The sequence below is a fragment of the Streptosporangium jomthongense genome, from assembly GCF_042650425.1.
Classification (GTDB): domain Bacteria; phylum Actinomycetota; class Actinomycetes; order Streptosporangiales; family Streptosporangiaceae; genus Streptosporangium.
In genome coordinates this window covers 111,262-166,922 of sequence record NZ_JBHSBC010000023.1, presented here as the reverse complement: position 1 = coordinate 166,922, position 55,661 = coordinate 111,262, and the positions used below count along the sequence as shown (strand labels likewise).

52 protein-coding genes, 2 tRNA genes and 1 pseudogene (1 of these 55 running past the window's edge) are annotated in these 55,661 nt (G+C 70.7%); 22 read left to right on the top strand and 33 right to left on the bottom strand.

Annotated elements, in window-relative coordinates; genetic code table 11:
• Both ACFOYY_RS24260 and ACFOYY_RS24255 read right to left on the bottom strand, forming a co-directional pair.
• Positions 1-953 carry the 5' portion of a hypothetical protein gene (locus tag ACFOYY_RS24260; protein ID WP_386192302.1) on the bottom strand. The gene continues 166 nt to the left of window position 1, outside the view, so only the first 953 of its 1,119 coding nucleotides appear in the window; the start codon lies at positions 951-953; its stop codon lies off the left edge, out of view.
• Positions 950-1,441: a SigE family RNA polymerase sigma factor gene (locus ACFOYY_RS24255; RefSeq protein WP_352010749.1), complete on the bottom strand. Its 492-nt coding sequence runs from the start codon at positions 1,439-1,441 to the stop codon at positions 950-952. The genes ACFOYY_RS24260 and ACFOYY_RS24255 overlap by 4 nt, the downstream gene beginning before the upstream one ends.
• 149 nt (positions 1,442-1,590) lie before the next feature.
• Here ACFOYY_RS24255 and ACFOYY_RS24250 point away from each other — a divergent pair, with 149 nt between their 5' ends.
• From ACFOYY_RS24250 to ACFOYY_RS24230, 5 genes are all read left to right on the top strand, one after another.
• A complete protein-coding gene (locus ACFOYY_RS24250; protein ID WP_362912730.1) occupies positions 1,591-2,430 on the top strand; it encodes an undecaprenyl-diphosphate phosphatase in 840 nt (279 codons plus the stop codon).
• 85 nt (positions 2,431-2,515) lie between these two features.
• Entirely contained in the window at positions 2,516-5,014 is a 2,499-nt protein-coding gene (gene hrpB / locus ACFOYY_RS24245) for an ATP-dependent helicase HrpB (protein WP_386192298.1), read from the top strand.
• A 190-nt stretch (positions 5,015-5,204) separates the two neighbouring features.
• Positions 5,205-6,056 carry an SPFH domain-containing protein gene (locus tag ACFOYY_RS24240; RefSeq protein ID WP_386192296.1) on the top strand — a complete coding sequence of 284 codons (852 nt, stop codon included), beginning with the start codon at positions 5,205-5,207 and terminating at the stop codon, positions 6,054-6,056.
• The gene (locus tag ACFOYY_RS24235; RefSeq protein WP_352010753.1) at positions 6,049-6,246 is read left to right on the top strand and encodes a hypothetical protein; all 198 of its coding nucleotides are present in this window, start codon (positions 6,049-6,051) and stop codon (positions 6,244-6,246) included. The genes ACFOYY_RS24240 and ACFOYY_RS24235 overlap by 8 nt, the downstream gene beginning before the upstream one ends.
• Before the next feature lie 47 nt (positions 6,247-6,293).
• Positions 6,294-7,733, top strand: a complete 1,440-nt coding sequence (locus ACFOYY_RS24230; RefSeq protein WP_386192292.1) for an amidase — start codon at positions 6,294-6,296, stop codon at positions 7,731-7,733.
• A gap of 48 nt (positions 7,734-7,781) precedes the next feature.
• Here the strand turns inward: ACFOYY_RS24230 and ACFOYY_RS24225 are convergent, their stop codons facing one another.
• The 5 genes from ACFOYY_RS24225 to ACFOYY_RS24205 form a co-directional block, all read right to left on the bottom strand.
• Positions 7,782-8,654, bottom strand: coding sequence for an aldehyde dehydrogenase family protein (locus ACFOYY_RS24225; RefSeq protein WP_386192290.1), 873 nt, complete (start codon positions 8,652-8,654; stop codon positions 7,782-7,784).
• Entirely contained in the window at positions 8,647-8,844 is a 198-nt protein-coding gene (locus ACFOYY_RS24220) for a hypothetical protein (protein ID WP_352010756.1), read from the bottom strand. Before ACFOYY_RS24220 ends, ACFOYY_RS24225 begins: the two co-directional genes overlap by 8 nt.
• Positions 8,837-10,264 (bottom strand): aldehyde dehydrogenase family protein, encoded by a 1,428-nt coding sequence (locus tag ACFOYY_RS24215; RefSeq protein WP_386192287.1) that lies wholly within the window; start codon positions 10,262-10,264, stop codon positions 8,837-8,839. The genes ACFOYY_RS24220 and ACFOYY_RS24215 overlap by 8 nt, the downstream gene beginning before the upstream one ends.
• Before the next feature lie 3 nt (positions 10,265-10,267).
• Positions 10,268-11,206, bottom strand: a complete 939-nt coding sequence (gene deoC / locus ACFOYY_RS24210; protein WP_352010758.1) for a deoxyribose-phosphate aldolase — start codon at positions 11,204-11,206, stop codon at positions 10,268-10,270.
• A gap of 166 nt (positions 11,207-11,372) precedes the next feature.
• Positions 11,373-12,920: a M4 family metallopeptidase gene (locus ACFOYY_RS24205; protein ID WP_386192284.1), complete on the bottom strand. Its 1,548-nt coding sequence runs from the start codon at positions 12,918-12,920 to the stop codon at positions 11,373-11,375.
• A gap of 222 nt (positions 12,921-13,142) precedes the next feature.
• On the opposite strand from ACFOYY_RS24205, the gene ACFOYY_RS24200 reads away from it, so the two are divergent.
• The 4 genes from ACFOYY_RS24200 (at position 13,143) to ACFOYY_RS24185 (ending at position 18,342) form a co-directional block, all read left to right on the top strand.
• Complete coding sequence (locus ACFOYY_RS24200; RefSeq protein ID WP_386192281.1) at positions 13,143-14,285, top strand: FAD-dependent monooxygenase; 1,143 nt, start codon at positions 13,143-13,145, stop codon at positions 14,283-14,285.
• 186 nt (positions 14,286-14,471) lie between these two features.
• Entirely contained in the window at positions 14,472-14,645 is a 174-nt protein-coding gene (locus ACFOYY_RS24195) for a hypothetical protein (protein ID WP_352010761.1), read from the top strand.
• An 86-nt stretch (positions 14,646-14,731) separates the two neighbouring features.
• Positions 14,732-17,656: a helix-turn-helix transcriptional regulator gene (locus ACFOYY_RS24190; RefSeq protein ID WP_386192278.1), complete on the top strand. Its 2,925-nt coding sequence runs from the start codon at positions 14,732-14,734 to the stop codon at positions 17,654-17,656.
• Between the two features lie 47 nt (positions 17,657-17,703).
• On the top strand, positions 17,704-18,342 hold the full coding sequence (locus ACFOYY_RS24185; protein WP_352010763.1) for a helix-turn-helix domain-containing protein: 639 nt from the start codon (positions 17,704-17,706) through the stop codon (positions 18,340-18,342).
• Between the two features lie 7 nt (positions 18,343-18,349).
• Here the strand turns inward: ACFOYY_RS24185 and ACFOYY_RS24180 are convergent, their stop codons facing one another.
• Together ACFOYY_RS24180 and ACFOYY_RS24175 are read right to left on the bottom strand one after the other, a co-directional pair.
• A complete protein-coding gene (locus ACFOYY_RS24180; RefSeq protein ID WP_362912711.1) occupies positions 18,350-19,597 on the bottom strand; it encodes an MFS transporter in 1,248 nt (415 codons plus the stop codon).
• Positions 19,598-19,706: 109 nt separating this feature from the next.
• Positions 19,707-20,111, bottom strand: a complete 405-nt coding sequence (locus ACFOYY_RS24175; RefSeq protein ID WP_352010765.1) for a RidA family protein — start codon at positions 20,109-20,111, stop codon at positions 19,707-19,709.
• Positions 20,112-20,283: 172 nt separating this feature from the next.
• Between ACFOYY_RS24175 and ACFOYY_RS24170 the strand changes: the two genes are divergently transcribed.
• The gene (locus ACFOYY_RS24170; RefSeq protein ID WP_386192273.1) at positions 20,284-20,898 is read left to right on the top strand and encodes a hypothetical protein; all 615 of its coding nucleotides are present in this window, start codon (positions 20,284-20,286) and stop codon (positions 20,896-20,898) included.
• A gap of 170 nt (positions 20,899-21,068) precedes the next feature.
• On the top strand, positions 21,069-21,695 hold the full coding sequence (locus tag ACFOYY_RS24165) for a hypothetical protein (protein WP_352010767.1): 627 nt from the start codon (positions 21,069-21,071) through the stop codon (positions 21,693-21,695).
• Between the two features lie 132 nt (positions 21,696-21,827).
• Here ACFOYY_RS24165 and ACFOYY_RS24160 read toward each other — a convergent pair whose 3' ends face one another.
• The 7 genes from ACFOYY_RS24160 to ACFOYY_RS24130 form a co-directional block, all read right to left on the bottom strand.
• Complete coding sequence (locus ACFOYY_RS24160; RefSeq protein WP_386192270.1) at positions 21,828-22,268, bottom strand: MarR family winged helix-turn-helix transcriptional regulator; 441 nt, start codon at positions 22,266-22,268, stop codon at positions 21,828-21,830.
• A gap of 3 nt (positions 22,269-22,271) precedes the next feature.
• A complete protein-coding gene (locus tag ACFOYY_RS24155; RefSeq protein ID WP_386192267.1) occupies positions 22,272-22,691 on the bottom strand; it encodes an SRPBCC family protein in 420 nt (139 codons plus the stop codon).
• A gap of 498 nt (positions 22,692-23,189) precedes the next feature.
• Complete coding sequence (locus ACFOYY_RS24150; RefSeq protein ID WP_386192264.1) at positions 23,190-24,956, bottom strand: ABC transporter ATP-binding protein; 1,767 nt, start codon at positions 24,954-24,956, stop codon at positions 23,190-23,192.
• Between the two features lie 2 nt (positions 24,957-24,958).
• A complete protein-coding gene (locus ACFOYY_RS24145; RefSeq protein ID WP_386192261.1) occupies positions 24,959-25,846 on the bottom strand; it encodes an ABC transporter permease in 888 nt (295 codons plus the stop codon).
• Positions 25,843-27,000, bottom strand: coding sequence for an ABC transporter permease (locus ACFOYY_RS24140; RefSeq protein ID WP_386192258.1), 1,158 nt, complete (start codon positions 26,998-27,000; stop codon positions 25,843-25,845). The genes ACFOYY_RS24145 and ACFOYY_RS24140 overlap by 4 nt, the downstream gene beginning before the upstream one ends.
• Positions 27,000-28,916 (bottom strand): alpha/beta hydrolase family protein, encoded by a 1,917-nt coding sequence (locus ACFOYY_RS24135; protein ID WP_386192255.1) that lies wholly within the window; start codon positions 28,914-28,916, stop codon positions 27,000-27,002. Before ACFOYY_RS24135 ends, ACFOYY_RS24140 begins: the two co-directional genes overlap by 1 nt.
• The gene (locus ACFOYY_RS24130) at positions 28,913-30,532 is read right to left on the bottom strand and encodes an ABC transporter substrate-binding protein (RefSeq protein WP_386192253.1); all 1,620 of its coding nucleotides are present in this window, start codon (positions 30,530-30,532) and stop codon (positions 28,913-28,915) included. The genes ACFOYY_RS24135 and ACFOYY_RS24130 overlap by 4 nt, the downstream gene beginning before the upstream one ends.
• A 126-nt stretch (positions 30,533-30,658) precedes the next feature.
• Here ACFOYY_RS24130 and ACFOYY_RS24125 point away from each other — a divergent pair, with 126 nt between their 5' ends.
• Positions 30,659-30,925: a glutaredoxin family protein gene (locus ACFOYY_RS24125; protein WP_362780639.1), complete on the top strand. Its 267-nt coding sequence runs from the start codon at positions 30,659-30,661 to the stop codon at positions 30,923-30,925.
• 70 nt (positions 30,926-30,995) lie between these two features.
• Here ACFOYY_RS24125 and ACFOYY_RS24120 read toward each other — a convergent pair whose 3' ends face one another.
• The 8 genes from ACFOYY_RS24120 to ACFOYY_RS24085 all read right to left on the bottom strand — a co-directional run bounded on the left by ACFOYY_RS24120 (position 30,996) and on the right by ACFOYY_RS24085 (position 35,986).
• A complete protein-coding gene (locus ACFOYY_RS24120; protein WP_352010777.1) occupies positions 30,996-31,565 on the bottom strand; it encodes a TMEM165/GDT1 family protein in 570 nt (189 codons plus the stop codon).
• Positions 31,566-31,801: 236 nt separating this feature from the next.
• Complete coding sequence (locus ACFOYY_RS24115; protein ID WP_352010778.1) at positions 31,802-32,851, bottom strand: UDP-N-acetylmuramate dehydrogenase; 1,050 nt, start codon at positions 32,849-32,851, stop codon at positions 31,802-31,804.
• 52 nt (positions 32,852-32,903) lie between these two features.
• Positions 32,904-34,193 carry a hypothetical protein gene (locus tag ACFOYY_RS24110; RefSeq protein WP_352010779.1) on the bottom strand — a complete coding sequence of 430 codons (1,290 nt, stop codon included), beginning with the start codon at positions 34,191-34,193 and terminating at the stop codon, positions 32,904-32,906.
• A gap of 102 nt (positions 34,194-34,295) precedes the next feature.
• Positions 34,296-34,724 (bottom strand): MaoC family dehydratase, encoded by a 429-nt coding sequence (locus ACFOYY_RS24105; RefSeq protein WP_352010780.1) that lies wholly within the window; start codon positions 34,722-34,724, stop codon positions 34,296-34,298.
• Positions 34,724-35,170 carry a MaoC family dehydratase N-terminal domain-containing protein gene (locus ACFOYY_RS24100; RefSeq protein ID WP_352010781.1) on the bottom strand — a complete coding sequence of 149 codons (447 nt, stop codon included), beginning with the start codon at positions 35,168-35,170 and terminating at the stop codon, positions 34,724-34,726. The genes ACFOYY_RS24105 and ACFOYY_RS24100 overlap by 1 nt, the downstream gene beginning before the upstream one ends.
• A gap of 231 nt (positions 35,171-35,401) precedes the next feature.
• Complete coding sequence (rpmG, locus tag ACFOYY_RS24095) at positions 35,402-35,566, bottom strand: 50S ribosomal protein L33 (protein WP_036325591.1); 165 nt, start codon at positions 35,564-35,566, stop codon at positions 35,402-35,404.
• Between the two features lie 73 nt (positions 35,567-35,639).
• Positions 35,640-35,713: transfer RNA gene (locus tag ACFOYY_RS24090), tRNA-Met, on the bottom strand.
• 200 nt (positions 35,714-35,913) lie between these two features.
• Positions 35,914-35,986: transfer RNA gene (locus ACFOYY_RS24085), tRNA-Thr, on the bottom strand.
• Positions 35,987-36,189: 203 nt separating this feature from the next.
• On the opposite strand from ACFOYY_RS24085, the gene ACFOYY_RS24080 reads away from it, so the two are divergent.
• Positions 36,190-36,843, top strand: a complete 654-nt coding sequence (locus ACFOYY_RS24080) for a hemerythrin domain-containing protein (protein ID WP_386192246.1) — start codon at positions 36,190-36,192, stop codon at positions 36,841-36,843.
• A gap of 6 nt (positions 36,844-36,849) precedes the next feature.
• On the opposite strand, the gene ACFOYY_RS24075 is transcribed toward ACFOYY_RS24080, so the two are convergent.
• Positions 36,850-40,098 (bottom strand): BTAD domain-containing putative transcriptional regulator, encoded by a 3,249-nt coding sequence (locus ACFOYY_RS24075; RefSeq protein WP_362780648.1) that lies wholly within the window; start codon positions 40,096-40,098, stop codon positions 36,850-36,852.
• A 40-nt stretch (positions 40,099-40,138) separates the two neighbouring features.
• On the opposite strand from ACFOYY_RS24075, the gene ACFOYY_RS24070 reads away from it, so the two are divergent.
• Complete coding sequence (locus ACFOYY_RS24070; RefSeq protein WP_352010784.1) at positions 40,139-40,450, top strand: hypothetical protein; 312 nt, start codon at positions 40,139-40,141, stop codon at positions 40,448-40,450.
• Between the two features lie 7 nt (positions 40,451-40,457).
• Here ACFOYY_RS24070 and ACFOYY_RS24065 read toward each other — a convergent pair whose 3' ends face one another.
• A complete protein-coding gene (locus ACFOYY_RS24065) occupies positions 40,458-41,018 on the bottom strand; it encodes a YceI family protein (RefSeq protein WP_449343622.1) in 561 nt (186 codons plus the stop codon).
• A gap of 291 nt (positions 41,019-41,309) precedes the next feature.
• Positions 41,310-42,254: a ribose-phosphate diphosphokinase gene (locus ACFOYY_RS24060; protein WP_386192239.1), complete on the bottom strand. Its 945-nt coding sequence runs from the start codon at positions 42,252-42,254 to the stop codon at positions 41,310-41,312.
• Between the two features lie 250 nt (positions 42,255-42,504).
• On the opposite strand from ACFOYY_RS24060, the gene ACFOYY_RS24055 reads away from it, so the two are divergent.
• Together ACFOYY_RS24055 and ACFOYY_RS24050 are read left to right on the top strand one after the other, a co-directional pair.
• The gene (locus ACFOYY_RS24055) at positions 42,505-43,290 is read left to right on the top strand and encodes an alpha/beta fold hydrolase (protein WP_386192236.1); all 786 of its coding nucleotides are present in this window, start codon (positions 42,505-42,507) and stop codon (positions 43,288-43,290) included.
• Between the two features lie 78 nt (positions 43,291-43,368).
• Positions 43,369-43,734, top strand: a complete 366-nt coding sequence (locus ACFOYY_RS24050; protein ID WP_352010788.1) for a YybH family protein — start codon at positions 43,369-43,371, stop codon at positions 43,732-43,734.
• Positions 43,735-43,746: 12 nt separating this feature from the next.
• Here the strand turns inward: ACFOYY_RS24050 and ACFOYY_RS24045 are convergent, their stop codons facing one another.
• The 4 genes from ACFOYY_RS24045 to ACFOYY_RS24030 form a co-directional block, all read right to left on the bottom strand.
• Positions 43,747-44,406: a hypothetical protein gene (locus ACFOYY_RS24045; RefSeq protein ID WP_386192233.1), complete on the bottom strand. Its 660-nt coding sequence runs from the start codon at positions 44,404-44,406 to the stop codon at positions 43,747-43,749.
• A 133-nt stretch (positions 44,407-44,539) separates the two neighbouring features.
• On the bottom strand, positions 44,540-45,979 hold the full coding sequence (locus ACFOYY_RS24040) for an MFS transporter (RefSeq protein ID WP_362780660.1): 1,440 nt from the start codon (positions 45,977-45,979) through the stop codon (positions 44,540-44,542).
• A gap of 251 nt (positions 45,980-46,230) precedes the next feature.
• Positions 46,231-46,527: a heavy-metal-associated domain-containing protein gene (locus tag ACFOYY_RS24035; protein WP_352010791.1), complete on the bottom strand. Its 297-nt coding sequence runs from the start codon at positions 46,525-46,527 to the stop codon at positions 46,231-46,233.
• Positions 46,528-46,667: 140 nt separating this feature from the next.
• Positions 46,668-47,252: a hypothetical protein gene (locus ACFOYY_RS24030; RefSeq protein ID WP_386192228.1), complete on the bottom strand. Its 585-nt coding sequence runs from the start codon at positions 47,250-47,252 to the stop codon at positions 46,668-46,670.
• 146 nt (positions 47,253-47,398) lie between these two features.
• Here ACFOYY_RS24030 and ACFOYY_RS24025 point away from each other — a divergent pair, with 146 nt between their 5' ends.
• Positions 47,399-48,310, top strand: coding sequence for a hypothetical protein (locus ACFOYY_RS24025; protein ID WP_386192226.1), 912 nt, complete (start codon positions 47,399-47,401; stop codon positions 48,308-48,310).
• Between the two features lie 492 nt (positions 48,311-48,802).
• Positions 48,803-49,114 (top strand): hypothetical protein, encoded by a 312-nt coding sequence (locus ACFOYY_RS24020; RefSeq protein ID WP_386192223.1) that lies wholly within the window; start codon positions 48,803-48,805, stop codon positions 49,112-49,114.
• A gap of 46 nt (positions 49,115-49,160) precedes the next feature.
• Here the strand turns inward: ACFOYY_RS24020 and ACFOYY_RS24015 are convergent, their stop codons facing one another.
• Entirely contained in the window at positions 49,161-49,391 is a 231-nt protein-coding gene (locus tag ACFOYY_RS24015; RefSeq protein ID WP_386192220.1) for a hypothetical protein, read from the bottom strand.
• A gap of 620 nt (positions 49,392-50,011) precedes the next feature.
• Between ACFOYY_RS24015 and ACFOYY_RS24010 the strand changes: the two genes are divergently transcribed.
• Positions 50,012-53,053, top strand: a complete 3,042-nt coding sequence (locus tag ACFOYY_RS24010; RefSeq protein ID WP_386192217.1) for an amidase domain-containing protein — start codon at positions 50,012-50,014, stop codon at positions 53,051-53,053.
• 289 nt (positions 53,054-53,342) lie between these two features.
• Entirely contained in the window at positions 53,343-53,612 is a 270-nt protein-coding gene (locus ACFOYY_RS24005; protein WP_386192390.1) for a hypothetical protein, read from the top strand.
• Between the two features lie 47 nt (positions 53,613-53,659).
• Here ACFOYY_RS24005 and ACFOYY_RS24000 read toward each other — a convergent pair.
• Positions 53,660-53,821, bottom strand: a pseudogene (locus ACFOYY_RS24000) (hypothetical protein); the annotation flags it as partial.
• Between the two features lie 115 nt (positions 53,822-53,936).
• Between ACFOYY_RS24000 and ACFOYY_RS23995 the strand changes: the two are divergent.
• Positions 53,937-54,632, top strand: coding sequence for a hypothetical protein (locus ACFOYY_RS23995; RefSeq protein ID WP_386192214.1), 696 nt, complete (start codon positions 53,937-53,939; stop codon positions 54,630-54,632).
• Between the two features lie 136 nt (positions 54,633-54,768).
• Positions 54,769-55,530: a class I SAM-dependent methyltransferase gene (locus ACFOYY_RS23990; RefSeq protein ID WP_386192211.1), complete on the top strand. Its 762-nt coding sequence runs from the start codon at positions 54,769-54,771 to the stop codon at positions 55,528-55,530.
• The last annotated feature ends 131 nt before the right edge of the window (positions 55,531-55,661 follow it).

Below are 55,661 nucleotides of genomic sequence, written 5' to 3'. Positions count from 1 at the left end.
TTGCCGAAGAACTCCCACATGACGGGCTTGGCGCCGCAGGGTGCGGACCTGGCGAGGACCCCGGTCCTGTCGGCATTGTCCGCCCAGATGAGGGCGTGCAGATCCTCTCCCTCGCAGCGGACGTACACCCGGCCCTTGCCCCCCACCGTGCCCTGGAAGGCGTGCTTCTCGTTGATCTGGGTGAGGTGACCGCCCGCGACCTGGTGGCTGTTGGGCAGGCCCCCGAGGTTGAACTCGCCCTGGGTCGCGAGGCGGGCTCCGTTGTCCAGGCAGATGTCCGGCGAACAGGAGGCACTGGAGACCCCCTGGTCGTGGATCGCGATCTCCCACAGGGCGGGGCCACGAACGGCGTCCGCGAGCGCCCGGTCGTACCCCTTGGGAGACTGCTCCTCGGGAGACGGATCCTTGGGGGTGTCCTCGATCGTGGTGGGGACGGTGAACACCTCGACCGTGACGGAGACCCCGGCGGTGAGCCCGTCGAGGCTGCCGAACGCCGTCCACTCCTGTCCCCGCTCGTTCTCCCCGCAGGTGCCCACGTCCACCCGGTCGCCGTAGCGCACGAACACCCGGCTCGCGTGGGCGCAGTTGACGCGGTAGGAGGTCTTTTCGCTCTTCGGGACGAACGAGAGCCGCTCCGCCTTCCCCGTCTCCTCCGAGCGGACGCCCGCCAGCCGTACTCCCTCTTCGCCCACCTGTTTGATCGGTTCGCCCACCTGGGCCATGATGCTGCCGCCGCCCCGCGTGCCGCCGTCCCGTGTGCCGCCGGACAGCAGGGTCGGCGTCAGGACGAGCGCGGCGGCGGTCACGGCGGCGACCGTTCCCACCGCGGCCCACCTGCGCCGTCTGATCCTCCTGCCCTCGGTGAGGATGTCCTCAAGCCGGGCGCCGCCCCCGTGGCCGCCCGTGCTGCGTTCGGCGAGCAGTTCCCTCAGGTCGTGCTCGGTGTGGCTCATCGCTGTGCTCCCGTCATCGTCCGAACCCCCTGGTCGACCCGCAGCCGGGCGAGTGCCCTGCCGAGTTGGCTCTTGACCGCCCCGACCGAGCAGCCGAGCACGCCGGCGACCTGGGCCAGGGTCATCTCCTCGAAGTAGTGCAGGACGACCACGGCGCGCTGACGCCCCGACAGCGTGCCGATCGCCGTCCACAGCGCGTCCCGGTCGCCGATCTCCCGGGTGAAGTCCCGTCCGTCGTCCCGGTCGGGCATCACCTCCGTCGGGACCTCGCCCCGCCAGCGTCGCCGCCACCAGGAGGCATGGGTGTTGGCGATGATCCGGTACACGTACGGATCGGGGTCGCCGTCGATCCGGCGCCAGGCGAGCCATGCCCTGGCCAGCGCCGTCTGCACCAGGTCCTCGGCGATCGCCCAGTCTCTGGTGAGGAGGTACGCCGTTCTTCGCAACCGTTCATGACGTTGCGCGACGTACTCCGTGAACTCGGTCATCTTGTCCTCCAGAGTGACGTCCTCATGAAGGACTACCGGTTGGCCCACGGATTCGGATGACACCGACGTATCGGCCGAATGACCGGGTCACGTCAGGTGCCCGGCTCCGCTAGCCTCGCCTACGTCACGCACGTACTCCGGGACGGAAGGTGCCCAAGTTGATCGGCTGGTTCGAAGCGGTGGTCCTCGGCCTCGTTCAGGGGTTGACGGAGTTTCTGCCGATCTCCTCAAGCGCCCACATCAGAGTCGTCTCCGCGTTGTTCGGTTGGACCGATCCCGGCGCGGCGTTCACCGCCGTGATCCAGATCGGTACCGAGGCGGCGGTCGTCATCTACTTCCGCAAGGAGATCTGGGAGATCATCTCTACCTGGGTCAGGTCCCTGTGGACGCCTGACCTGCGCTCCCACCACGCCGCCAGGATGGGCTGGTACATCATCGTCGGCACGCTGCCGATCGTCGTGCTCGGCCTGCTGTTCAAGGACAGCATCGAGACCGTCTTCCGCGACCTGCGGCTGATCGCCACGACCCTGATCGTCTTCGCCGTGATCCTCTGGTTCGCCGACCGTACGGCCCGCAACAAGCTGACCCTGCAGCGCCACCTCAGCTTCCCGCACGCCCTGATCTACGGCTTCGCCCAGTCGCTGGCCCTCATCCCCGGCGTCTCCCGCTCCGGCGGCACGGTCAGCGCGGGTCTGCTGCTCGACTACCGCAGGGAGGAGGCCGCGAAGTACTCCTTCCTGCTGGCCATCCCGGCGGTGCTCGGCGCGGGCGTGCTGGAGCTGTTCAAGATCGGTGAGGCCGACAGCCCCGACTGGGGGCCGACGATCCTGGCCACCGTGATCTCGTTCGTCGTCGGCTACGCGGCGGTCGCGTGGTTCCTGAAGTACATCAGCACCCACAGGTTCACCGGCTTCGTGATCTACCGGATCATCCTGGGCCTGGTCATCATCGCCCTGGTGAGCACGGGCGTCCTCGACCCCATGTCCTGAGGCCCCCGTGAGAACCCCGGCAGAGCCCTTCGTGAGGTCCCCGGCGGAGCCTCACGAGAACCCCGTGAGATCCCGGTAGTTCCCCGTGCGCCCCGACTGGTCCGCCCTTCCCGTCCGGCATGCCCTGCCCGAGCTGTCCGCCGCCCTCGACGAGTACGGCACGGCCGTGCTGACCGCGCCGCCGGGGACAGGGAAGACCACGCTCGTCCCGCTCGCGCTGGCCGGGCTGGTCGGTGACCTGCCGGTCCGGCCGTTCGTCATGGCGGAGCCGCGCAGGGTGATCGTGGCGGAGCCGCGCAGGATGGCGGTGCGGGCCGCGGCGCGGCGGATGGCGTGGCTGCTCGGGTCCGAGGTCGGCGGGCCGGTCGGCTTCGCCGTACGGGGGGAGCGGCGGGCGGGGCCCGAGACGGTCGTCGAGGTCGTCACCACGGGTGTGCTGCTGCGGCGGCTCCAGCGTGACCCCGAACTCGGCGGTGTGGACGTGGTGCTGCTCGACGAGTGTCACGAACGCCACCTGGACGCCGACACCGCCCTGGCCTTCCTGCTGGATGTCAGGTCCGCGCTCAGGCCCGACCTGCGGATCGTGGCGGCCTCGGCGACGGCGGACGCGGCTCCGCTGGCGGCGCTGCTCGGCCAGGACGGGCCGCCCGCGCCGGTCGTGCGGGCCGAGGGCGTCGCGCACCCGGTCACCCCGGTCTGGGCACCCGCCCCCGCCACGGTCGCTCCCCCGCACGGCCTGCGGGTCGATCCGGCCTTCCTGGCCCATGTCGCCGCCGTCGTACGGCGGGCGCTGGCCGAGCACGAGGGGGACGTGCTGTGCTTCCTGCCGGGGGTCGGGGAGATCGCCAGGGTGGCCGCGCATCCCCTCGGGGACGTCGAGGTGCTCCAGGTGCACGGCCAGGCCCCGGCCCGGGTCCAGGAGACCGTGCTCTCGCCGGGCACGCGCAGGCGGGTGGTGCTGGCCACCTCGGTCGCCGAGTCGAGCCTGACCGTTCCCGGGGTCCGGATCGTCGTGGACTCCGGGCTGGCCAGGGAGCCGAGGACCGACCACGCCAGGGGGCTCGGCTCGCTGACCACCGTGCGGCTCTCCCGGGCCTCGGCGACCCAGCGCGCGGGCCGGGCGGGGCGCGAGGCCCCCGGGGTGGTCTACCGGTGCTGGTCGCCGGTCGAGCACGAGCGGCTGCCCGAGCACTCCGCGCCCGAGATCGCACTGGCCGATCTGACGGGTTTCGCCCTGCAGGCGGCCTGCTGGGGGGACCCTTCCGCGAGCGGTCTGGCGTTGCTGGATCCCCCTCCGGCCGCCGCGATGGAGGCGGCCCGCCGTACCCTGCACGCGCTCGGCGCCCTCGACTCCCCCGGGGGTCGTGTCACACCGAGGGGCCGGGAGATGGCCGGGGTGGGGGTCCATCCCCGCCTGGCCAGGGCCCTGCTGGACGTGGGGCCGGAGGCGGCCGAGGTGGTGGCGCTGCTGTCCGAGCGGCTGCCGGGGGACGCGGGGGACGACCTGGTGGCATTCTGGCGTGCCGTACGGCGGGGCGGGGACGGTTTCGCCGCCCGCTGGCGTCAGGAGGCGCGGCGGCTGGCCCGCGACGCGGGCCGCGCCTCCCCTTCGGGCATGGGGGACGACGCGGTGGCCGGGCTGGTGGTGGCGCTGGCCTATCCGGAGCGGGTGGCCAGGCGCCGGGGCGGCTCCTATCTGATGGCCTCGGGGACGGCCGCCGAACTGCCCTCCGGGTCGCGGCTGGGGAGCGCGCCATGGCTCGCGGTCGCGGTCGCCGACCGGCCCGCGGGGTCGGCCGCCGCCCGGGTCAGACAGGCCGTGGTGATCGACGAGGAGACCGCCAGGCTGGCCGCCGCCCCTCTGTACGACCGTGCGGAGGAGGTGGTGTGGCGGGTCCCGCCGGGCGAGCGGCGCGGTGACGTCTCGGCCCGCCGGGTCGAACGCCTGGGCGCCGTCGAGCTGTCCTCGGTCCCGTTGCCCGACGCCGACGTCAGGCCCGCCCTCCTGTCCGGCCTGCGCGCCGAGGGTCTGTCGATCCTGCGATGGACCCCCGAGGCCGTCGCCCTGCGGGAACGGCTGGCCTTCTGCCACCGGGCGCTGGGTGAGCCGTGGCCCGCGGTGGACGACGACGCCCTGCTCGACGCGGTCGATCTGTGGCTTGAGCCCGAACTGTCGCGGGCCCGCCGCAGGGCCGACCTCGAACGGCTGGACGTGGCGGGCTCCCTGGGCCGGCTGGTTCCGTGGAGCGCGCGCCTCGACGAGACCGCCCCCGAGCGGATCGAGGTGCCCAGCGGGTCGCGGATCAGGATCGACTACTCGGGTGAGCGGCCGGTGCTGGCCGTCAAGCTCCAGGAGTTGTTCGGCTGGGACGAGGCGCCCAGGATCGCGGGGGTCGCGCCGGTCGTCCACCTGCTCTCCCCCGCCGGGCGGCCCGCCGCGGTCACCGACGACCTGGCCTCGTTCTGGCGCGGCGACGGCTACCGCTCGGTCAGGGCGGAGCTGCGCGGGCGCTATCCCCGGCATCCGTGGCCCGAGGACCCGCTGTCCGCGACGGCCACCCGCCGAACCAACCCCCGGCGCTGACCCCTCACCACGGCCCTCACCACAGATCCCCACCGCGGGTCGTCAACGCGAACCCTCGCCCCGGCCCCTCAGCGCCGGGCGAAGAGTCCCTGGTCGTCCTCTCTGTCACCGAGCGTGCCGAATTCCGGTTCACACATCGATGATCACGCGCTATCTTAGTGATATCACTCCGATAGCAAAGGTGGAGCACATGGAACGACGTGCCTTCCGGATCAACGGTTTCGCCGTTCTCCTCGGACTTCTGGTCCTCCTCGCCGTCCTGGCCGGGATCGCGTTCTCCGGCGGCGACGTCGTCAAGATCGTGGCCGGGGTCGTGGCGGTGCTGACCCTGGTCGTCCTGGGCAGCGGCTTCGTCGTGGTCAACCCCAACGAGGCCCAGGTCGTGCAGTTCCTCGGCCGCTACGTCGGCTCGGTCAACGACGCGGGCCTGCAGTGGGTGCCTCCCTTCACCACCAGGCGCCGCATCACCCTGCGGGTGCGCAACTTCGAGACGGCCAAGCTCAAGGTGAACGACGCCGACGGCAGCCCCGTCGAGATCGCGGCCGTCGTCGTCTACCGGGTGACCGACACCGCCAAGGCGGCCTTCTCCGTGGACGACTACGAGGAGTACATCGCGATCCAGTCGGAGGCGGCCGTGCGGCACCTGGCCACCAGCCACCCCTACGACTCCCACGAGGGCAGCGGCACCAGCCTGCGCGACGGCGCCGAGGTGGCCGCCGAGCTGACCACCGAACTGGTCGACCGCACCGAGCTGGCCGGGGTCGAGGTGCTTGAGGCCCGCATCACCCACCTGGCCTACGCCCCCGAGATCGCCCAGGCCATGCTGGTCCGCCAGCAGGCCGCCCAGGTGGTCGCGGCTCGCACGCACATCGTCTCCGGCGCCGTTGGTATGGTCCAGCTTGCACTCAACCGGCTGGCCGAGGAGGGCGTCGTGGAGCTCGACGAGGAGCGAAAGGCCCAGATGGTGTCCAACCTCCTGGTCGTCCTGTGCGGCGACCGGGCTACCCAGCCGGTGGTCAACGCCGGCAGCCTGTATGCCTGAGCGGAAAAAAGTCCTGCTCAGACTCGATCCGGCCGTCTACGAGGCGATCGCCAAGTGGGCGGCCGACGATCTGCGGAGCGTCAACGCCCAACTGGAGTACGCGCTGCGCCTGGCGCTCAAGGGGGCGGGCCGCGATCTGCGGCGCGCCGGGGCGGATAACGCCGATGAGCCGGACAAGTCATCTGATTGAGACGTGATGCGCTTCCCCTGGCGCACTTGCCGGATAACACTCGGTTCATGTCCTGGGTGGGAAGGTCCGCAGCCGAGATAGCCGAGGCCGTACGCCGGGGGGAGGTCACCGCCCCCTCGATCGTCGAGGACCACCTCCGGGTGATCGCCGAACGCGACGGACGGATCGGGGCCTTCCGCAGGGTCCGCACGGAACGGGCGCTCGCCGAGGCGCGGGCCCTGCAGGAACGCGAGGACCTGGCCACGCTGCCGCTCGCGGGCGTGCCCGTCGCGATCAAGGACGTCGTCGCGGTCAGGGGCGAGTCCATGCGGAACGGCTCCGCGGCCACCTCCTCCGTCGCGGCGGCCGAGGACCACCCGGTGGTGGCCAGGCTCAGGGCGGCGGGGGCGGTGGTCGTCGGGATCACCAACGTGCCCGAACTGTCCCTGGCCGGTTTCTGCGACAGCGTCTACGCCGTCACCCGCAACCCGTGGGACCCCCGGCGCACCCCCGGCGGCTCCTCCGGCGGCAGCGCCGCGGCGGTCGCCGCCGGGATGGTCCCGCTGGCCCACGGAACCGACGGCCTCGGCTCCCTGCGCGTCCCCGCCGCCTGCTGCGGGATCGTCGCCATCAAGCCCGGCCAGAAGGTCGTCCCGCCCCCGGAGCACGACTGGTACGGCATGGCGGAGAACGGCCCGCTGGCCACGACCGTGACCGACCTGGCGCTGGCGCTGGCGGTGATGGCGGGCGACATGTCCCTGGCCCTGCCCACCACCTCCCACCGCACGTCCGGCTCCCCCGGCTCTCCCGGCTCCTCTGGCGACGACGGGGCGCTGTGGAGCGACGGAGGACGTGGCGCGCCGATCCCGCCGCGCCCCTCGGGACTGCGGATCGGCGTGGCCCGCCTGCCGGTGCCGCCGGGCTTCGCGATCGACCCCGAGCTGCAGCGGGCGGTCGTCGAGGCGGGCCACACCCTGGCCGCCGCCGGGCACACCGTGGTCGAGCACGAGACGCGGCTGCCGAGCTGGCTGGGCAGCGCCACGATCGCCGCCTGGTTCGCCTGTGCCCTGCGCGAGACCCGGGGACTCGACGCCCGCAGGCTTGAGCGCCGTACCCGGGCACTGGCCAGGGCGGGCAGGCTGCTGGCCAGGATCGGCAAGGACGGTTCGCGGGGCAGGGAACGCTGGCGCGCCCGGGGCGCCGACCACTGGTTCGGCAAGGCCGACGTGCTCATCACCCCGACGCTCGCCGCCTCCCCTCCCCCCGCCGAACGCTGGGGCCGCCGGGGGCTGCTGGACAACACCCGCGTCAACCTGACCTACGCCCCGGCGACCGGCGCCTGGAACATGGCCGGCTGGCCCGCCATGAGCGTGCCGTACGGCTGGCACTCGACGGGCATGCCCATCGGCGTGCAGCTCGTCGCCCCGCCGGGAGGTGAGGCCCGCCTGCTCGGCCTGGCCCAGCAGTTGGAGGCCGCCCACCCCTGGCTCCGCCACGCCCCTTCGTGAAGAGGTCCCCCGGTCCGTGGCGGAGGGTTCCGCCACGGACCGGGGCGGTCACACGCCGGTCGGGTGCCAGACCGTCTTGGTCTCCAGGAAGGTGGTCATCCGCCGGGTTCCGGGGTCGGCGTACCAGTCGGTCACCGGCACCGGGCGCAGGACCCGCTTGAGGTTCTCCGCCGCCGCCTCCTCGCACGTGACCGCCAGCTCCGCGTCCGCGACGCCGGTGAGGTCGAGGGCGTTGACGTCCATGTGCGAGGCCAGCCAGGGCGCGATCTCCGCCGTCGAGCCGGTCAGCACGTTGACCACCCCGCCGGGCAGGTCGGAGGTGGCCAGCACCTCCGCCAGCGTGACGGCGGGCAGCGGCGCCCGCTCACCGGCGACCACGACGCAGGTGTTGCCGGTGACGATCACCGGGGCGACGACCGAGACGAGGCCGAGCAGCGGGTCCTCGGGCGCGACGACCGCGACGACCCCGGTCGGCTCGGGCGTGGAGAGGTTGAAGTACGGCCCGGCGACCGGGTTGGCCGCCCCCACCACCGCGGTGATCTTGTCGGACCATCCGGCGTACCAGACCAGCCGGTCGACGGCCGCGTCCACGTTCCTGCCCGCCTCGGCCCGGCCCGCGCCCGCCGCGACCAGCTCCGCGACGAACTGCGCCCGGCGCCCTTCGAGCATCTCGGCCACCCGGTACAGGATCTGACCCCGGTTGTACGGCGTCGCGCCCGACCAGCCGGGGAAGGCCTTGCGGGCCGCGGAGACCGCGTCCCTGGCGTCCTTGCGGGACGCCTTCGCGGCGTTGGCCAGGAAGTCGCCCTTGGAGGAGGTCACCGGATAGGACCTTCCGCTCTCCGAGCGCGGGAACGCCCCGCCGATGTACAGCTTGTAGGTCTTGCGTACGGCCAGCCGTACGGGATCGGTCTTACTCATCGCCCCGCCCTCTCCACGTGCTCTCCTGCTGGGAGAGCCGGGCGGGCACGAAGACCTGACCGCAGCGGCTCACCCCGCACCGGTGGGCGAACCAGCCGCGCAGCGCGGGACGGCCCGCCCTGGCGAAGCCGTGTCCCCTGGTCGCCTGGCCACGGCGGCGACGGCGCCCGGACTCGCGGTGGTCACACATCGAGATACGCCTCCAGCCCGTGTCGTCCGCCCTCTCTGCCGTATCCCGACTCCTTGTAACCGCCGAACGGCGAGGTCGGGTCGAACCGGTTGAAGGTGTTGGCCCACACGACGCCGGCGCGCAGCCGGTCCGCCATCCACAGGATGCGTGAGCCCTTCTCGGTCCACACCCCCGCGGACAGGCCGTAGGGGGTGTTGTTCGCCTTCTCCACGGCCTCGGCGGGCGTACGGAAGGTCAGCACGGACAGCACAGGCCCGAAGACCTCCTCTCGCGCGATCCGGTGCGACTGCGCCACCCCGGTGAAGATCGTCGGCGGGAACCAGAAGCCCCGTTCCGGCAGCGGGCACACCGGGGACCAGCGTTCGGCCCCCTCGGCCTCCCCGGCGTCGGACAGCTCACGGATCCTGGCGAGCTGGGCGGCGGAGTTGATCGCGCCGATGTCGGTGTTCTTGTCCAGCGGGTCGCCCAGGCGCAGTGTGCTCAGGCGCCGCTTCAGTGCCGTGAGCAGCTCCTCGGCGACCGACTCCTGGACCAGCAGGCGGGAGCCCGCGCAGCACACGTGCCCCTGGTTGAAGAAGATGCCGTTGACGACGCCCTCGACGGCCTGGTCCAGCGCGGCGTCGTCGAAGACGATGTTGGCGGCCTTGCCTCCGAGCTCAAGGGTGAGCCGTTTGCCGGAGCTCGCGGCGGACCTGGCGATCCGGCGCCCCACCTCGGTCGAACCGGTGAAGGCGATCTTGTTCACGTCGGGGTGGTCGACCAGGGCCGCGCCGGTCTCGCCCGCGCCGGTCACGATGTTGACCACGCCCGGCGGCAGGTCGGCCTGCTGACAGATCTCGGCGAACAGCAGCGCGGTCAGCGGGGTCGTCTCGGCGGGCTTCAGCACGACCGTGTTCCCGCAGGCCAGCGCGGGCGCGATCTTCCAGGCCAGCATGAGCAGCGGGAAGTTCCACGGGATGATCTGGCCCGCGACGCCCAGCGGCCTGGGGTCGGAACCGTACCCCGCGTGCCCGAGCTTGTCGGCCCAGCCCGCGTAGTAGAAGAAGTGCGCCGCCACCAGCGGCAGGTCCACGTCACGGGACTCGCGGATCGGCTTGCCGTTGTCGAGCGTCTCCAGTACGGCCAGCTCACGCGAGCGTTCCTGGATGATGCGGGCGATCCTGAACAGGTACTTTGCCCGTTCGGAGCCCGGCATCGCCGACCAGGCGCCGAAGGCCTTGCGTGCGGCGCCGACCGCCCTGTCCACGTCGGCCTCGGTGGCCCACACGACCTCGGACAGGACCTCTTCGGAGGCGGGGTTGACGGTCTTGTGCGCGGTGCCGCCCTGGGAGTCGACCCACTCGCCGCCGACGAACAGCCGGTAGGAGGGCCTGATGTCGACGACGGCGCGGGATTCGGGGGCCGGTGCGTATTCGAACATCGATCAGTCCAGGGTGAAGTAGTCGGGACCGGCGTAGCGGCCCGTTGCCAGCTTCTGACGCTGCATCAGCAGGTCGTTGAGCACGCTTGAGGCGCCGAGCCGGAACCAGGCGGGGTCGAGCCAGCCGTCGCCGACGGTCTCGTTGACGAGCACCAGCATCTTGATCGCGTCCTTGGTGGTCTTGATGCCGCCCGCGGGCTTCACCCCGACCTTGCGGCCCGTGACGGCCAGGAAGTCGCGGACCGCCTCAAGCATCACCAGCGTCACCGGCAGGGTCGCGGCGGGCTGCACCTTGCCCGTCGAGGTCTTGACGAAGTCGCCTCCGGCCAGCATGGCCAGCCAGGCCGCGCGCCGTACGTTGTCGTAGGTCACCAGCTCGCCGGTCTCCAGGATCACCTTCAGGTGCGCCGTACCGCACGCCGCCTTGACCGCGGCTATCTCCTCGAAGACCTTGAGGTAGTCGCCGGACAGGAAGGCGCCTCTGTCGATCACCATGTCGATCTCGTCGGCGCCCGCCGCGACCGCGAAGGCCGTCTCGGCGACCTTGACGTCCAGGGAGGAACGGCCGCTGGGGAAGGCGGTGGCGACGCTGGCGACCCGCACCCCGGAACCGGCGAGCGCCTCGACCGCGCGGGGGACCAGGTCGGGGTAGACGCACACCGCGGCCACCTTCGGCACCGAGGGGTCACCGGGATCGGGGCGGACCGCCTTGGCGCACATCGCGCGCACCTTGCCCGGCGTGTCGGCCCCTTCGAGGGTGGTCAGGTCCACCATGCGGATGGCGAGGTCGATGGCCAGCGCCTTGGACGTGGTCTTGATCGATCGGGTGCCGAGCGTCGCGGCTCGCTGGTCGGCGCCCACACGGTCGACACCGGGTAGGCCGTGGAGGAGGTTTCGCAACGCGACGTTGGACGAGGCCACGTCGGCGAGCGAAGGAGTCATAGTCGACACCTCTCCAGCATGCCGACTGGTGTCTTCAGTTCCAAACCGGGTGTCGGCCAGTCACGGCACCGGTTTTCGTCAACATTCGCCGATTCCTTCGGGAAATCGGATGGATCTTCCCCCTGAGGGGGCGGGCGGGGCTGAAAAAACCCCGCCCGCCCAGGGGTCAGCAGGTGGCCTCACCGGGCTGCGGGCCGACGTTGACGGCGGTCCACGCCGCCTTGGTCGCGGTCACCTCCGCGCAGCCGAAAAGCATCTTGGCCGCGTAAACGGTGGCCTGTCTGCTCCTGCCGTGCGTCCAGGGGTATGTCCTGAGCCTCAGCCCCGAGTAGAAGATCTGCCCGGCCTTGACGATCCCGATGCCGGTCAGCGTCGAGGGGCCCCCGCAGACCGGGCTCGTCGGCTTGCCCACCGGGTTGGTGCCCTCGGCCAGCAGGTAGAACCAGTGGTTCTGCGGCCCCGCCGCCCTGTGCGGATCGACGTTCCAGGACACCGGGTAGCAGTTCGGGTCGCCCGCGAGGGACGGGTTGAACATGTAACGGATCGGGCCGGTGCCGACCATGTTCACCTCCTCACCGACCAGGTAGTCCGGCTCGTCCAGGGCGACCGGGTGGTTGACGTAGTGCTCGTTCAGCGCGCCGAAGATGTCCCCGGCCGACTCGGCCAGCGCCTTCTCCTCGTCGTCTATCGGGGGTCCGCCGACTCCCACGGTCTCGAAGACGGCGTGGCCGTACTCGTGGGCGACCATGTCCAGCGAGACGAGTTGCTCGCGGTTCGCCTGGTTGTGGCCGAAATAGACTGTGCTGCCGTTCCAGTAGTTGTCGACATCGCTCATCCCGACCCGTGCCGGATAGCTATTTCCCGCGCCGTTGACACCGTTGCGGTTCAGCCACTGTTTGAGCATGTCCGAGAACTTCTGCGCTCCGAACAGGACGTCGACACAGGCCGTCTCCAGGTTGGTGCCCTGCCCGTTTCCCCAGTTGTCGGTCGACTTGGTGTAGGCGGTGCCCGACAGGCCCCCGCACTGTAGATGGAGGCGGTCGGGGTCGATCATGGAATAGCGTCCTCCCGACCCAAGGGTCCGGATGGTCACCGGGTTGCCGTTGAAGCGGCTGTTGCCGATGCCGTGGGCGATCTGGTCGACGGACTCGACAACGGTCCCGTCGAGGGCGTCCACGAAGACACGCCGTGAGACGGGAGCCGCCTCCGTCCCTCCTGTGACGACGACCTCCCAGGTCAGCCTGGGGTGGTCGGTCGTCGCATGGATCAGCAGCCTGGGCGTGCCGGCCTTCTCCCCTGTCCCCGCGGTCTCGCCGAGGGCCTTGGCGGCGGCCTCCGCGGCGCTCACCCGTGGCGTCACGCCCGCCGCGCCGAGGTTCAGCGTGGCCTGCTGGCCGGTGACGACGGCGTTGACCACGGTGCCCGTGCTGTCGGTGGACACGATCACCTCGCCGCCGTACACCGGCAGCCCGTGGTGGGTCCGCCGGTAGAGCAGATAACGCAGGCCGCCCGGCCCCGAGGTGATCGTGGGAGGGGTGAGGGCGTCTCCCGGCGCGAGACGGAGTTCCTCCGCGTGCTCGCGGATGCTCCTGTCCGCGCCGGCGACCGCGCGCTGGTCCGGTGTTCCCGGGGAGGCTCCGGCGCTTCCCGTCAGCCCGGACACCCCCATCACGGCCACGGCCACGACGGCGCCCAACTTCGTTCTGGGGTTCATCCTTGAAGACTCCTTCGGTCAGGAGCCACAGCCGGCCGGGCTGCCTCAAACATGACACCGGAAACAACCCGTAAGAACCCCATAAACATCCATATTTCCAACGTATGGATGCTTTCTCAGGAAGCCTCGCTCTTGATCGGAAATCCCGGAACGGCGATGCTGACATCGATTTCCATGCACGACCGGTTAGGCGGAGGAGTTTCATCCGGTTAGTGAGGTGCCATGACCAAGCGGACAGTCCTGATCTCCGGAGCCGGGGTCGGTGGGCCGACGGCGGCCTACTGGCTGGCCAGGCACGGCTTCCAGGTCACCGTCGTCGAACGCGCCGGGACGCCGCGCTCCAGCGGGAACCCGGTGGACGTCAGAGGCCCCGCCGTACGCGTCGCGGAACGGATAGGCGTCCTGTCCCGGCTGCGCGAGGCCGCCACCGGCACGACGGGCCTCACCTTCGTCGACGCGGCGGGCAGGCGGGTCGGCCGGATGGACATGCGCGCCTTCCAGCAGCCGGACGAGGTCGAGGTACCGCGCGGCGATCTCGCGGCGATCCTGTACGAGGCGAGCCGCGACCACGCCGAGTTCCTCTTCGACGACTCCGTCGTGACCCTCGACCGTGACGGACGCGGGGTCGAGGTCACCTTCGAACGCGCCGGGCCCCGCCGCTTCGACGTGGTGATCGGCGCCGACGGCCTGCATTCGCTGACCCGTCGGCTGACGTTCGGCACGGGGGACGGACTCATGCGCCACATGGGTCTCTACGTCGCGACGCTGCCGTTCCCCGGCCGGTCCGGGCCTGACCGGGACATCCTCATGCACAACGTCCCCGGCAAGGCGGTCGCCGTCAGCTCCACGCCCAGCGGCGCGTTCTTCCTGTACCGCAGCCCGGCGGAACCCGGCTTCGACCACCGCGACGTCGAGCAGCACAAGCGGCTGCTGACACGCGCGTACGCGGACGTCTCCTGGCGCGTGCCCGAACTCCTGGAGCGGGTGCGCGCCGCCGACGACCTCTACTTCGACTCGGTGAGCCGGGTGAGCCTGCCGCGCTGGTGGAACGGCCGGGTCGTCCTCCTCGGTGACGCCGCGTCCTGCGTCTCCCTGTTCGGAGACGGCTCCACCATGGCCATGGCCGGGGCGTTCACCCTCGCCGAGAAGCTCGCCGCGAGTCCGGACGACCCCCAGGCGGCCTTCCGCCGGTACGAGGCCACCCACCGGCGCCTGGTCGAGCCCAGGCAGCGGGCCGTCGGGCAGGCGTCGGCGCTCATGGTGCCCGCGACGCGGGGCGGCATCCTGGCGCGGAACCTCGCCACCCGCCTGTGGCCCGCCGTGGCCGCCGCCGCCCGGCTGAAGCGCTCCCTGCGCGCGGGATAGGCCTCTGCGGGGCCGAACCCGTGGGGGCCTAAGGCGGCCCCGCCCCGGCCTAGGTATGCCCCCGACCGCCGGGGCCGTGGAGATAAGGCATCCGTCCGATGTGGCGACGGGGGCCTTAGGAGGAGTCTCGAAGGTGTAAGGAAATCGCACCACCGGGGGCAGTCGCCCCGTGAGGAGGAAGCCGAAATGGCTCCCGAGTTCCACCACCAGCTGATCGAGCAGCGCGCCGCCGACCTTCGCAGAGAGGCCGTCGAGTACCGCCGCGCCCGTGAGGCCACCCGGCGGCAGGAGGCGGAGCAGAAGCGACAGTCCTCCGGTGAGCGCCGCAGGGGTCTGTTCCGCAAGCCCGCTTCCGCATGACCACGTCACGAGGGCCCGGCCACCGGTATTCACCCGGCCGGGCCCTCCACCCCCCGTAGGTCGCCACCTCTTCCGCCGAGAGATAAATGGGAAGAAGAGTTCGTATAAGGCATGACATGCTGGAAGACATGGTGGGTCGGGCGGCAAGCCCCGTCTTCGTAGGGCGGGAGATAGAACTCGCCGCTTTGTCCGAGTCGTTCGAGCAGGCCCGGAGCACCGCGGCCGCGACGGTGCTGCTCGGGGGCGAGGCGGGGGTCGGCAAGTCACGGTTGATCGGGTTCTTCGCCGAGCGCGCCGCGAGCCGGGGGGCTCACGTGCTCATCGGCGGCTGCGTCGAACTGTCGACGGAGGGCCTGGCCTACGCGCCGTTCACCGCGGCGATCCGCCAGCTCGTGCGTGAGACGAGTGCCGAGGAGGTCGCGGCGCTGCTGCCGGTCGGCGGGGCGCGCGACCTCGCCAGACTGCTGCCCGAGTTCGGCGAGCCGAGCGGTGAGGTCGAGACCGACACCGCGAGGGGGCGGCTCTTCGAGCAGATCCTCACCCTTCTGGAACGGCTGGCCGAGCGCAACCCGGTGATCCTGGTCATCGAGGACATCCACTGGGCCGACCGGTCGAGCCGTGACCTGATCGCCTTCCTCAGCCGGAACCTCCGTACCGCCCCGGTCCTGATGGTCATGACCTACCGCTCGGACGAGTTGCACCGCCAGCACCCGCTCCGTCCCGTCCTGGCCGAGCTCGGCCGGGTCGAGGGGGTCGCCCGGCTGGAGCTGCCCAGGCTCACCCGTGACGAGGTCGCCGCCCAGATGGCCGGCATCCTCGGCACGACCCCGGAGTTCTCCCAGGTCGGGCAGGTCTTCGAACGCAGCGAGGGCATCCCCCTGTTCGTCGAGGCGCTGCTCGAATGCGGCGTCGACTCCTCCTACCCCGACTCCCTGCACGACCTGATCCTCGGCGCCGTCGAACAGCTGCCCGACGAGACCCAGCGGCTGCTGCGCATCGCCGCCGCGGGCGGCATCCGGGTCGGCCACGACCTGCTGGCCGCCGTCAGCGGCCTGTCCGACGTCGATCTTGAGGACACCCTGCGGCCCGCCATCGCGGCCAACGTGCTCCAGGTCGCCGACGGCCGCGCCTACGCCTTCCGGCACGCCCTGATCCGCGAAGCCGTACACGACGAGCTGCTGCCCGGCGAGCACGTACGGCTGCACGCCCGATTCGCCGAGGAGATCGGCAGGGACCGCACCCTGGTCCCCATGGGCCGGGCCGCCATCGAGATCGCCCACCACTGGTACTCCGCCCGTGACGACCTGTGGGCCCTCATCTCGGCCTGGGAGGCCGCGGCCAAGGCGTCCAGGACCTTCGCCTACAACGAGAAGATGCAGCTGCTCGAACGGGTGCTCACGCTGTGGAACAAGGTTCCCGACGCCTCCTCGCGCATCGGCGTCGACCACACGACGGTCCTCGAAGAGGCCTCCGAGGCCGCCCACTCCTGCGGTGAGATCGACCGCGGCATGAAGTTCGTCAAGGCCGCGCTGGACGAACTCGACGAGCAGACCCAGCCAGGCCGGGTCGCCGAACTCCTCGTACGGCTTGCCCAGTTCAAGATGTCGAAGCGCAGGCCGGGAGCACTCGACCACTTCCGCTACGCGGCGCGCCTGGTCCCCGACCCGAGTCCGGAACGCGCCGTGGTGCTGTCCAAGCTGGGGTCCTACCTGATCTTCAGCGGTGAGGTGACGGAGGGGACCGCGCTCACCGAGGAGGCGCTGCGCATCGCCCGCGAGCACAACGACGAGTGCCTCGAAGCCGACCTGCTGCTCAACCTGGCCCTCGGTCCCTCCATCGAAGGCCGGCTTGAGGAGACGGTCGCCATCAACGAGACCGCCCAGGCCATCGGCCTGCGCAAGGCCTCCGGCCGTATCGTCCTGCGGGCGCTCAGCAACACCGTGGACGCCCTCAACAACATGGGCCGCTCCGCCGAGGCGGTCGAGCTGGCGCTCGAAGGCGAGCAACTGGCCAGGAAGTACGGCCGTTACCGCGTCTCGGGGACGTTCCTGGCCAACAACCGGGCCGAGGCCCTTGAGTCGCTCGGCCGGTTCGAGGAGGCCGCCCAGCTCGCCGAGCAGGCGCTCACCATGGACCCCACCCTGCGCACCCGCCACCACCTGCGCCGCATCAGGGCCGACGTGGCGGTCGCCCGGGGTGAGACCGAGGTGGTCAGGTCCGTGCTGAACGAGGTCGAGGCGTTCACCGTCCTGGACGAGTTCACCCAGGAGCGTTCGGCCAACTCCCGGCTCAGGATCGGCCTGCATCTGCTGGACGGCGAACCCCTGGCCGCGCTCGACGTCGCCGAACGGGTGGTCGGGGAGGCGCAGATCACCAGCAAGCCCATGCTCGGCTGGCGGGTGCTCTCCCTGCTGGCCGCGGTCGCCGAGGCCGCCGAGCCCATCGCTCCTGAGCGCGCGACGGCGCTGCGCGCCCAGGTCCAGGGGGTCGGGGCCACGATGGGCGTGCACAGCCCGGTCGCCGAGGCCTACCGGCTCAGCGTCAACGGTGACCACGACGCCGCCGCCATCACCTGGGAACGGCTCGACCGGCCCCACCCCCGTGCCAAGTCGCTGCTCCACGCGGGGCGGGCGGCGGCGGGCGCGGGTGATCGTGAGGGCGCCGCCGTACGGCTGCGCACGGCGCACCCCATCGCCGTCGCGCTGTCGGCCCGGCCCCTGCAGGCGGAGATCGAGGCGCTGGCCCGCAGGATCGGGGTTTCCCTCACCGGGGAGGGCGTCCCGGCCGCGACGGCGCCGGCAACGGCTTCCGCGACGGCGCCGCTGACCCCTCGCGAGCAGGAGGTGCTCCGCCTGGTCGCCCAGGGACGGTCGAACCGCGACATCGCGGCCGAGCTGTTCATCTCGGCCAAGACCGTCAGCGTGCACGTCTCCAACATCCTGGGCAAGCTCGGTGTCTCCACCAGGGGCGAGGCCGCCGCCGCGGCCCACCGCCTCGCCCTCATCGGCTGACGTCCTGCATCATGTGATGCGTACGGGCAGCCATGTGAGGGGGAGCCATGCGGAGCGAGAACGGCGCCGCCTTCGACGTGACCGGTTCTCTCGCGGCCTCCTTCGCGGCTCCCGCCGTACGTGACGCCCCCGCCGAGGCGGCCGGGGTGCGTGAGGCGATCGCCGCCAACCTGCGCCGTGTCCGCCTGGCACGCGGTCTCAGCGTCCGTGAGCTGGCCGAGCTGACCGGGGTGAGCAAGGCGTTGATCTCCCAGGTCGAGCGGGGCGTCGCCAACCCCACGGTCGAGGTGCTCTCCCGGCTGGCCACCGCCCTCGAACTGACCTTCGGCGAGCTGACCCGCGTCAACCTGGTGGGGCCCGAGGTCGTCCGGCGTGGGGAGAACGCCCCCCTGCTGGTCGGTGACAGCGCGGTCCGCACCTTGTTCGCCGCCCCCGACCGCCGCCGTTTCGAGCTGGCCGAGGGTGACATCCCGGCCGGGACCCGCAGTGCCAAGAGCTCACACGGCCGGGGGTCGGTCGAGCACGCCTACGTGGTCTCCGGGGAGGTGACGGTCGAGACGGCGGAGTGGTCGGTCACCCTGGCAGCGGGGGACGCCCTGCGGTTCGCCTCCGAGTCCGACCACCTCTACGTCACCGGCGCCCTCCCCTGCCGCGTCCTGACCCTGATCTCCTTCTCCGAGGACTGAGCCCCGTTCAGGGGGTCTCCCGCGCGGGACCCGTCCTGAGCAGGGGAACGGCGAGCAGGGCGATGGTCAGGATCGTGGCCAGCCCGGCCACCAGTATGGGAACCCGCAACGTGGTGGCGGCGGCCAGCACTCCCGCCAGCCCGCTGCCCACGGGCATGAGGCCCCAGGCCATCATCCGGTAGGCGCCGGAGACGCGGCCCATCGCGCCCGGCGGGGTGAGGCGCTGGCGGCGCGTCGCGGAGAGCACGTTCCACAGCCCTACGCCCGCGCCCATCATCGCCACACCCGTCCAGGCCGCGGCGACGGTGCCCACCAGGCCGACCAGCGTGATCCCGCCGCCGGAAACGACCATCCCCGTGATCATCACCGGGCCGTCGGAGACCCGCCTGGCCAGGCGCGGGGCCAGCCAGGTTCCCGCCAGGGTGGCGACGCCGAACGCCATGACCAGCGACCCGACCGTACGGGGGCCCATGCCCAGGCTGTCGACGGCGTAGAGCGGCAGCAGGGTGTCGAAGGCGGTCGAGGCGACACCGGCGACCATCACCATGGTGGCGAGCGTGCGCAGCCCGGGGTGTCCCAGCAGGAGACGGACGCTCTCCCCGACCCCCGCCACCAGCCGGGTACCCGTCGCCCCGGCGTCGGCGGGGAAGGCGGGGAGAGTGGCCACGAGCAGCGCGGCCGCCACGAAGCTGAGCCCGTCGACGGTGAAGGCCAACACGGGGTTGACGGCGATCACCAGGCCACCGGCGAGGGGACCGATGACGGTCATGGCCACCGTGTTGACGGCGTAGAAGCGGGAGTTCGCCTCCTGGAGATCATCCGGTCCGGCCAGGTGCACCATCATGACCTGGGAGGCGGGGTCGGCGAAGGTCTCGGCGAGCGTCAGCAGGAAGGCGAAGACGCACAGCAACGCCACCGAGTCCGCGCCCGCCGCCATGGCCGTCACCAGCACGGCCGTCAGTACGGCCCGCACCCCGTGCGCGGCGACCAGCACGGTCCGCGGCGGCGACCGGTCCACGACGGCCCCGGCGGGCAACGCGCCCAGCAGCCACGGCAACGTCTCCGCGAAGGCCACCGCGCTCGTCGCCAGCGGATCCCTGCTGCGCAGCGCGACATAGAGGGGAAGGGCCAGAAACCGCACCCCGTCCCCGCACAACGAGATCGTCCACGACCACCAGAGCCGCCGGAACCGCGGAGTCCGCACACCCACCGGCGGATTTCCCTCGGTGGCGCCGTCGGCCCGGGCGTCCGCCATCGTCCACCTCCGTGTCATGGAAACTGAACGAGGCGGTCCCGATGCTACCGAAAAACAATCTTCTTACTAAGGGATTTTCTTCTGCCGGAGACGGCCTACCGCGGTTTTCCTACGATTCGGAAATGGCGGCCACGGCTTCGATCTCGATGAGGATGTCAGGCCGGAACAGGCCCGCGACCTGGACGAGGGAACTCGTCGGAGGACGCTCCAGGTTGATGAACTCGTCCCGTACGGCCCGCACGGTCGCCAGCGCCGAGGTGTCCACCACGAAGATCGTCAGCTTGAAGACGTCGTCCCAGGTCGCCCCGCCCGCTTCGAGCGCGGCTCCCACGTTCCGCATGACCTGGCGGGTCTGCGCCTCCCAGTCACCCGCCGTCGCGACCGTCCCCTCGGCGTCGATCGGGACCTGCCCCGAGGTCCACACGATCCTGCTACCAGGGGGAATGCTCGCCACGTGGCTGTAGCCGTTGGTCGGCGGCAGGGTCGAGGGCGTTCCGAACTCGATGGATGTCATGGTCCCGTTCCTTGTGCTGTGTCACCCGTAACACCCGAAACTCTGCCAGGCCCTCCCGTTCACACGACCACGGGGTCGGGGCGTGAGGGCCTCCGTATCCGCCGACCCGGGACCGGAGAAGTGGAATTCTTTCCGCCCGGCCATGGAAACGGGATTTGTGTAGCGTGGCCATATGGATTTCTTCACCGCGCCACCGCCTCCCGAGCGGAAACCGATGAAGCGGGAAAAGAGACCACCCTGGCTCGGCCCTCCCGAGGATTTCGTCGGCGCCGTCGTGCCCGTCGACCGAACACTGTTCCGCACGGAGACACTGGCCATCGTGCTCACCGACGCCGTCGTCTTTCCCGAAGGGGTGAGGCTCAACGTGCGAATGGCGTTCCGCAGGCTGGAGGGAGTCAACGACGACACCTGGTGGGACCACCACGACCGGTTGCTCGATTTCCACGGCCATCGCGACGCTCGTCTCCCGGATGAGAACATGCGGCTCGGTATCCGTTTCTCCGACGGGTCGAAGGTCACGACCGTGGACGGCACGCTGGACACCGAGGAATGGCCTCCGCCTCGTCCGGACGGCCCGGTCCTGCACTGCCGGCTCCCGGGCAACAGATCGGGGAGCGACGACTTCGCCACCGGGCACTGGCCGTTGTGGTTGTGGCCGTTGCCGCCTCCGGAGCCGTTCGAGGTCGCCGTCGAGTGGCCCGCCTTCGAGGTGCCGCTGACGTTCACCGAGATCGACGGCGCACCGCTCGTCGCCGCCGCGAGGCGCGCGCACTCCTACTGGCCCTGACCCTCCCCTGGCCGGCGAACCGCGCGGGTGCGCCAGCCGTACAGGAAAAGGATTTTTCCGGATAAATCCGTCTATATGGGTGCGCCGTATCGATCGGGACACCGCACTTATGGGGTGCTATGTGGTGAAAAAACACCCGGACGGGCCGTGGGGTTGCGTACTTTGACCGCATGGATTTCTTCACCCCCCCTCCACGACTCGGCCGGGACCTGGCCTCGGAGGAGAGAGATCAGCCCCCGTGGGCAGGCCCCCCGAAGGATCTGCTCGGCGGCACCGTGGCCGTCGAGCAGACGCTGTTCCAGAGCGACTCGATCACGATCGTCCTCGCCAGTGCCGTCGCCTTCCCCGAGAACGTGAAGTTCCACGTACGGCTGGCGGCACGACGACTCCTCGACGAGGACGAGGACAGCTGGTGGGAACGGCGTGGCCTGATGTTCGAGGGACGCCGCAACCGGACCCGCCCCAGCCGCCTCCTTGAGGACGAGGTCCTGCGCTTCGGCGTACGCCTGCCCGACGGCTCCAAGGCGACGACCGTGGACGGCAGGACGAACTCCGACGAGTGGCCGCCGCCGCGTCCCAAGGGACCCGTCCTGCGTCAGGGCGGCGGAGGCGGCGGGGGTGGTGGAGGCCGCCTGGCCACCGGCCACTGGAACCTGTGGATGTGGCCGCTCCCGCCGCCGGAGCCGTTCGAGTTCGTGGTCCAGTGGCCCGCGTTCGACGTGCCGCTGACCTTCACCAAGATCGACGGCGAGGCCCTCACCACCGCCGCGGAACGAGCCCGCTCCTACTGGTCCTGACCACCCGTCACGCGGGCCCGGCCGCCTCCGGCGCCCACACGACCACCGGTCACCCGGCGAAGAACACCGAGAACGCCGCCGGTCCCAGGAAACACACGGCCAGGACCGGCGGCTCCCTCGACCCGGCCCGGCTCAGGGGTCGGCGAGAGGGCGGTCGGCGAGAGGGCGCATCAGGGCCTGCAGGGTGGACAGGTCGGGAGTGGCTCCGAAGAAGGCCGCGTCGGCGGCCTCCACGACGCCGATGGCCCGCCGTGCCAGTTCGGCGCCCTCGTCGGTGGTCCTCAGCAACTTGGCCCGGGTGTCCGCCGGATCGACCTCCCGCCCGAGGAGGCCCTTGTCCTCCAGCCTGCGCAGCACCTGCGAGGTCATCTTCACGTCGGTGCCCGCGCGCCTGGCCAGGCTGAGCTGGTTGGGACTCTCGCCGTGGGAGTTCATCCACCAGGCGGTCGCCAGCAGCACGAACTGCACGTGGGTGAGGTCCAGCGGGGCGAGGGCGGCGACGATCTCCCGCTGCCAGCGCAGCGTGACGTGCCACAGCAGGAACCCCGGGCTCTCGTCCGGATGGGCGACCACGGCCTAACCCTCCTCCGCCCGCTTCACCAGCGCGGCCACCACGTCGGGGAAGTCCGCGGTGATCGCCGGACCGAGCTGGGGCCCGACCTCGTCCGCGGCCTGTCCAACGATCTCCGTACGGTAGGTCACCCGGGTCCGTCCCGCGTCGAGCCGCTCCAGCCGGTGCACGGTGCGCACGACGAACCCACCGGCGTCCATCTCGTCGGTGAACACCTCACCCGGCACGATCTCCACCAGGCGCAACTCGACGGGGCCCTCCCCCGGCGGGGTCATCCTGAACGCCGTGCCCACGGCGAACGGGCCGTCGACCTCGATCTTCTCGATCCCGTCGTTCCACTGTGGCCACGTCTCCATGTCGGACCAGCGACGCCACAGCGCCTCAGGAGCGGCGGTGGTCTCGACGCTGTGCTCGTACTCCCACATGGGTCTCCCCTTCGACATTTAGGATGCGCGCAGACTATCTTCGCGGCGACTAACCCGTCAAACCCTCCCGAACCCATCCGGCGACGTCCACGTGCAGGGATGTCGAGAACCCGGCCAACGGGCCCGTCCTCACCCACGGCCTGACGGACCACCACCAGGCCGTTCCCGCCGAGGGCGGCCCATGACCACCGGCACCGACACGACGCCGAACTCGGCCACCACGAGGCCTGGCAGGAGTCAGAACGCCGGTACCTGCGTTCGGCCGGGAGCGGCGGGGGCCGGCCGCGATGTTCGCGGGCAGGCTGAAGGCCCAGCGCGGCGCGTACGCCGAGGCGGTGCCGCCGCTGCGCGTCGCCGCCGAACGCCGGCGCGAGGTCAGGGCGGCGCTACGACCCGGACGACCTTGAGCTGCTGATCAGGATGGTGGACCCGGCGAGGGAGCTCGCCGAGGCGGAGGCCGCCCTGACCCCCGGGTGACCCGGGCAGGCCGCTGCGGCGTTACCCGAGCCAGCCCGGGGAGCCGTCGGGGACGCTGGCCAGCAACGTCCGCGTGTAGGGGTGGGAGGGGGCGTCGAGGACCCGGTCGACGGGGCCCGTCTCCACGCACCGGCCCGCCTCAAGCACGTAGAGCCGGTCGGCGACCTGACGGACGACCGCCAGGTCATGGGTGATGAACAGCATCGCCATGGACAGCCGTTCCCGCAGTTCGGCCAGGAGGGCGAGGATCTGCGCCTGCACCGAGACGTCGAGCGCGGAGACCGGTTCGTCGCAGATCAGCAGCCGGGGCTCACCCGCCACCGCACGGGCGATCGCGACCCGCTGACGTTCGCCGCCGGACAGCCCGGCGGGACGCGTCCCGGCCGTGTCGCGGCTCAGGCCGACCGATTCGAGCAGCCGGGCGACGTCTCCCGGGGTGGCCGGGCGGCCGTCGGCGCGCAGGGCCTCGGCCAGGGTCGCCCCGATCGTGCGGGCGGGGTTGAGCGTCGAATAGGGGTCCTGGAAGATCATCTGCGCGGTGCGCCGGGCCTGGCGCACCGCCGTACGGCTCAGCCTGCCGTAGTCGGAGCAGTCGATCCCGTCGAGCAGGACCGTGCCCGCGTCGGGGCGTTCCAGCCCGGCGACGCAGCGGGCGAGCGTGGTCTTGCCCGACCCCGACTCACCGACCACGCCGACCACCTCGCCGGGCGCGACGGTGAGGCTCACCCCGGCGAGGGCGGGCCGGGCGGCCCCGGCGAAGGTTCTGCGCAGGTCACGCAGGTCGAGCACCGGGGCGGCCGTGACCGGGGCGCCAGGCGCGACCCCCGGTGCGGGCGCGGGCCTGGCGGGCAGCTCGGCGGCGCGCAGGCAGGCCGACTCCCGCCCTGGCCGTACCGGCAGAGCCGAGGGCCGTACGGCCAGGCAGCCGGGCACGGCCAGGGAGCAGCGGGCGGCGAAGGCGCACCGGTCGGCGACCGCGTCGTGGGCCGGCACGGAGCCGGGGACGGCCGGGATGACGGCCAGACGCCGGTCGGCGGGCGGTTCGGCCGCCAGCAGGGCCCGGGTGTAGGGATGGAGCTGCTCGTCCCGTACGGCCGCCGCCCCACCGCTCTCCATGATCCGCCCGGCGTACATCACCATGACCCGGTCGCAGGTGGAGAAGGCCAGCCGCAGGTCGTGGGTGATGAGCACGAACGCCATGCCCCGGTCCCGCTGGATGCGCCGGACCAGGGCGAGCACCTCACGCTGGGTGGTCGCGTCGAGCGCGGTCGTCGGCTCGTCGGCGACCAGCACGCGGGGCCCGCCCGCGAGCGCGGCGGCCAGGCCGACACGCTGCCGCATGCCGCCGGACAGCTGGAACGGGTAGCGCCCGGCCACGTCCCCGGGCAGCCCGACCTCGGCCAGCAGCCTGGGCACCTCGGTCGCGGCGTCGGCCCCCTTCGGCAGCCCGTCGGCGATCTGCCTCCCCACCCGGCGCAGCGGGTTGAGCAGCGTGAACGGGTCCTGCATGAGGAGGGAGACCACGCCGCCGCGCTGCCGGGCGCGGGTTCGGGGGTCGTCGTCGACCCGCACGCCGTCGACGCTCACCCGGCCGGAGGCGTCGAGTCCCCTGGGCAGCAGGCCGAGCGTCGCCCTGACCGTGAGCGACTTGCCGGAGCCGGACTCACCGACGATCGCGAGGGACTCCCCCGGCGCGACGTCGAAGGAGACCTCGGACAACAGGGTCCTGCCGGTCGCGGGCTGCCGTACGGTCAGCCCCTCGACCGTGATCCCGCCCTCTTGTGCCATCCTCAGCGCGCCCTTCCCCGCGCGTCCACGCGTTCGTAGAGCCAGTCACCCACGATGTTGAGCGCGGCGGCGACGGCGATGATCGCCAGGCCGGGGGCGATCACCGTCCAGGGGTTGGCCAGGAACTGGGTGCGGTTGTCCGACAGCGTCCGCCCCCAGTCGGGTGAGCCCGCCGCGACGCCCAGACCGAGGAAGGACAGCGAGGCCAGCGAGACCAGGGCGTAGGCGAAGTTGAGGAACACGTTGGCCAGCGCGACGGGCGCGATGTTCGGCCACACGTGCCGCGTCATGATCCGCCAGGAGGAGAGGTTCTTCATCTGGGCGGCCTCGACGTAGGGACGGTGCCGCTGTTCGAGTACGGCTCCGCGCACCACCCGTGTGTCGGTCGGCGAGAACAGCACGACCAGTACGGCGATGGCCAGGCCGTACCCGCCGCCGAGCACGCCCGCCACGACGATGGCGACCAGCAGGGCGGGCAGCGAGAACACCAGGTCGGCCCAGCGCATGACCAGCGCGTCCACCCAGCCGCCGAGGTATCCGGCGGGCAGCCCGGCCAGGTTGCCGACGACCATCGAGCCGAGGGCCACGCACAGTGCCCCCGGCACGGCCGTACGGGCTCCGGCGACCAGCAGGTCCAGCACGTCGCGGCCCAGGTCGTCGGTGCCGAGCGGGTGGCCGGGGCCGGGGCCGCTGATGCCCAGCATCAGGTCCTGGGCGGTGGCGTCCGGCACGATCCAGGGGGAGAAGGCGGCGGCGACGGCCGCCAGGACAAGCACCAGGAGCGCGACGGCCACGCTCACCGGGGCGCGCAGCCACGCGGGCCGCGTCGCGCCTCTCCTGCGGACCTCCATGGCCTCCCGCGGACGACGGCCGGTGAACGGGCGCCTCACGAGGCCCTCCCGCCGATCCTGACCCTGGGGTCGGCCAGGGAGTAGCCGACGTCGACCAGGAGGTTGACGGCGGCGATGAGCAGGGTGAGCAGCAACGCGAGCGCCTGGACCACGGGCACGTCCTTGAAGGTGACCGAGTCGACCAGCAGGGAGCCGAGGCCGGGCAGCGCGAAGGTCACCTCGACCAGTACGGTCCCGGCCAGCATGCCGGTCACGACCAGCCCGGCGGCGGTGAGGATCGGCACGAGCGAGTTGCGCAGCGCGTAGGCCAGGACCCCGGCGCCGCCCAGGCCGCGTGCCCTGGCGAAGACCACGTAGTCCTGGTCGAGTTCGCGGATGAGCGCGGCCCTGCTGAAACGGACGAGCATGCCCACGGCGCCCACGGCCAGCGCGGCGGCGGGCAGCGTCAGGTGCCAGATCCGGTCGGCCAGGCCCTCGCCGGTGCCGTACACGGGGAACCAGCCGAGCCAGGCGGCGAAGACCACGAGCAGCAGCAGTCCCACGGCGAACGGCGGGGCGCTCAGCCCGACCACCCCGGCGGTGACCGTGAACCGGTCGGTCGCCCTGCCCCGCCGTACGGCTCCCGCGACGCCGAGGGGGACGCCGACGAGCACCGCGAGCAGCGTGCCGTACCCGGTGAGCGCCAGGGTGAGCGGCAGCCGTTCGCCGATCATGTCCGCGACCGGGGAGCCGGTCCTGATGGAGACGCCGAGGTCGCCGCGCAGGGCGCCGCCGAGCCAGGTGAGGTACCGCACCGGCAGCGGGTCGTCGAGGTGGTAGCGGGCCTGGATGGCGGCGATGGTCTCCGGCGTGGCGGGACGGGTGCCGAGCAGGGTCTGCTGGACCGAGCCCGGGGCGAGGTAGAGCAGGCCGAACACCCCGACGGAGACCAGCGCGACGACGACGGCGGTCCCCGCCAGCCTGCGCGCCAGAAAGGCGCCCCAGCCCCGCCCGGCGCGCCGGACACGGTGACCGCCCTCTCCCGGAGCGGCCTCCCGGACGTCCCCGTGAGAGCCGTCCCCCGTGGCGTCCTCGCGCGAGCCGTTCTCCCGGACGCCCTCGTAAGCGCCGCCTCCCACGGCGGCCTCCCGGACGTCCCCGTGAGAGCCGTCGTCCCCGTCCGGCGGGAGGCCGTCCCGGCTCCGCCCGTCCATCACAGCACCCCGTTCTCCGTCAGCCAGGCGAGCACGCGGCCGGCCGCGTCGTGACGGTGTCCCGGCTCGGTCAGCTCGTGGCCCTCCCGAGGGTAGACGACGAGCTGAGTCCTCACTCCGGCCGCTGACCAGGCACGATAGAGCTGGTCCGCCTGCCCGGCGGGGGTGGTTCTGTCCTCGGCGCCGTGCAGGATCAGCGTCGGGGTGGTCACGGCTCCGGCGTGACAGACCGGGGAACGCGCGGCGAGGAACTCCCTGCCCTCCGGGGTGGTCGCGTCGGCGCCCCGGTGGTACAGCGGGTCGTAGCCGCCCGCGAGGTTGCTCGCGGTGGTGAAGCTGAGCCAGTCGGCGACGCCGGACATCACGACCGCCGCCCTGAACCTCCTGGTCCGTGTCACCGCCCACGCGCTGAGATAGCCGCCGTAGCTCAGCCCGAGCACCGCCATCCGCCCGGGGTCGGCGATCCCGGCCGCCACGAGGTGGTCGGTCCCGGCGAGCACGTCCCCGAGGTCCTCCTCGCCGACGTGCCCGATGACCCGGCGGGCGTAGTCCTGCCCGCGTCCGCTGCTGCCCCGGGGGTTGGGCAGCAGTACGGCGGCGCCCGCGTGCGCCAGCGGCAGCGCGAGCTGGTTGGACTCGGCGGGGGCGAAGGCGCTCGACCACAGCCAGGTCGGCCCGCCGTGCGCGATCACCACCAGCGGCCCCGGCCCCGGCGCCTCCCCGGAGGTCAGCAGCAGCCCCTGGACCGTGAGCCCGTCGGGCCCGGTCCAGCTCACCTCCTCCTGCCGTACGGCCAGCCGCGCGAGGTCGGTGTTGAGGGCGGTGACCTGGTGCCACTCCCCCTCGGTGAGGACGGCGAGCGCGATCTCCGGTGGTCGCCCGGCCGTCTCCCAGACGGCGGCGGCACGGGTGCCGGTGCGGTCCGGCGACAGCGACGGCTGACCGTCGCGCCCGCCGAGGGTGCCCCAGGCCGTCCAGCGGCTCAGCACCCGCCCTTCGGCGGTCATGGTGCCGCCGTGCGTGCCGGTTCCCGACCACCCGGTGAACCACAGGGTGTGCTCGTCGAGCCAGCCCAGGTCGGTGACGTCGTCCACGGTGGTCAGCCGGGTCACCGTACCGCTCTCCAGGTCGAGGTGGACGACCCGTCCCGAGACGATGGACAGTCCCTCGACCACGACGGCCGCGCGTCCACCGGGGGCCAGCCTGGGGCGGCTGAGCTGCCAGGAGGTGGTCAGCAGGGTCCGGGTCCCCCCGGTGGCCGGGTCGATCAGGACGAGGCCGGGCCGGTAGTACCCGCCGGGGGTCTCATCCGCCGAGGTCACGGCCAGGGCGAGGCCGTCGCGCCAGTCGGCCTCCCAGACGGTCAGGCCGGGGGTGGGGACGGGCCTCGGGGCCGGGTCCCCGACCCTGAGCAGGGCGAGCCGCCGCAGCCGTCCGCCCGGGGTCCTGACGAAGGGGTCGGCGGCCGGGTCGGCCACCCGGAGCCCGAGGTGGCTGCCGTCGCGTTCGCTTCCGGGGTCGGCGAGCCGTACGAGGACGGTGCCGTCGGCGTCGGCGACCAGGTCCTCGATCTCCCCGTCGACCCCGGCCCGCCAGACGGTGACGAGGTCGTCGCCCGCGCGGACCTCGACGTGGTCGAGGGCCTGCCCGTCGCCCGAGGCGAGCAGCAGCCGCCCGTCGGGCAGCCAGCGGGTCAGCGCGTGCCCGCGTCCCGCGACCTCGGGAACCGGGGTGGGGACGGCGTCCGCACGGGTGAGGTCGAGCACGTGGGCGACGGGTTCGGCCTCGGACGGGGGCAGGACGCAGGCGACGCGGGTGCCCTCGGGGTGCAGCGCGACGGCGTCGGGTACCCGGAGGGTCGCCAGGGCCGCGTGCGCCCGCAGTCCCGCGTCCCGCGAGAGGTCCACGACGGTCATGGGCGGGTGGTGAGCTTGGCGGCCCAGGGGCCGACGAAGAAGTAGGGGCCGAACTCCCCGGCGCCGATCTTCGGCCCGAACGCGGTGGCCGCCTCTCCCCACCACAGCGGCTGGTAGGGAACGTCGGCCGCGGCCCTGACCAGCGCGTCGCCCAGCAGCCTGCCCCTGGCGGCGTCGTCGGTGCTCTTCTTGGCGTCGTCGAGCAGCCCGGTCACCTCGGCGTTGGCGTACTCGGCGATGTTGGAGCCGTTCTCCCCGGCGTAGGCGCCGTTGAGCAGCTGCTGGACGTACTCGGAGGGGTCGCCGGTCGTGGCGAAGTACCACCCGAGGTAGACGCCGGAGTCGTGCTTGCCCAGCTCGGAGATCCACTGTTCGAGGGGGATCTCCTTGACCTCCAGCGTGATGCCGATGGTCTTGAGGTTCTCGGCGAGGGTGAGGGCCGCCCTGCCGAGCTGGGGGCCGCTGCTTGGGTAGGTCAGCACGTCGGAGAAGCCACCCGGCACCGAGGAGAGCGCCAGCTCCTCCTTGGCCTTGGCGAGGTCGAAGCCGTACTGCGGGATGCGCGCGTAGAGGTCCTTGACCTGGGCCTCGTCGAGCACGCCGCCCCACTGGGCCGGGTCGGGGACGGTCGTCGCGACCTGGCCGTGGCCGCGCAGCACGCTGCGCACGATGCCCTCGCGGTCCACGGCGTGGGCGACCGCCTTACGGACGTGGACGTCGTTCCAGGGCTTCTTGGCGGTGTTGAAGGCCAGGGTGACCAGGGACCGGTCGCTGGCCGTGCGGACCTCGACGCCGGAGATCGCCTTCCACTGGTCGATCTGCTCGGCGGGGACGTTCAGCGCGACGTCGACGGATCCGCCGCGCATGGCCAGCAGCCGGGTCGACTCCTCGGGGACGAAGTCCAGCCTGATCTGCCGGTAGGGGACCTTGCCGCCCCACCAGGCGTCGTTGCGCTCCAGCGTCACGTGCGAGTCGGGCGCGAACTCGGTCACCTTGTACGGCCCGGTGCCGAGGATCTTCCCGGCCGGGGTGCCGATGTTCTCGCCGGTCGTCTCGACGAACTTCCTGCTCGTGATCTGCAGGGTGCCCGGGGAGGGGGTCCAGGCGAAGGAGGCGTCCGGCTCCTTCAGGGTGATCGTGACCGTGGAGCCGTCGGCCTTGATCTTGTCCACGTTGGCGTAGGCGTAGGCGTAGGCCGAGGTGGAGCCCTTCCTGGCGTGCAGGTCGAGGCTGGCCACGACGTCGTCGGCGGTCAGCGGGGTGCCGTCGGTGAAGGTCACCCCGGAACGGATCCGGTAGAGGTAGGTCTTCGGGTCCTTGCGCTCCCACGACTCGGCGAGGGCGGGCTGGAGACCGCCGTCCTGCCCGACGCCGACGAGCGCCTCCTGGCAGAGGAGGGCGACGACGTAGTTCATGATGCCCGCCTCCTTGCTCGCGTCGAGTGAGCCGATCGAGGAGGGCAGCGCGACCCTGAGCAGGTCGGTCTTCCCGGCTGCGGGAGAGGGAGGGGTCGAGCCGCAGGCGGCGAGACCGGGGACCGCGGCCAGGCCGCCCACGATGGCGAGGGATCTCAGGAGGGAACGCCGGGTGAGGGCGACGTCGGGGAGACCGGTCACGGAGACCTACTTTCTGCGACCAGCCAGCCTGTCTAGCTGCTGCGTCTACTATTACTATCCACTTGGCTCTGGAGAGTATTCGCCCGACGGCGCCCCGGTCAAACCCACCTTCCGAATGGGAAATGCATGGACTCCCTCACCGTTTACAGCGCCCCCTGGTGCGGCCACTGCCAACGCCTGAAGTCCCAGCTCACCCGGGCCGGCATCCCCTTCACGGAGGTGGACGTCGACCACACCCCGGGGGCGATCGAGCGCATCACCGAGATCGGCGGTGGCTCCTGGCTCATCCCGACCGTGGTCATGCCCGACGGCACCGGCCTGGTCAACCCGAGCCTGCGGGAGATCCGCGAACGGCTCGGGCCGGCCGAAGGCGAGGCTCCGGCCGCCCGGTGAACCCCGGGAGGGAGATCCACGGGCGACCGCTCAGACGACGGCGGGGTACCGGCCGTGCGTGAGCCCCGGCTCAGGCGAACAGCGGCTCGACCAGCAGCACGACGCCGAAGACGGCGAACGCGGCGGCGGCGCCGTACTTGATGACCTTCTCCGGCAGGTGCTTGCCGAGCATGCGGCCGACCAGGATGGCCAGCGCGTCCGCGGCGACCATGCCGACCGTCGAGCCGAGCCAGGTGCCGAACCAGCCGTACTGCGTGGCCAGCGTGATGGTGGCCAGCATGGTCTTGTCGCCGAGTTCGGCGAGGAAGAACGCCACGGTCACCGCCACGATCGCCGACCTGGTCGTACGGCTGGCCTTCTGCTCCTCCTCGTCGGTCAGCTCGTCCCCGCGCAGCGTCCACACGGCGAACCCCAGGAACGCCAGGCCCGCCACGATCGTGATGGCCGTGGTGGGGATCAGGTCACCGGCCAGCCTGCCCAGGCCGACGCTGACGAGGTGGACGACCGCGGTGGCCAGGGTGATACCGGCCAGGACCGGCCACGGTTTGAACCTGGTCGCGAAGGTCATCGCCATGAGCTGGCTCTTGTCGCCGAGTTCGGCGACGAAGATCACGGCGAGACTGATCCAGAATGCTTCCAACGAGCTGCCCTTCCGCGCGCGGCCGGGCCGGAAGGGGCACCCGGGGAGTCTCGGGCACGACTTCGGCCCGGCGGCATCGATGTATGCCTGCCAGGCCGAAGGTCTCGTCCGCCTCGGCGTCTCCGCCTCAAGGCCCGCGCGACCGGGCGCCGTGGCGCCAGTATGTCGATCACGCGATTGGGACTACTCCCCCTCGGGTGTTACCGGTCCACGATAACAGGCGCCCGCAAATGCCCTCACAGGCCGGTTCCGACCATCACGGGCTCGTTGACCAGCGTGACCCCGAACTTCTCCAGCACGCCGTCGCGCACCTCGCGGGCCAGGTCGAGCAGTTCCTCGGTGGTCGCGGAAAGCTCGGGGTTGGTCATGGCCAGGGTGTGCTTGGTCGAGATGCGCGCCGGGCCGCGCCGGTAGCCCTTGGGGAAGCCCGCGTTCTCGATCAGCCAGGCCGCGGGGACCTTGACGGAGCCCCCGGGCATGTCCCAGCGGGGGAAGCCGGGCACTCGCAGGTCGAGTTCGGCCGCCTCGGCCGCGCTGAGGACCGGGTTGGTGAAGAACGAGCCCGCGCTGTGGGTGTCCGGGTCCGCCGGGTCGAGCACCATGCCCTTGCCCGCGCGCAGGGCGAGCACGGCCTCACGGGCCCGCCCGAGCGGCACCCGCTCCCCCAGCTCGACACCCAGCCTGAGGGCCAGTTCCTTGTAGGCGACCGGCCCGGACAGGTCGTCGGCGGCCAGCTCGTAGGTGACCGAGAGCACGACGTGCCTGCCGAGTTCCTCCTTGAACGCGCTGTCGCGGTAGGCGAAGCCGCACTCCGCCGCGTCCATGTCCCTGACCTCGCCCGTCCCGCGGTCGTAGACCCGCACCCCGGTGATCGTCTGTGACACGTCCTGCCCGTAGGCACCGACGTTCTGGATCGGCGTCGAGCCGACCAGCCCGGGGATGCCGGACAGGCACTCCACCCCGGACCACCCCTCGGCGACGGTCAGGGCGACCAGGGCGTCCCAGTCCTCCCCCGCCTGCGCGGTGACCCGGACCCTCCCGCCCTCGGTCTCGGTCCGCACGCCCCTGGACGCCACCCGCACCACCAGGCCGTCGAAGCCCTCGTCGGCCACCACCAGGTTGCTGCCGCCGCCGAGCACGAGCACCGGCTCCCCCGCCGCGTCCGCCGCCGCGACCAGCTCGACGATCTCCTCCGCCGACCCGGCCTCGGCGAACGCCCTCGCGGCCCCGCCCAGCCCCAACGTCGTGTACGGCGCCAGCCGTACCCCTGCGACCCGCTCAGTCATGCGCTTCCCCACGCCCGGTGCGACAATCCGGCGACCAGCCTACGGGGAGCCGCTATGTGGAGCGGAGCAGGCCGAGCACCCGGTCGTAGGTCCTGCGCGACTCCCTGTCCCGGTAGGCCGGGTCGACGTCGTGGTAGCCGCGGTGCCGTTCCTGGTGGACGGGCAGGTCCCGGTCGAGGGCGACGACCGTGCCGGGCAGCAGCAGGGAGAACTCCAGGTCGGCGTTGCGGTAGTAACGCGCGTCCCGGGAGAAACCGCCCGCCGCGAGCGCGGCGTCGCGGCGTACGGCGAACAGGTGGCCGAGCACCCCCTTGACCTCCCCGGGCCCCGCCTCGTGCCAGTCGTGGCCGTCCTCCCCCGGGTCGACGCCCTTCCAGCCGGCCGCGACCACGTCGTCCTCAAGCACCTTGATCAGGGGGGTGATCGCGTCGCCGTCCAGGATGGTGGAGGTCTCCATCACCACGTGCACGTCCGCGCCGTCGAGCTTCAGCAGTTTCGTACGGCTCTCGCCCCACCCCGCCGTGCCTCCCCGCCAGTGCGCGATCTCGGCCACGTGCCAGGCCTCGACCCGGTGGGGGTACTCCTTGACCAGTTCCTCAAGGACCTCGCCTGCCCCGTCGACGTTGCCCAGGTCGAGGGCGATGATCCTGGCCTCGGTGCGGGCGACCACGGCCCTGACGCACTCAAGCAGGTCCTCCGGCCAGCCGTCCACCACGAGCGCGACCGTCACGCTCGGCGGCGCGACCGGCTCCTCGGGCTCGACCGGGGTGACCTCCTCGTCCAGCCGGGAGACCGACAGGCTGGCGTCCCACAGCAGCTGGGATTCGATCATCCGCTCGGGGTCCCCGCGGTCCTCCCCGGTCCTGTCTCGGCCGCCGGCTCCGGAGGCGTTCCCCGGCCCACGGTTCTTCCCGGCTCTGCCGGTGAGTTCGACGCCCTCGGGCTCCTGGGCGGGAGCGGCCTCGGTCCCGGCGACCCGTTCGGCCTCCAGGTCACCGAGCCGTTCCGGGCGGGCGCCGGGTGCCGCGGCCTCCCGCACCCGCTCGGCCTCCGAGGTGCCCTCCTCAAGCGGTACGGTGCCGGTCACCCGGCCCGCTTTTACCGATCCCTCGGCATTCTCCGGATTTATCGGCTTTTCGGGTACTGGTACGGCGCTGACCGTCGGCCACACCTCGAAAGACGGCCGGGGAACCAGGTCGAAACCCTCGCCGAGCGCGCGGACGAGCCAGCCCTCGGCCTCGATCTCCCCGCGCAGCGTCTCCGCCCCCGCGAGATCGTCACCGGTCCTGGCCCTGACCCACCGCTCGGCGAGAGCGGTCACGTGAGGTGGTACTTCGCTCATTCCAGGACGCTACCCACGCACGGAAGGAGAAATCAGGCGAAACAAATCCCGCCGGGCACGACACTCCACCCCCGGACCCCGGGGCCCGGGGAGGCCGTACCGTCAGGCCAGCTGGACCACCGCGCGGGCCTTGGAGAGCACCCTGGAGTCGGCGGAACGGGCGGTCAGCGCGACCACCACGCGCTTGTCCTCAAGCTTCTGCTCGATGAGGCCGCTGACCGTGATGACCGCCCCCTGCTCGTCGTCCGGGACGACCACCATGGAGGAGAAGCGCACGCCGTAGTCGACGACGGCACCGGGGTCGCCCGCCCAGTCGGTGACGAACCGGCCGCCCTGGGCCATGGTGAACATGCCGTGCGCGATGACGTCGGGCAGGCCGACGGCCTTGGCGAAGCGCTCGTTCCAGTGGATGGGGTTGAAGTCGCCGGAGGCCCCGGCGTACATCACCAGGTTGACGCGGCGGACCGGGTAGTCGACCGCGGGGATCTCCTGCCCCGTCTCGACGTCGTCGTACTTGACCGTCGCGGCCATCAGCCCGCCCCTCCGCGCTCGACGATGGTGTTGTAGGTCGTGCAGACAGGCTCGCCCTCGACCGTGGAGACGTCGCTCCTGACGGTGATGAGCTCGTTGCGGCCCACGCTGCGGATGTCGGTCACCGTCGAGACGGTGACCAGCTCGTCGCCGGCGTGGATCGGCCGCTGGTATTCGAAACGCTGCTCACCGTGGACGACCATGGCGAAGTTGAGCCCCAGCTCCGGGTCGGCCAGGATCGAGCCGCCCGCCAGGCTGAACACGATGGGGAAGGTCGGAGGGGCGATCACGTCCGGGTGACCGACGGCCCGCGCGGCCTCGGCGTCCCGGTAGACCGGGTTGTCGTCCCCGATCGCCGCCGCGAACTCCCTGATCTTCACACGGCTGACCTCGTAGGGCGGAGAGGGCGTGGACGCCCGCCCGACGAAATCGCGGTTCAGAGCCATCGTGCTCCTTTACGGATATCGAGCTGATTGGGGGCCGCCGGTACGGCCACCAGGAAACCGTAGCCCTCCCCGGCCTCCGCGCGGCTGTCGGTCATGGTCAACACCCGGGCAGGAAAGCTGTGCGAACGCGACAAACCGGCGCCCTCTCGAAGAGGACGCCGGTTCGCGTTGAGTTTGCGGGTGCTACCGAGGCAGCCGTCTCCCGAAGAGATGCGGGAGTCCTCGCGAGAACTAGCGGGTCTCGCGGTGCGCCCGGTGCGTCTTGCAGTTGGGGCAGTACTTCTTCAGCTCAAGCCGATCCGGGTCGTTGCGCCGGTTCTTCCGCGTGATGTAGTTGCGGTGCTTGCACTCCTGGCAGGCCAGCGTGATCTTCGGCCTAACGTCGGTGGCAGCCACTTGGGAGTGCCTTTCTACGTTCGGGACTGGGACAACCCGCACCGGTGCCCCGTAAGGGAGACCGGGAGGGTAGTAGCGGAGGCCGGACTTGAACCGGCGACACAACGATTATGAGCCGTTTGCTCTGCCTGACTGAGCTACTCCGCCTTGGAGCCATCTGAGTGACGGCCCCCGCAAGGATACCCGACCTGTGGACTGACTGCGTACTTGCGCAGGTCAGGGCCATCTTCCGGGTTTCCCCGGTTATGCCCCGTCCACTCGCCGGGTCCTTGAGCGTCTTGCGGTGGGCCTCAACGTCCACCCAAGCCGAAAGCCCCAACCGATTGGTCAGGGCCTGGAGGCTGTCGAGCCCCTTTACGGAATCGAACCGTAGACCTTCTCCTTACCATGGAGACGCTCTGCCGACTGAGCTAAAGGGGCCTGCCCGCTCTGACTTGGCGTCTTTTCTTCGCCTCGTCGCTGCGGACAGGTGTAACCATACACGGCTCGGCGGCGTGATGCGAAATCAATCCGGATCATCACGGGACCGGGGCCCGCGCCCACGCCAAGTGGTCACCAAGTGCCACATAAGCGGCCTCTCACATCGTGGTCTCACCACGAGACACACCACCGAGGAGAGAGCCGTGACGACCCCCGAACTACTGGGTTTCCAGATCACCCATCGCGCCATGCGAGGGGAGACCCGCCGCCTGGCCGTACTCGCCACCGAGCTGGCCGAGGGAAGGCAGACTGCCGACGTGGCCCGCGCGGCGGCCGTCGGCGCCTACGTCACCCGGCTGTGCGCGGGCATCCACCACCATCACGTGTCGGAGGACGAGGTGCTCTGGCCCGTCATCGAACGGTCCGCGGGGGCCGAGGTCGACCTTCGGGACCTGAGCGACGACCACTCGGAACTCGACCCGCTGCTCGCGGAGGTCGTCGGCCAGGCCGCCACCTTCGCCTCGACCGTCTCGACCGGGGACGCCTCCCGCCTCGCGGCCCTGCTCACCAGGCTCGCCGACATGCTCGACGAGCACATCGAGGAGGAGGAACGGCTGCTCTTCCCGATCATCATGAAGTACGTGTCCGTCGCCGACTGGGAGAAGGTCGAGAAGGCCGTCCGCAAGGGCGGTGACATCAGGACCGAGCTGCCCAGGATCGAGGAGTACGCCAGGCCCGAGGAGCTGGTCCGGCTGCGCAGGATGGCGGGTCCCGTGCTGACGGTGCTGCTCTCCCTGCTGCGCGGCGGCCACCGCCGCCGCAGGCGGATGATCTACGGCCCCCTCGCGGACGGCTGAGCGCTCTCAGGTCTCGCGCGCCGAGGCCAGGGCTCGGGCCGCCTCACGCGCCCAGTGCGGGGAACCGATCCGTTCCGCGACCCGTACGGCCCTGGCGTAATGGCCTGCCCCGTCCTCGCCGAGGAGCTCCGCGAGGTCCCCGAGGACATGCGCGACCGGCCCCAGGGTCACCGAGCCCGACGACAGCCCGGCCAGCTCGTCGTCCCACGGCAGCAGGTCCTCGTAACACCGCCGGGCGACCTCCCGATCGCCCAGGGTCACGGCGTTACGGGCCCGCAGCGTCAGCCGGATCAGCCAGTAGTAGTCCTGCCTGGCCCGCCAGTACGGCTCCCAGACCGCCCTGGCCTCCTCGTGCCTCCCCTCGGCGGCCAGCGCCGCGACCAGCAGTTCCGAGGTGTCGGGCGGGAGCAGCTCGTAGACGGCCCTGATCTCCTCGACGTCCTGGGGCAGCCCACCGGCCAGGCGGGTCACGAACCGGCCGAAGACACCGACGGCCAGGGCCTGCGGCCCCCCGGCCGCCGCCATCCGCTCCGCCGTACGCGTGTAGGAGCGCTCGGCGGCGGCGAAGTCGCCCCTGACCAGCAGGACCAGGGCGTCCAGCATCGCCAGCACGCTCAGCGCCAGCCCCAGCTGGCCGGTGGTCGAGTGTTCGAGCGCCCGGTCGGCGTGGTGACGGGCGGCGGCCAGGTCGTTGCGGCCCAGGCTCACCATGAAGAGCGCGTGGTGGCCCTGCATCCGGTATCCGGGCAGCCCGGCGCGCCCGCCGAGCTCGACCAGCTCCCGCCCGACCGCTTCGAGCTCGGCCCGCCGGTGCGGCGTCAGCAGGACGAAGTAGCGCGCGTTGAGCGCCAGGCAGACCAGTTCGGCGCGGCCCGACTCCCTGGCCAGGCGCAGCGCCTCGGCGCTGTGGACCTCGCACTCCTCCTCCCGGTGCCCTTCGAGCTCGAAGGTGAGCGTGGCCAGCAGCCTGCAGCGGGTCTCGTCGTCGTTCTCGCCGGTCAGGGCCTCCTCGACGGCGGCGACGAACTCCTCGTCCACCCGCCGGGCCGGCTGGATGGACCAGGTCACCGGGGCGTCGTAGGCGGTCAGTGCCCGGGTGAGCCCTGTTCCGAGCCGCCGCGCCACCTCGATGGCCCGCCGCCGGTCCGCCCTGGCGGCCAGCACGTCGCCCACGTGCGCCTCGGCGCCCACCAGGCCGCACAGCAGGTCGAGTCGTTCCCTGTCGTCCTCGACGAGGCCGAGCGCGCCCCGGTAGAGGGCCCCCGCCTCGCGGTGGGCGTGCAGGTCCGCCGCCCGCCGCGCCGCCGCCACCACGTACGGCACCGCCCGCCCGGCCGTGGCCGGGGTCGCGGCGGCCAGCGCGTGGTGTCCCAGGGCCAGGACGTCACCCGGCCTGGCCCGTTCGAGCGCCCCGAGAACCCTGCCGTGCAACCGGGTACGGCGCAGCCCCGGCGTGTCCTCGTAGAGGGTCTCGCGGACCAGGACGTGGGCGAAGCGCACCCGCCCGGGGGCCGGCTCGGTCAGCAGCCCCGTCATCACGCCCGCCTCAAGCCCTTCGAGCACGGTGTCCTCGTCGCACCCTTCGAGCGCGAGCAGCACGTCCACGTCCACGTCCCTGCCGACGACCGCCGCGTCCCGCAGCGTGGTCCGCGCGGTCGCGGGCAGCCTGGCGATCCTGCGCCTGATCAGGTCCCGCACCCCGGGTGGCAGGGCCAGGGCGGCTCCCGTGCCGTCCGTGCTGATCAGCCTGGCCGTCTCGGAGACGAAGAGCGGGTTGCCCCCGGTCCGTTCGGCGACCGCGCGGACGGTCTCCGGATCGACGTCGTGTCCCGAGCGTTCCCGCAGCAGTGTGGCCACGTCCGCGACGTCCAGGCCGCCCAGGGCGAGCCGGTGGGTCTCCCGCCCGGCCAGGGCGGCCCAGGTCGCCTCAAGGTCGTCGGTCGTCTCGGCGCTCCGGTAGGTGGCCAGCACCATGATCTCCACGGTCGCGAGCCGTACGGCCAGGTGGCGCAGCAGGCGCAGTGTCTCGGCGTCGGCGCGGTGGACGTCCTCAAGCACGACCAGCAGCCGGGTCCCGCCGGTCACGACGCGCGTCAGGTAGTCCTCGGCCGCCATGGCGAGCCGGAACCGGCCGGTCGCCGGGGTCTCGTCGGCCAGCAGGGGCGTGAGCCGTACGGCGAGGTCCTCCTGGGGTGGGCGGACGGCGGCCAGGGCGCGCAGGGCCTCGCTCCACGCCCAGGCCGGCGGCGCCCCGCCGTCGGTCTCCGGGCACCGTCCGGTGACGGTCAGCCATCCCCTCCCCGCCAGGCGCCGGGCGAAGGCGTTGGCGAGCGTGCTCTTGCCCGCGCCCGCCTCCCCGCCCAGCCAGACCGTGCGCGGCCCACGGCCGTCGGCGACGGCGTCGAGCGCGGCCAGCTCCGCCGTACGGCCGACCATCTCGACGGCCGGTTCCTCGGACGGCATCGGGCGTGGGGACGGCAGGGGACGTTCCGGTACGGCCGAGCGCAGCCGGGCCGCGTGGGTGAGGATGTCGCTCTCCAAGGCGCGCAGTTCGGGGCCGGGATCGACGCCGAGCTCCTCGGCGAGGGTCTCGCGGGCCCTCCTGATCGCGGCCAGCGCGTCCGCCTGCCGCCCCGCCCGGTAGTGGGCCAGGGCGAGCAGCCGTACGGCGTTCTCCCTGAGCGGGTGGGCGCGGACGTGCTGTTCGAGCCGTACCTCGGCGTTGCGGCCGAGGGCGAGCAGCGCCTCGGCGCGGTGTTCGACGGCGGCCAGCCGCAGGTCGTCGAGGCGCGCGGCCTCGGCTACGGCCCATTCCTGGTCGGCGAACTCGGCGTAGGCCTGCCCCTGCCACAGCGCCAGCGCCCGGTCCAGCAGGTCGAGCGCCCGCGCCGCCCCGTCCCCGGCGAGCGCCGCGGCGGCCTCCTCGACCGTCGCGGCGAAGGCCCAGGCGTCGACCAGTTCGGGGTCGAGTCGCAGCCGGTAGCCGGGCGCGGCGCTGACCAGCACGGTCGCGGGGGTACGGGGCCGCCGGTCGGGTTCGAGGGTCCGCCGCAGGTTGGACACGTACACCTGGAGCGCGGCCAGCGCCTTGGGCGGGGGTTGTCCACGCCAGAGGTCGTCGATGAAACGATCTGTCGAGACCACGTGGCCGCCCGCGGCGACCAGCCGGGCCAGTACGGCCCGCTGCCGGAAGGCGCCCAGGTCCGCAGGACGACCGTTGACCTCCGCCTGGAGCGGACCAAGAACACGCAACATAACGGAAAGTAGCGTATTTCACATTACGCAAAGGAGCGCGATGTCCCAGGAACCACGCAGGGCGGCGATCCGGGCGCTCGACGAGAGCGACCGGCGGCACTGGTACTGGTACGGCAGGGACGGCGACGGCCACGTGTGGCTGTTCGAGGCCGTCATCGACGACGGCGGCGAGTACTGGCCCGTCAGGCACGCCGAACTCGGCGCCGACGGCGTCGCCCGCCGGTACTCGTGGCGGCACATCTCCGACGAACACGGTTTCCTGGCCGAGGGCCCGCTCTATCCCGACGACTTCGGCCTGAACCCGCTGACCGAGGAGGAGTTCGCCACCCTGTGGGACGCGCTCGGCGGGTGATCCCCTCTCACACGACGAGCGCCGCCTGGATCTCCAGGAAGATCTGCACCTTCTCCCCCAGTGTCAGTCCCTCACCGCCGGGAATGGGGCTGTTGAAACTGACCCCGAAATCCGTGCGGTCGATCTCGCCGCGCGCCGAGAAACCGACCCGGGCACCGGCCCTGGGGTCCGGAAGATAGGGGTCGGGGCCGAAGCCGTTGATCTCGACCCTCAGCGGGACCGGGCGGGTGACTCCCTTGAGCGTGAGTTCGCCGTCCAGGACGAACTCCTCCCCCTCACGCCGCAACGCGTCGGCGCGGTAGGTCAGGGTCGGATACCTGTCGATCTCCAGGAAGTCCGCCGAGCGCAGGTGGTCGTCCCGCTGCGGGTTTCCGGTGTCCACCGAGGCCAGGTCGACCCGCGCGGTGACGCTCGACTCCAGCGGGTCGGCCCCGGTGACGATCCGCCCCTCGAACGCGGTGAACCGCCCGCGCACCTTGCTGATCAGCAGGTGCCGTACGACGAAACCGACCTCGGAATGGGCCGGATCTATCGTCCACGTCCCCGCCACATATCCCGGAATTTCCACGGTCTGTGTCACTGTCGCCTCTTCTGGTATGCCGGATGAGCTACATGACCTCATCCTGGAATGCCGGGAGGAAGGACACAAGAACGCACTTCGGCGCCAATCTGTGACCCAGAGACGACCATGGAGCCCTTCGTGGGCTTTCTGTTTTCCGGCCCCTTCGTGAGCACCGTTTTTGAGAAGCCCGGAAATCGGAAAGACCGCATTCTCGAAGTGGTTCCCCGTACGGGAAAGACCCCTTTCCCGTACGGCGCATTTCCGTACGGCGGATTTCCCGTACGGCGGTGCCGGGTTTCAGGAGGCGTCGAACAGGGCGCTGACCGACTCGCCGTCGTGGATGCGGCGCATGGCTTCGGCGAGCACGGGGGCGATCGACAGGACGCGGAGCTTGGAGTCCGGCTTGAGATCGGGCAGCGGGACGGTGTTGGTGCAGACGATCTCCTCGACGTCCGGCTGCTCCCCCAGCCTGTCGAGGGCCCCTGCGGCGAACACCCCGTGGGTGCAGGCGATCCGCACCGACCTGACGTCCCGCTCGCGGAGCCGGTCGAGCAGTTCGATCACGGTCGTGCCCTTGGCGATCTCGTCGTCCAGGACGATGACGTCCTTGCCGGTGACGTCGCCGATCACCGAGCCGATCGTGACCCGGTCGTCGCTGAAGCGCTGTTTGGCCCCCATCGCGACCTCGGTGCCCAGCAACCGGGCGAAGGCCGCGGCCTCCTTGGCGTTGCCCAGGTCGGGGGAGACGACGACGGTGTTGGACAGGTCGTACTGCCGGAAGTGGGCGGCCAGCTCGCGCAGGGCGTGCAGGTGGTCGACCGGCACGCTGAAGAAGCCGTGCACCTGCGGGGAGTGCAGGCTCATGGTGAGCACCCGGTCGGCGCCCGCGGTCGCCAGGATGTCGGCGACCAGCCGCGCCCCGATCGAGATGCGCGGGGCGTCCTTCTTGTCGGAGCGCGCGTAGGAGAAGTGCGGCATCACCACGGTCGTCCTGGCCGCCGACGCCCCTCGCGCGGCGTCCAGCATCAGCAGCAGCTCGACCAGGTTCTCCTGAACCGGCGGGACGAGCGGCTGGATCAGGAACACGTCCCGTTCCCGGCAGTTGGCCTGCAACTGCACCTCAAGACAGTCGTTGGCGAACCGTTTGATCCTTACCGGATGCAGCGGCGTCCCCAGGTGGGAGCAGATCTCCTCCGCCAGTTCAGGGTGGGCGCTTCCGCTGAACACGGTGATGTCTCGCACAGCCGCTCCTCGCTCGGACTGGTGCTGAATCGGTCAGGCGAGACGCATGTTACATGTGCCCTCAAATCGGACTTACCCCCACTCCGTTGGCGCCTTCACCAGGTGGAAACGCCCGGATGCCGACCTGATCGCCGAAGGAGGGACCGAAAGTGTCGGTCCCCCTCCCTACCCTTGGTCGCGACCTACCCTTGGCCGCGACGGCGGCACGCCCACGCGTCCCTCACCCGACCTCACGAATCGAGACAGGATCTTGAGCACAGTCATCTCCCAGGACGGCACGGTCGTCGACTACGACCGATACGGTGACGGACCCGCCGTCGTCTTCGTCGGCGGCGCCACCCAGCACCGTGCCATCGACCACAACACCGGCCAGGTCGCGCGACTGCTCGCCGCCGAGGGCTTCACCGCCGTCGACTACGACCGGCGCGGCCGTGGGCGCTCCGGCGACACCGCGCCGTGGGCGCTTGAGCGCGAGGTCGAGGACCTCGCCGCGCTGGTCAAGGCCGTCGGAGGGACCGCCACCCTCTACAGCAGTTCCTCAGGGGCCACCGTGGCCCTGGCCGCCGCGGAGGCCGGGATCGGCGTCACCGCGCTGGCGCTCTACGAACCGCCGCTGTTCGCCGGTGCCGACCACACCGAGCACCTGGCCGCGCTGCGCGCCCTGCTGGCCAAGGGCGAGAACGACGAGGCGATGCGTTACAACCTGACCTCGGTCATCGGGGTTCCGGCCGAGGTCGTCGACGGGATGGCCCAGTCTCCCGGCTGGGCGGAGATGGTCTCCGTCGCCCCGACGCTCGTCTACGACCTCACCGGCGTCCACGAGATCAACGTCGACCCCGACTGGGCCGGTCGCTGGTCCTCGGTCACCGTGCCGACGGTGGTCTACTCCGGTGACCAGACCTTCCCCGGCCTTCCCGAGGCCGCCGACGCGGTGGCCGCGGCCCTGCCCAACGCGACCCGCCGCGTCCTTCCCGGCCAGGGCCACGGCCCCGCCCCCGAGGCCATCACCCCGGTGCTCCTGGAGTTCCTTCGCTGAGTCCCGGTTCTGTCGGACCTCCCTGGCATGATCCCTGCCGTCCGAGGCGACATGCCGCGTTCGAGGGGAGCATCGGCGATGAGCGTTGACGATGTCCGAGAGCGTGCCGTCCAACCGGAGGATCTCAGCCGGTTCGTCGTGGAGCGCCTCAACGCGGGCGACGTCGAGGGGCTGGTGGCGCTCTACGAGCCGGACGCGGTGCTGGCGCTGCCCGGCGGCCTGCTCGCCCGGGGGGCCGACGAGATCCGTCAGGCCTACACACGGCTGGTCGGCGACCGGCCCGTCTTCACCCCCGGACGGAGGCTGCCCGCACTGCGCAACGGCGACCTGGCGCTCACCTCTGTGCTCCTGCCCGACGGCGGTGTCACCGTCGAGGTGGCCCGTCGTCAGAGTGACGGCACGTGGCTGTGGACGATCGACCAGCCCGACCTGCTGGGGCGGTGACGCCCTCGGTGTTCACTCGGGCTCCGGGACCGGTGGTGCGGAACGGCGTCCGCTGAGGAAGCGGGTGCCGACGAAGCCGACGAACAGGGCGGCGAGCGTCCACACGACCGTCTGACCGATGGTCGTGATCCGTTCGTTCCTGCCCGGAGGAAGCACGACCATCTGTACGGCCGCGCCGACCGGCACGACCATCCTCGCGAGAAGACCGATCGCTCCCGGCCGTACGGCACAGGCGCCCACGGCCCCTAGGGGCGCCCCGAGGACGACACCGGCCACCCACCATATGGGCGATTCGGAGAGATACCAGGAGAGCAGTGGTTCGCCTCTCCAGACGGTGTCCACGAAGGCGTAGGCCGCCGTGGCCGCGAGCAGCGCCACGGCCCCGGCGACGGCCCCCCGGACGAGCGGCCTGGAAGTCCTCTCCCCTGGGTCGCCCCCCATGGTGCGGGCCATCAGCCATCCCATGGCGACCGCCAACCCCGCCCAGGCCCAGCCGGAGTCGATCATCACGCTCACGATCTCGATGGCCGACGCCCCACTGGTCGTGGCGACCCGGCTTTCGAGGTCCGCGTAGTGGTTGGAGGTCGCGTTGACCAGAGAGGTCGCCGCCCCGAAAACCGCCCCGAACAGCGCCCCGATCCGGACGCTCACTCCGAGCTTCACGAGTCTCACGGGCGAATGTTCTGCGGTCATGCTTCTTACTTCTACCGCATATGGCCTGACATGCCGGATCATCCACTGGAATACCGGTCCACGGCTGAACCGACGATTCGGGGGCCCGCCGAAGCGGACCCCCGAAACCGTCTCACGCGCGGGCCGTCTCCTTTTCCCCATCGGTTTCCCCACCCGTGCTCTCGGCCGCCCGCTTCGGTCTGCGGATGAGCAGCAGGGCGAGGACGGCTCCCACGACGGCCACCGTTCCCGCGCCCACGAAGGCGCCCTGGAAACCGTCGGTGAGACCGGCGAGGTCACCCGGTTCGACCGGCCGGGAGGTGGCGATCGCGGTCATGGCCGCCAGGCCGATCGCCGAACCGATCTGGTAGGTGGTGTTGACGATGCCCGAGGCCAGTCCGCTCTCCTGCGGCCCCACCCCTGACATGGCCGACATCATCGCCGGGATGTACGCCAGGGACATTCCCACGGCCGCGATCAGGGAGGCGGGCAGGACGTCCACGGCGAACACGCCGTCCGGCCGGGCGAGGGACAGTCCTCCGACACCCGCCGCCATGACCGCGAGGCCGATGACGATGAGCGGCTTGGCGCCGAACCGGCCGAGCAGCCGGGCGGTGATGCCGATCATGAAGATCATGATCGCGACGGTCATCGGCAGCAGCGCGGCGCCACTGGGGAACGCGCCGTAGCCGAGGACCTGCTGGAGGTAGAGGTTGAGGAAGTACCACATCGGGATCCAGGCCGCGCCGAGCAGCGTCATCGCGAGGTTCGCGGTGGCCAGGCCCGGGGTGCGCCAGACGGCGAGCGGCATGAGGGGTTCGCGAACGGTGCGCTGGACCACCAGGAACAGCGCCAGCAGCGCGAGCGCTCCGGCGAACTCAAGCACCGTCGCCGCCGAGGTCCAGCCCTGCTCAGGGGCCCGCACGATGGCGTAGACCGCCAGGGCGATTCCCGCGGTCACGGAGACCGCGCCCAGCACGTCGACCGAACCGCGCCTGCCCCGGACGGAGGGAAGCAGCGCGGGTACGGCCGCCAGGGTGGCCAGGCCGATGGGCACGTAGACGATGAAGACCCACGGCCAGCTCAGGTACTCGGTGATGACGCCGCCGAGGAACACCCCCGCGGTGCCTCCCGCCGGGGCGGCCGCGCCGTACAGGGCCATGGCCTTTCCCAGCTCGCGGGGGTTGTGCCCGAAGAGCATCATGAGCAGGGTCATCGAGGCGGGGGCGATGAGCGCTCCGCCGACTCCCTGGATGCCACGGCCGAGGATCTCGACCCAGGCGGTGCTCGCCGCCGCGGCGACGACCGATCCGGCGATCAGGATGACCCAGCCGGTGGTGAAGACCTTACGGGCGCCGAGCAGGTCGGACAGCCGCCCGCCGAGGAGCAGCAGACCGCCGAAGGCGATGACGTAGGCGTTGAAGACCCACTGCAGACCGCCCGGGGAGAAGCCGAGGTCGCGCTGCATGTCGGGCAGGGCGACACCGATGATCGAGGTGTCCATGATGACCATGAACTGCGCGGCGGCGAGCACGACGAGTGCCTGCCACCTGCGTGGATTGACGGCATTCATGCCGTACTCCTGATTTCTCGCATTCCTGCCGACGAGGCAGGATGGGGGTGGGGATTGGGTGTGATTCGACTCGACCGGCCCCGCGGTGGGCGTGCACGCCAATGCACGCCCACCACCTGTTGTCGGGCAGCTTGTTCTGGTTCTTGTCCTTGGGGTGGCCTGTTCCTGGGCGGCACCTTGTTTCCGGGAGAACGCCGCCCCCTGTACGGCACCGCCCACAGGTCGCGTTCGCTACCCCCGGGGGGCATCGCCTAGGCGGCGCCGGCGGGCGAGGCGGTGGCCAGCGTGTAACCCGCCTGCTCGACCGCCACACGGATCTCCTCGTCGGAGAAGCCCGCTCCGCTGACGGTGACCGCGCCACTGGACAGGTCGACCCGGACGTCGGTCACGCCGCCGACCTTGCCGATCTCGGCGGAGACCGACGAGACGCAGTGGCCGCAGGTCATGCCGCTGACCGTGTAGACGTTCGCCTCAGCCGCCCCGGCGCCACCGGTCACCGCCTGCGCGGAGTCGCCGTTCTGGGTGCCGCACGCACACGCAGTGCACATGAACCTCTCCTTTCATTACCCACGGGGGGTATGTCGCCGTGTGGCATCAACATACCCCCCAGGGGTTCTATTTCCAAGTGCGGCGACGAATCTTCCGGGCGACGGAACCCGATCGGGGCGCACCGGCGGTCCCGGTCGCCTCAGCCCTGCCCGGAGACGTTCGCGCTTCCCTCCTGGCGTTTCGGGGGGAGCGCGGCGAGCACCTGCGGGATGCTCCTGCCCAGCACGACCCGCTCGTCCGCCGTCAGCTCCCACCTCCCGCACGACCGCGCCTCCTCCCCCCGGCAGACGATGTCCACGACCTCCCCGAGGACCGCCACACCGTTCTCGAACCGGCCCCCGACCACCGGATCGGCCCGCAGGCAGGCTTTCAGCACCTTCTGCTGCGCGGGCTCGGTGAGCATTTCGTGGATCACCTTGAGTGATCCGGAGTGGTAGGAGGAATACTCCGAATTCTCGACAAGTCCCCGGATCGCGTTCCATCCGGCGAGCAGGGGGACGGCGAAAGCGGTGTAGTTCTTTTTGCAGGCCTCCTGCCAGTCGTCCGGCGGCGTGTAGGCACCGGGATCGAAACCGGAGGGATAAAGGCCTTCGCCGCCGGCTTCTCCCGTCGGCGTGGCCGTCGCACCGCTCTTCACCTGCGCGGAGGAGGTCGGCGCCGAACCACAGGAGGTGAGAAACGCCCCGGCCATGACAACCGCGACAACGGTCCTGAGGGAATTCATCCCACAATCATGGCCAGGTGCCGATCGGAAAATCTCCCGTTCCAGCCGGAGGCTCTCTGTTACGAGCACCTTTGGCCGAAATTTCACCATATTTCCATACCTGGGTGGCTATGGTGCTCCTTGATCTAGATCACCGGAGCGTGGCGATGAACACGAGAGAGCCCGACTGGGCGTACGCGGCCAAATCCCTCCTCAAGGTCCTGAGCGTCAGCGTCCTGCTGTTCCTGGCGCTCAACGCGGCCGAAGGACTCCTGACGAGATACGTCGACCTCGACGACGAACGACTGGCCCAGGTGTACGGCACGGTCGCCCGCGTCGCGAACCCCGACAAACGCCTGTCGGACGGCTACAGCGACGGTGGAAGGCTGCTGGGTGCGACCTACACGTTGACCGGGGAACCGCGCCGGGCCGGTCATGACCAGCCCCAACAGGAGTACGAGATCACGGAGAACTTGTTCGGCACCATACGAGCCCCCTCCCTCTCCGGCCCCTCCGGCGCCCTGGGAGACGCGATCACCGCCGTGGAGACGAATCCCGGTGCCGACGACGCGCTCGCCGAGAAGACCCGCAAGACCGTGGACGCCCTCCCGAAGACGCTCGAAACCGTCGCGGTCGTGGAGTTCACCCACGCGATGACCACCGAACAGCTCATCGCCTTCAACCGGAAACACCGGATCTGCGCGGGAGCGGACATCTCCTACGTCTACGACCCGTCCTTCTACGACGACTCCTCCTTCGTTCCCCGGACGAACGCGATCGTCTGGAACCGCGGCATGCTCCCCGGCAACAGCCCCACCTACCAGTGCGAGGCCGAACCCGCGACGGCACTGGCCGAGTTCCGCCGATGGACCGGGCTGCTCCACGAAACGGACGACTTCCAAGAATTCGGGCTGACCCCGTACCAGCTGACCGGAGCGGCCGAGGAAGGCGTCGTGCACGCCCTCCTCCTCGACCGCTGGAAACTCGCCGCCCTCCGCGAGCTCCTCGACGACCCGGAGGTGAGAACGGCCCACCTGACCGACGCCGCCTTCGATCTGGGCTATCCGGATCAGAACTGACTCATTTGGTGAGACGGCGGTGGCGGACAAGCGGGCGGCACTGACTGAGATGCGGGACACCTGTAGACAGGTCGGCCAGGAAGCAGGAGCGGGATGGCGAGACGGCACAGTGCGAGGACGAAGTAGTCGTAGGGCCGGGCGGCTGACGACCGATGAGGCGGGCGTGATCACGGGGGATGTCACGGTGGTCACCGAAGCCGACGGCGACCAGGGCCCTGGTGCGGATGCAGTAATGGCATGTCCTGGCCGGTTCGCCCATCCAGTTCGAAGACCGGACCGTCGAGCAGGTGCCAGGCGGTGCCGAAAGCCGCCGAGGCCGGGCATGAGGGCGGCGTGACAGCCGACCAGGCGAGCAGCTGATTCGGGTCCGAGCCGGCAGGCGCCGAAGCGGGACCATGCAGCCGAAATATGGAAATCCGAGAGCTCCCCGGCTCCGCTGATCGGTGCTCATCTGAAGGTGTTCTCCCACCCACCCGACCGAGGAGAGTCACCGTGAAGATCCGCCGATTACCTGCCGCGTTACTCGCGACGGCGCTGGGCGCCGCCGTTCTGGCCGGCGCCGCATCCGCATCCGCATCCGTCAACTACCAGACCGCCTCGGCCGGGAGCGCCGGAAGCCACGCCTTCGCTCCGCTGCCGCCGGACTGGTATTGGTCCAAGTGGTACGCGACGATGGACGACTGCCGGGCCGGCTGGCAGGATGCCGCCGAGCACGGCGATTTCACCGGGCTGGCCGGCTGCCGCTACTACGCCGGTGACCAGTACCGCCGGGCGGGCTTCTACTTCCTCATATACATCCCCTGAACCTGACAGGCGCGCCCCGGCCACCAGCGCGGGGCACGCCTCCCTGTCAGCCTTCCTCCCGTGCCGCCTCCTTCAACGCCTTCTCCCGGCTGGCCTGCGCCGGCCCCCACTCGTCGCCGTTGAGCGGCCTTGAAGCCTCCATCCGGTCCGCGCGCAACTGGGCCGGCTTGGTGTGCTGCTCGCCGGTCGTCTCCGGGGAGGACGGCAGGGCAGCGTTGACTCCTTCGATCCGGCGGGCTCGTGATCGCGGAGAAGTGCTCGCACGGGGACTCCACATGGACGCCGGCGAGCGCGATCGCCTCTGTCTTCCCGGGGCGTACGCCTTGGTCAGCCCGGCGGCGCGGACGGCGGCCGATCCGGTCACTGTGTCCTGCCCGGTCAGGGTGAAAATCGTCGGAGCGGTGAGGTTGAGGGAGCATCGGCCGATGCACAGCCGGAGGATCCCCCTCAGGACCCATGCGGATGTGGACGAAAGATAACCGTCGGTAAAAATCCTGTCTCACCACACTCTGGAGGCGTGGAATCCTGCCTCCACCTGCCGGGGCGGCATGCCTCCGTCATCGATGTGCCTATCCGGCCTTATTCGCTCTCTTGACAATTTGTTTCGTGCGGCGAAGACTCTTGGCGAAGGTATTCCAATTTACATGCTTCGGTGTTTTCTCCCGATTCGCTATTCAACCTTTCGACAGGTGGTCCCGTGTGGCGAAGAGTCTTGGCGACGGCGTTCGCATTCAATGTACTTGCTTCATTGGTCATTATGGTGCCCGCCGTCCCGGCGGCAGCGTCCAACGAAATGCTGAACGAGGTTTTCCGCTACGACTTCAATGACGGTAAACTCGCCCCCGAATCGACGTCACCGGCCAGAGGCACCACGGCACCGTCAAACCCGACACCACCGTGCTTCAACTCGTCCCAGGCGAAAACGGTCGGCTCGCCGTCCAGTTCCCGTCCACCGGTTCGGCGCTCATCGAAGTAGGCGGCGCCGCCGTCCCCGCCGCCGGGGCGAGAACCTTCCGCTTCGGGGCAAGGATCCGGTTCGGCTCCGCGCCGGTGGCGGGGAAGCACACTGTGATCCAGCAGGGTTTCCCCAGCGCCTCCGACCAGTGGAAGCTGGACGTCGACGACGGAGTGGCCAGCTGCGTCGTCAAGATCGACGGTGGTGCCGAAGTCCGGGTCCAGGCAGGGACCATCGTGGACACGGCCTGGCACGACGTCGAATGCCGGAAGACCGGCACGACCCTAGCCGTCTACATCGGCAACGTGCTGAAGGGCAGCAAGCCTGTTCCGGGCGGTCTCGTCGACCAGCTCGGCAGTGGCCGACCGACATTGGGCGGCATACCGAACTCGGCGGCCGACCAGTATCGCGGCTCGCTCGACGCGGTGTTCTTCGCCGTCGATAAGGAAACCACCCCGGATCCGGCTGGTGACCTCAGGGCCACACCGGCCGTGTCGAACACCTCGTGGGCGGATGTCGTCGCTACCACCACTCCCACGCTCACCGCCAAGGCCGTCGATCCTCACGGGCGTCCGCTGAAGCACTCGTTCGTGGTCATGCCCAAGGGCGGGAGCGACGTCGTGGCCAGTGGGGACGTTCCGGACGTTCCCTCAGGGGGCACGTCGTCATGGACGGTCCCCGCGGGTGTCCTTGAGAATGCGAAGTCTTACGACTTCAAGGTGAAGGTGAGCACCGGCAGCGACGTCAGTCTCTGGTCCGTCCGGCGCAAGTTCACCACCGATGCCGCGAACGTCCCCACTGACCTTGCCACAGGCCTTGAAGAACCGACCAGCCCGGTGCTGTCCGGTGTCGTCAGCAGGGTGTCCACCCGATCCATGACCGCTCGGTTCTACCTCTTCGACGTCGACGGCAAGCCTGTCGGCGCCTCGCCGCTCGGCGTGGCCACGGCCGAAGGGGGTCAGCGTGTCAGCCTTCGCGTCCCCGAGGGGCTTGTCGAGCAAGGGGGCGCCTACCGCTGGCAGATGGAGTCGTGCGCCGACGGAGGTGCGTGCAGCGCGCGTTCCGGTGCGATCGACTTCACCGTGCCTCGGCAACCGGAGTCGCCGGCCGAGCGGACTGCGACGCTGGACAGGCAAACGATCACCTTCCGGGTGGCGCATTCGGCGCCGGACGCGTGCGGCGGCGCGGCGTGTCAGCTGGCGGTGACGGATGACGCGCAACTGGGCGGTGGGGGCGCCTCCCGGAAGCTGACCCTGGTCACCATCGATCCGGCGTCGATTCCCGCAGGCGCGCAGATCACCTCCGCCACGGTGAACATGGGGAGCGCGCACTGCGCCGCCGGGTGCCCCGCCGACGCGAAGCTCAAGCTCCACGCGCTCAAGCAGCAACTTCCCGAGAACGCGACAGGCGCCGACGTCGTCCAGCGACTGGTGGAAGAACCCGAGGCCGAATACGGATTCGGCGATGCCGCGCTCGACGTCACGCCCTTCGTCCAGGACTGGCACGCGACACCGGCCGACTCGGAGTTCCGTGACCCTGGTCTGGTCCTCATCGCGGATGACGGCGTGCCCGCGGCCTCGCTGGGGGAGGACGCCACCGTCCAGATCCGGTATGTGGCGCCCACGGCACCGGGAGCGATCACGAGGATCGACACCCGGCCCGGCGACGGCGGGGTGCTCCTGAACTGGTCCCAGCCCGACGACGTCGGCGCGGCCGTTCCTGTCGACGGCTACGACCTGCAGGTGATCGGAGCGGACGGCGGTGTCGTACGCACCGTCGACAGCGAAGGGCAGCGCGTCGTGGTCGGCGAACTGACCAACGGCACCGCCTACCGCTTCCGGGTACGCGCACGGACCACGTTCGGCAGCGGGCCGTGGGTCACCAGCGAGGTGACCACCCCGGCCGCCGTCCCCGGGGGCCCCGGGCAGTACCTCGATGCGGTGCGCGCCTACGTCCAGGCGCGTGCCGGGATCGCCGACGGTCAGTACACGACCGCTGACGACGCCCTGGCCGAGAGCCCGCAAGGTGAGACGGTGAACGCCGTGCTGAGCACGGTGGCCGACGACATCCCCCCACCCGCGCAGGAGAACAGCCAGACCACGAGGAACATCCGGCTGAGCGACACGCTCGTGTCGGTCACCTCGGCGGGGAAGATCACTGTTCGCGCGACCGTGAGCGCCGACCTGGTCTATCCCGCGCAGGACGCGGACACACCCACCGGTGGTGACTGGGAGGAGACCACCGACTACGTCTTCGAGCAGCGAACGCCGGCGGCGTCCTTGCATCTCCGGGCCCAGGCCGCGCAGACATCGGGCTATGAGATGACCCGGCAGCTCGGCGGTGACCACGTCGATGCCAAGGTCGAACCCTCCTCGTTCGAACTCAACGGCCTGACAGACGGGGAGGAGATCCCCGAACCGCCGGTGAGCACTGTCTCAGAGGCCCGGACACCCCGTGCCGACGTGGTTTCCCAGAGCGCCGTGAACACCGGAGGAATGGTTCGTTGGGCCCACAAGCACGCCTACGACCGTTGGGAATACGGCCAGGACTGCACCAACTTCGTTTCCCGTGTCCTCAACCACGGCGGAGGGCTACGGATGTTCGGCAAATGGGATGGCTGGAAGCATCGGAAAAACAACAGGCTCTGGTATGAACGGTTCGATCACGATTCATACTCCTGGGCGGCGGTACGGCATAACTTTGACCACTTCTACAGCAAGCGGAGAAGAGCCACCGAAGTCCGCCTTTACGGTACCTGGCCCGAGGTCCGGGTCGGTGACATCATCTATTGGTTCAACCATCACAAGAAGTCCGCGGGCCAGGACCCATGGCGTCACGCGGCCGTTGTCACCAAAAAGGGGAGCCCCAATGTCGCCTGGGGAGGTGTCTTCATCACCCAGCACGGTCACACCAAGGGGCGGGACATCCCTCTGAAAAGACCCGACAGCGGCGTCCAGTACATAATCCTCCGACCCCATTGGTGATGGTCTGAGGTACTCCTCAAGCTTCACCGGCGGCTCGTCGGACGAACTTGAGCGCAAGGATTCGCCGCCGGACGTCACTCGCGTGGCGTTCGACGGCGAATCGGCCGATGCATGGCGGAGAATCCTTCCCAGGCCCGCAACGGCGTAGAGGATCACCGGGACAGCCAGGACGGGGCCGACGAAGCCCTTCACCCCTCGCCGCGCGGCAGCCGGGTGGCGGGAGCGGCCTCGGCCGGGCTGAGCACGCCGCCGTCGAACAGGAAGTTGATCAGAGGGGCCGTCCGTCCCGTTGGGCGGGGACGACGTCGACGGCCGGCAACCGCCTGCCGGTCAGGTTCAGGCCGAGTTCCTCGGCGACCTCACCGACGCGATGCACCTGTTCCACCGCGCCGGGCTCACCGCACTGGAACAGCGCACCGAAACCGGCTGGTACGAGGTGCGGGTGCGCTTCCCCGACCGGGCCGACGCCGAAGCGACCACAGTCGAGCACCTGGGCCCGGCCCTGGACCGGTTGCGTGCCGACCCCGGACACCGGCCTTCGATGAGGAGGCGGCGGTGAACGGTGGACGTGGAGACCCCGAAGCAGGGCGGCGACGCACGCCATGCGCACCCGCTGACCAGCACGTGAACGATCGCCGCGAACAGCGTCTCATCGGGCGTGTTCCGCGTCCCACCGCCCTGCGGCCGCACCCGGTCCGGTGGGATCAGCGGCTTCGCGATCTCCCACAACCCGTCCGGGACAATCCAACTCCACGTACCCCGCCCCATGCCTCAACCAACAAGCCATCACCGCATAGGACACGGTCTTAATGCCGATACCTTCAACAATCGCGCGACATATGCCATAAGAAGTGGACGGGGCTAACTTTGGAGGGAATGTCCGGTGAACGCTGACAACGGTTTGGGCGACGCGCTCCGGCGCTCCGTCGGAACACACACCCGCCGCCGACTGGTCACGATCACCCTGCTGGCGGGCGTGGCGGCGGCCGTGGGCATGAGTAAGGCACCGCCCGCAGGCCGGACGTTCGCCATGCTCACGGAAGCGGCGCAGAGCCTGATGTCGATCACGCTGCCGTTCCTGGGCGTACTGCTCACCCACGACCTGCGAAGAACACCTCGTACGGCACGGCTCGCCCCGACCCTGCTGGCGGCGACCCTGCTGGCCGCCGCCTTCGGCGTGTTCGGGGCCCTGACCTGCGCCCTGGCCCTCACCCTCACTCCGGCCGTCCCCGGAGCAAACCCCTGGCTCAACGTGGAGACTCTCGTCCTGGGCGGCGTGCTGGTACAGGTCGTGGCCCAGCTGACGGGTACGGCGCTGGGCCTGCTGCTACGGTCACCCGTGGTCGCCTGCCTCGGCACCATCGTGTTACCGATGGGCCTGTGGCTGGTGCTGCGCGCCAGTCCCGTCCAAGGTTGGCTGGCGCCGTACGCCACCGCCCGGAACCTGCTTTCCGGCCAGATGACCCCCCTGGCATGGCTGCAATGGGGCACCGTCCTCCTCATCTGGGGCGTAGGTCTCAACGCCGTCGGCGCGGCCCGGCTGAGGCGTCTGCCCGTCGGTTCCGGGAGCACGTCGTGAACGTGCCGCCGCGACTTCCCGACGAGTGGCTTTTCTCCGTCGCTTTTCACTGTGCGATCGACGGCTTTCCAATACCCACGGTCCGACCGATACCGGAAGCGATCGTCAACATGAACCGGATAAAGATAGTGAGGAGATGACCACCGAATCCCGCGCCCATTCGTTCAACGCGGCAGCCGCCCAGTACGAGGCGAGCCGTCCTTCGTACCCTCCCGCGCTCTTTGACTTCATTGAGGAATCACTGGGCCGTTCACTGGCGGGTGCCCGTGTCGCGGACATCGGCGTGGGAACGGGAATCGCGACCAGACTCCTGAGCGAGCGGGGCGCCGACGTGATCGCCGTCGAACCCGGTGAGGCGATGGTCACCGAGTTCCGCCGGACGCTCCCTGACGTGCCGGTCGTCCGGGGCGACGGCAACGCCCTGCCGCTGGCCGACTCCTCTCACGACCTCATCACGTACGCGCAGTCCTGGCAGTGGACCGACAGCGAGCGTTCTGTCCCGGAAGCGCTGCGTGTCCTGCGCCCGGGTGGCGCGCTCGCCCTGTGGTGGAACACCAACGCCTTCGACATTCCGTGGATCCGCGCTCAGGACGAGCGCATCGCGCGTCACTGTGGAGTGCCCCCGCACCCTGTGACACGTCCCGACGACGGCGAGGCCATCCGGCTCACCGGTCTGACCGGCCTACGGGTCGTCCGCCGACTGCTCCGCTGGCAGCGGACGGTCTCCTTCGACACGCACCTCGCCAACATCGGCAGTCGCTCGGCGTTCCTCGTCCTCGACCAGGCCACGGCCCACGCCTTCTTCACCGAGGAGCGTCAACGCCTGCACGACGCCTTCCCCGACGAGACCCTGGAGGAGACCTACGTGGTCGATCTACTGGTGGCCACCCGTCCGTGACCTCCCAAAGGTGGGCCGCCTGTGACCGCACGAGTTGAAACCTGGGACGGCCCGGAGCGCTTCGAGCACCACCCTCTCCCCGCGACGTGCGGGATCCGGGAGAAGCTCGCCGACCGCTCCCGCCTGCCAGG

Excerpts from the sequence above, each read along its gene's own strand:
- ACFOYY_RS24205 (WP_386192284.1), bottom strand. The coding sequence starts at position 12,920 with ATGAACCCCAGAACGAAGTTGGGCGCCGTCGTGGCCGTGGCCGTGATG.
- ACFOYY_RS24235 (WP_352010753.1), top strand. The coding sequence starts at position 6,049 with ATGCCTGAGCGGAAAAAAGTCCTGCTCAGACTCGATCCGGCCGTCTAC.
- ACFOYY_RS24185 (WP_352010763.1), top strand. The coding sequence starts at position 17,704 with ATGCGGAGCGAGAACGGCGCCGCCTTCGACGTGACCGGTTCTCTCGCG.
- ACFOYY_RS23990 (WP_386192211.1), top strand. The coding sequence starts at position 54,769 with ATGACCACCGAATCCCGCGCCCATTCGTTCAACGCGGCAGCCGCCCAG.
- ACFOYY_RS24195 (WP_352010761.1), top strand. The coding sequence starts at position 14,472 with ATGGCTCCCGAGTTCCACCACCAGCTGATCGAGCAGCGCGCCGCCGAC.
- ACFOYY_RS24220 (WP_352010756.1), bottom strand. The coding sequence starts at position 8,844 with ATGTGTGACCACCGCGAGTCCGGGCGCCGTCGCCGCCGTGGCCAGGCG.
- ACFOYY_RS24035 (WP_352010791.1), bottom strand. The coding sequence starts at position 46,527 with ATGTGCACTGCGTGTGCGTGCGGCACCCAGAACGGCGACTCCGCGCAG.
- ACFOYY_RS24015 (WP_386192220.1), bottom strand. The coding sequence starts at position 49,391 with ATGTGGAGTCCCCGTGCGAGCACTTCTCCGCGATCACGAGCCCGCCGG.
- ACFOYY_RS24190 (WP_386192278.1), top strand. The coding sequence starts at position 14,732 with ATGGGAAGAAGAGTTCGTATAAGGCATGACATGCTGGAAGACATGGTG.
- ACFOYY_RS24110 (WP_352010779.1), bottom strand. The coding sequence starts at position 34,193 with ATGAGCGAAGTACCACCTCACGTGACCGCTCTCGCCGAGCGGTGGGTC.
- ACFOYY_RS24175 (WP_352010765.1), bottom strand. The coding sequence starts at position 20,111 with ATGACATCCATCGAGTTCGGAACGCCCTCGACCCTGCCGCCGACCAAC.
- ACFOYY_RS24075 (WP_362780648.1), bottom strand. The coding sequence starts at position 40,098 with ATGTTGCGTGTTCTTGGTCCGCTCCAGGCGGAGGTCAACGGTCGTCCT.
- ACFOYY_RS24025 (WP_386192226.1), top strand. The coding sequence starts at position 47,399 with ATGAACACGAGAGAGCCCGACTGGGCGTACGCGGCCAAATCCCTCCTC.
- ACFOYY_RS24170 (WP_386192273.1), top strand. The coding sequence starts at position 20,284 with ATGGATTTCTTCACCGCGCCACCGCCTCCCGAGCGGAAACCGATGAAG.
- ACFOYY_RS24200 (WP_386192281.1), top strand. The coding sequence starts at position 13,143 with ATGACCAAGCGGACAGTCCTGATCTCCGGAGCCGGGGTCGGTGGGCCG.
- ACFOYY_RS24255 (WP_352010749.1), bottom strand. The coding sequence starts at position 1,441 with ATGACCGAGTTCACGGAGTACGTCGCGCAACGTCATGAACGGTTGCGA.
- ACFOYY_RS24135 (WP_386192255.1), bottom strand. The coding sequence starts at position 28,916 with ATGACCGTCGTGGACCTCTCGCGGGACGCGGGACTGCGGGCGCACGCG.
- ACFOYY_RS24070 (WP_352010784.1), top strand. The coding sequence starts at position 40,139 with ATGTCCCAGGAACCACGCAGGGCGGCGATCCGGGCGCTCGACGAGAGC.
- ACFOYY_RS24215 (WP_386192287.1), bottom strand. The coding sequence starts at position 10,264 with ATGTTCGAATACGCACCGGCCCCCGAATCCCGCGCCGTCGTCGACATC.
- deoC (WP_352010758.1), bottom strand. The coding sequence starts at position 11,206 with ATGACTCCTTCGCTCGCCGACGTGGCCTCGTCCAACGTCGCGTTGCGA.
- ACFOYY_RS24040 (WP_362780660.1), bottom strand. The coding sequence starts at position 45,979 with ATGAATGCCGTCAATCCACGCAGGTGGCAGGCACTCGTCGTGCTCGCC.
- ACFOYY_RS24150 (WP_386192264.1), bottom strand. The coding sequence starts at position 24,956 with ATGGCACAAGAGGGCGGGATCACGGTCGAGGGGCTGACCGTACGGCAG.
- ACFOYY_RS24230 (WP_386192292.1), top strand. The coding sequence starts at position 6,294 with ATGTCCTGGGTGGGAAGGTCCGCAGCCGAGATAGCCGAGGCCGTACGC.
- ACFOYY_RS24180 (WP_362912711.1), bottom strand. The coding sequence starts at position 19,597 with ATGGCGGACGCCCGGGCCGACGGCGCCACCGAGGGAAATCCGCCGGTG.
- ACFOYY_RS24155 (WP_386192267.1), bottom strand. The coding sequence starts at position 22,691 with ATGTGGGAGTACGAGCACAGCGTCGAGACCACCGCCGCTCCTGAGGCG.
- ACFOYY_RS24240 (WP_386192296.1), top strand. The coding sequence starts at position 5,205 with ATGGAACGACGTGCCTTCCGGATCAACGGTTTCGCCGTTCTCCTCGGA.
- ACFOYY_RS24125 (WP_362780639.1), top strand. The coding sequence starts at position 30,659 with ATGGACTCCCTCACCGTTTACAGCGCCCCCTGGTGCGGCCACTGCCAA.
- ACFOYY_RS24140 (WP_386192258.1), bottom strand. The coding sequence starts at position 27,000 with ATGGACGGGCGGAGCCGGGACGGCCTCCCGCCGGACGGGGACGACGGC.
- ACFOYY_RS24105 (WP_352010780.1), bottom strand. The coding sequence starts at position 34,724 with ATGGCCGCGACGGTCAAGTACGACGACGTCGAGACGGGGCAGGAGATC.
- ACFOYY_RS24050 (WP_352010788.1), top strand. The coding sequence starts at position 43,369 with ATGAGCGTTGACGATGTCCGAGAGCGTGCCGTCCAACCGGAGGATCTC.
- ACFOYY_RS24030 (WP_386192228.1), bottom strand. The coding sequence starts at position 47,252 with ATGAATTCCCTCAGGACCGTTGTCGCGGTTGTCATGGCCGGGGCGTTT.
- ACFOYY_RS24100 (WP_352010781.1), bottom strand. The coding sequence starts at position 35,170 with ATGGCTCTGAACCGCGATTTCGTCGGGCGGGCGTCCACGCCCTCTCCG.
- ACFOYY_RS24115 (WP_352010778.1), bottom strand. The coding sequence starts at position 32,851 with ATGACTGAGCGGGTCGCAGGGGTACGGCTGGCGCCGTACACGACGTTG.
- ACFOYY_RS24225 (WP_386192290.1), bottom strand. The coding sequence starts at position 8,654 with ATGAGTAAGACCGATCCCGTACGGCTGGCCGTACGCAAGACCTACAAG.
- ACFOYY_RS24165 (WP_352010767.1), top strand. The coding sequence starts at position 21,069 with ATGGATTTCTTCACCCCCCCTCCACGACTCGGCCGGGACCTGGCCTCG.